51 protein-coding genes (1 of these 51 running past the window's edge) are annotated in these 56,981 nt (G+C 63.2%); 21 read left to right on the top strand and 30 right to left on the bottom strand.

Going from position 1 to position 56,981, the window contains the following annotated elements:
• Positions 1–967, bottom strand: the 5' portion of a protein-coding gene (locus ACLCGK_RS19685) for an aspartate kinase (protein WP_013973645.1). The gene continues 269 nt to the left of window position 1, outside the view; 967 of the gene's 1,236 nt are visible here — the first part of the coding sequence; the start codon lies at positions 965–967; its stop codon lies off the left edge, out of view.
• An 84-nt stretch (positions 968–1,051) separates the two neighbouring features.
• On the bottom strand, positions 1,052–3,676 hold the full coding sequence (gene alaS / locus ACLCGK_RS19680) for an alanine--tRNA ligase (protein ID WP_410952723.1): 2,625 nt from the start codon (positions 3,674–3,676) through the stop codon (positions 1,052–1,054).
• A gap of 265 nt (positions 3,677–3,941) precedes the next feature.
• On the opposite strand from alaS, the gene ACLCGK_RS19675 reads away from it, so the two are divergent.
• Positions 3,942–5,222 (top strand): M91 family zinc metallopeptidase, encoded by a 1,281-nt coding sequence (locus tag ACLCGK_RS19675; RefSeq protein WP_410952722.1) that lies wholly within the window; start codon positions 3,942–3,944, stop codon positions 5,220–5,222.
• 21 nt (positions 5,223–5,243) lie between these two features.
• Here ACLCGK_RS19675 and astE read toward each other — a convergent pair whose 3' ends face one another.
• The 13 genes from astE to acs all read right to left on the bottom strand — a co-directional run bounded on the left by astE (position 5,244) and on the right by acs (position 19,851).
• Positions 5,244–6,251 (bottom strand): succinylglutamate desuccinylase, encoded by a 1,008-nt coding sequence (gene astE, locus ACLCGK_RS19670; RefSeq protein ID WP_410952721.1) that lies wholly within the window; start codon positions 6,249–6,251, stop codon positions 5,244–5,246.
• A gap of 10 nt (positions 6,252–6,261) precedes the next feature.
• Positions 6,262–6,552 (bottom strand): topoisomerase II, encoded by a 291-nt coding sequence (locus ACLCGK_RS19665; RefSeq protein WP_003256592.1) that lies wholly within the window; start codon positions 6,550–6,552, stop codon positions 6,262–6,264.
• A 14-nt stretch (positions 6,553–6,566) separates the two neighbouring features.
• The gene (astB, locus tag ACLCGK_RS19660) at positions 6,567–7,916 is read right to left on the bottom strand and encodes an N-succinylarginine dihydrolase (RefSeq protein ID WP_410952720.1); all 1,350 of its coding nucleotides are present in this window, start codon (positions 7,914–7,916) and stop codon (positions 6,567–6,569) included.
• A 23-nt stretch (positions 7,917–7,939) separates the two neighbouring features.
• The gene (gene astD, locus ACLCGK_RS19655) at positions 7,940–9,403 is read right to left on the bottom strand and encodes a succinylglutamate-semialdehyde dehydrogenase (RefSeq protein WP_410952719.1); all 1,464 of its coding nucleotides are present in this window, start codon (positions 9,401–9,403) and stop codon (positions 7,940–7,942) included.
• Positions 9,404–10,432 (bottom strand): arginine N-succinyltransferase, encoded by a 1,029-nt coding sequence (gene astA / locus ACLCGK_RS19650; RefSeq protein ID WP_013973651.1) that lies wholly within the window; start codon positions 10,430–10,432, stop codon positions 9,404–9,406. It lies immediately after the preceding gene.
• 78 nt (positions 10,433–10,510) lie between these two features.
• Positions 10,511–11,530 (bottom strand): arginine/ornithine succinyltransferase subunit alpha, encoded by a 1,020-nt coding sequence (aruF, locus tag ACLCGK_RS19645; RefSeq protein ID WP_013973652.1) that lies wholly within the window; start codon positions 11,528–11,530, stop codon positions 10,511–10,513.
• A 146-nt stretch (positions 11,531–11,676) separates the two neighbouring features.
• Positions 11,677–12,897, bottom strand: coding sequence for an aspartate aminotransferase family protein (locus tag ACLCGK_RS19640; protein WP_253138549.1), 1,221 nt, complete (start codon positions 12,895–12,897; stop codon positions 11,677–11,679).
• 341 nt (positions 12,898–13,238) lie between these two features.
• Positions 13,239–14,219 (bottom strand): transcriptional regulator ArgR, encoded by a 981-nt coding sequence (gene argR / locus ACLCGK_RS19635; protein ID WP_238066723.1) that lies wholly within the window; start codon positions 14,217–14,219, stop codon positions 13,239–13,241.
• 98 nt (positions 14,220–14,317) lie between these two features.
• The gene (locus ACLCGK_RS19630) at positions 14,318–15,082 is read right to left on the bottom strand and encodes an ABC transporter ATP-binding protein (RefSeq protein WP_013973655.1); all 765 of its coding nucleotides are present in this window, start codon (positions 15,080–15,082) and stop codon (positions 14,318–14,320) included.
• Positions 15,083–15,104: 22 nt separating this feature from the next.
• Positions 15,105–15,803 carry an ABC transporter permease gene (locus ACLCGK_RS19625; protein ID WP_003260115.1) on the bottom strand — a complete coding sequence of 233 codons (699 nt, stop codon included), beginning with the start codon at positions 15,801–15,803 and terminating at the stop codon, positions 15,105–15,107.
• Positions 15,800–16,489 (bottom strand): ABC transporter permease, encoded by a 690-nt coding sequence (locus ACLCGK_RS19620; RefSeq protein WP_003260113.1) that lies wholly within the window; start codon positions 16,487–16,489, stop codon positions 15,800–15,802. The genes ACLCGK_RS19625 and ACLCGK_RS19620 overlap by 4 nt, the downstream gene beginning before the upstream one ends.
• Before the next feature lie 88 nt (positions 16,490–16,577).
• The gene (locus tag ACLCGK_RS19615) at positions 16,578–17,363 is read right to left on the bottom strand and encodes an ABC transporter substrate-binding protein (RefSeq protein WP_054903345.1); all 786 of its coding nucleotides are present in this window, start codon (positions 17,361–17,363) and stop codon (positions 16,578–16,580) included.
• A gap of 526 nt (positions 17,364–17,889) precedes the next feature.
• On the bottom strand, positions 17,890–19,851 hold the full coding sequence (acs, locus tag ACLCGK_RS19610; protein ID WP_015271271.1) for an acetate--CoA ligase: 1,962 nt from the start codon (positions 19,849–19,851) through the stop codon (positions 17,890–17,892).
• 398 nt (positions 19,852–20,249) lie between these two features.
• On the opposite strand from acs, the gene ACLCGK_RS19605 reads away from it, so the two are divergent.
• A complete protein-coding gene (locus ACLCGK_RS19605; protein WP_003260110.1) occupies positions 20,250–20,504 on the top strand; it encodes a DUF2790 domain-containing protein in 255 nt (84 codons plus the stop codon).
• A 155-nt stretch (positions 20,505–20,659) separates the two neighbouring features.
• Here the strand turns inward: ACLCGK_RS19605 and ACLCGK_RS19600 are convergent, their stop codons facing one another.
• Positions 20,660–22,219 (bottom strand): sigma-54-dependent phenylalanine hydroxylase transcriptional regulator PhhR, encoded by a 1,560-nt coding sequence (locus ACLCGK_RS19600; RefSeq protein WP_024087504.1) that lies wholly within the window; start codon positions 22,217–22,219, stop codon positions 20,660–20,662.
• Between the two features lie 255 nt (positions 22,220–22,474).
• Between ACLCGK_RS19600 and phhA the strand changes: the two genes are divergently transcribed.
• The 4 genes from phhA to ACLCGK_RS19580 all read left to right on the top strand — a co-directional run bounded on the left by phhA (position 22,475) and on the right by ACLCGK_RS19580 (position 25,272).
• Positions 22,475–23,263, top strand: a complete 789-nt coding sequence (phhA, locus tag ACLCGK_RS19595) for a phenylalanine 4-monooxygenase (RefSeq protein ID WP_003260109.1) — start codon at positions 22,475–22,477, stop codon at positions 23,261–23,263.
• Positions 23,264–23,302: 39 nt separating this feature from the next.
• Entirely contained in the window at positions 23,303–23,659 is a 357-nt protein-coding gene (locus tag ACLCGK_RS19590) for a 4a-hydroxytetrahydrobiopterin dehydratase (RefSeq protein WP_003254532.1), read from the top strand.
• A 194-nt stretch (positions 23,660–23,853) separates the two neighbouring features.
• Positions 23,854–23,982, top strand: coding sequence for a hypothetical protein (locus ACLCGK_RS19585; protein ID WP_015271274.1), 129 nt, complete (start codon positions 23,854–23,856; stop codon positions 23,980–23,982).
• A 90-nt stretch (positions 23,983–24,072) separates the two neighbouring features.
• Entirely contained in the window at positions 24,073–25,272 is a 1,200-nt protein-coding gene (locus ACLCGK_RS19580; RefSeq protein WP_410952718.1) for an MFS transporter, read from the top strand.
• Positions 25,273–25,408: 136 nt separating this feature from the next.
• Here ACLCGK_RS19580 and ACLCGK_RS19575 read toward each other — a convergent pair whose 3' ends face one another.
• Positions 25,409–28,429: an FAD-binding and (Fe-S)-binding domain-containing protein gene (locus tag ACLCGK_RS19575; RefSeq protein ID WP_367245696.1), complete on the bottom strand. Its 3,021-nt coding sequence runs from the start codon at positions 28,427–28,429 to the stop codon at positions 25,409–25,411.
• A gap of 152 nt (positions 28,430–28,581) precedes the next feature.
• Between ACLCGK_RS19575 and ACLCGK_RS19570 the strand changes: the two genes are divergently transcribed.
• Positions 28,582–29,466: a LysR substrate-binding domain-containing protein gene (locus ACLCGK_RS19570; RefSeq protein WP_013973663.1), complete on the top strand. Its 885-nt coding sequence runs from the start codon at positions 28,582–28,584 to the stop codon at positions 29,464–29,466.
• Positions 29,467–29,644: 178 nt separating this feature from the next.
• On the opposite strand, the gene ACLCGK_RS19565 is transcribed toward ACLCGK_RS19570, so the two are convergent.
• The 6 genes from ACLCGK_RS19565 to ACLCGK_RS19540 form a co-directional block, all read right to left on the bottom strand.
• Positions 29,645–31,063, bottom strand: a complete 1,419-nt coding sequence (locus ACLCGK_RS19565; RefSeq protein ID WP_161551429.1) for an amino acid permease — start codon at positions 31,061–31,063, stop codon at positions 29,645–29,647.
• Between the two features lie 744 nt (positions 31,064–31,807).
• Positions 31,808–32,875, bottom strand: coding sequence for a 23S rRNA pseudouridine(2605) synthase RluB (gene rluB, locus ACLCGK_RS19560; protein ID WP_013973666.1), 1,068 nt, complete (start codon positions 32,873–32,875; stop codon positions 31,808–31,810).
• A gap of 274 nt (positions 32,876–33,149) precedes the next feature.
• Positions 33,150–33,920, bottom strand: a complete 771-nt coding sequence (gene scpB, locus ACLCGK_RS19555) for an SMC-Scp complex subunit ScpB (RefSeq protein ID WP_410952717.1) — start codon at positions 33,918–33,920, stop codon at positions 33,150–33,152.
• Positions 33,907–34,632, bottom strand: a complete 726-nt coding sequence (locus tag ACLCGK_RS19550) for a segregation and condensation protein A (RefSeq protein WP_162097115.1) — start codon at positions 34,630–34,632, stop codon at positions 33,907–33,909. The genes scpB and ACLCGK_RS19550 overlap by 14 nt, the downstream gene beginning before the upstream one ends.
• A 125-nt stretch (positions 34,633–34,757) precedes the next feature.
• Positions 34,758–35,387, bottom strand: a complete 630-nt coding sequence (locus tag ACLCGK_RS19545; protein ID WP_038408376.1) for an L-threonylcarbamoyladenylate synthase — start codon at positions 35,385–35,387, stop codon at positions 34,758–34,760.
• 13 nt (positions 35,388–35,400) lie between these two features.
• Positions 35,401–36,261: a PHP domain-containing protein gene (locus ACLCGK_RS19540; RefSeq protein WP_023661025.1), complete on the bottom strand. Its 861-nt coding sequence runs from the start codon at positions 36,259–36,261 to the stop codon at positions 35,401–35,403.
• 67 nt (positions 36,262–36,328) lie between these two features.
• Between ACLCGK_RS19540 and ACLCGK_RS19535 the strand changes: the two genes are divergently transcribed.
• The 5 genes from ACLCGK_RS19535 (at position 36,329) to ACLCGK_RS19515 (ending at position 40,024) form a co-directional block, all read left to right on the top strand.
• Positions 36,329–36,922 carry a septation protein A gene (locus tag ACLCGK_RS19535; RefSeq protein ID WP_003259096.1) on the top strand — a complete coding sequence of 198 codons (594 nt, stop codon included), beginning with the start codon at positions 36,329–36,331 and terminating at the stop codon, positions 36,920–36,922.
• 1 nt (position 36,923) lies between these two features.
• Positions 36,924–37,223, top strand: coding sequence for a YciI family protein (locus tag ACLCGK_RS19530; protein WP_015271283.1), 300 nt, complete (start codon positions 36,924–36,926; stop codon positions 37,221–37,223).
• 204 nt (positions 37,224–37,427) lie between these two features.
• Complete coding sequence (locus tag ACLCGK_RS19525) at positions 37,428–38,105, top strand: response regulator transcription factor (RefSeq protein WP_013973673.1); 678 nt, start codon at positions 37,428–37,430, stop codon at positions 38,103–38,105.
• 101 nt (positions 38,106–38,206) lie between these two features.
• The gene (locus ACLCGK_RS19520) at positions 38,207–38,623 is read left to right on the top strand and encodes a Spy/CpxP family protein refolding chaperone (protein ID WP_410952716.1); all 417 of its coding nucleotides are present in this window, start codon (positions 38,207–38,209) and stop codon (positions 38,621–38,623) included.
• A 60-nt stretch (positions 38,624–38,683) separates the two neighbouring features.
• The gene (locus ACLCGK_RS19515; RefSeq protein ID WP_410952715.1) at positions 38,684–40,024 is read left to right on the top strand and encodes a sensor histidine kinase; all 1,341 of its coding nucleotides are present in this window, start codon (positions 38,684–38,686) and stop codon (positions 40,022–40,024) included.
• Positions 40,025–40,170: 146 nt separating this feature from the next.
• Here the strand turns inward: ACLCGK_RS19515 and ACLCGK_RS19510 are convergent, their stop codons facing one another.
• Positions 40,171–40,728, bottom strand: a complete 558-nt coding sequence (locus ACLCGK_RS19510; RefSeq protein WP_013973676.1) for a nitroreductase family protein — start codon at positions 40,726–40,728, stop codon at positions 40,171–40,173.
• A gap of 102 nt (positions 40,729–40,830) precedes the next feature.
• Here ACLCGK_RS19510 and ACLCGK_RS19505 point away from each other — a divergent pair, with 102 nt between their 5' ends.
• Positions 40,831–42,285: a TrkH family potassium uptake protein gene (locus ACLCGK_RS19505; protein WP_410952714.1), complete on the top strand. Its 1,455-nt coding sequence runs from the start codon at positions 40,831–40,833 to the stop codon at positions 42,283–42,285.
• Here ACLCGK_RS19505 and ACLCGK_RS19500 read toward each other — a convergent pair.
• Complete coding sequence (locus tag ACLCGK_RS19500) at positions 42,242–43,303, bottom strand: AraC family transcriptional regulator (RefSeq protein ID WP_410952713.1); 1,062 nt, start codon at positions 43,301–43,303, stop codon at positions 42,242–42,244. The two genes, ACLCGK_RS19505 and ACLCGK_RS19500, sit on opposite strands and share 44 nt — an antisense overlap.
• Positions 43,304–43,456: 153 nt before the next feature.
• On the opposite strand from ACLCGK_RS19500, the gene ACLCGK_RS19495 reads away from it, so the two are divergent.
• Positions 43,457–43,768: a DUF962 domain-containing protein gene (locus ACLCGK_RS19495; protein WP_015271286.1), complete on the top strand. Its 312-nt coding sequence runs from the start codon at positions 43,457–43,459 to the stop codon at positions 43,766–43,768.
• 32 nt (positions 43,769–43,800) lie between these two features.
• Here the strand turns inward: ACLCGK_RS19495 and ACLCGK_RS19490 are convergent, their stop codons facing one another.
• On the bottom strand, positions 43,801–44,613 hold the full coding sequence (locus ACLCGK_RS19490) for a UDP-2,3-diacylglucosamine diphosphatase (RefSeq protein WP_410952712.1): 813 nt from the start codon (positions 44,611–44,613) through the stop codon (positions 43,801–43,803).
• A gap of 131 nt (positions 44,614–44,744) precedes the next feature.
• Here ACLCGK_RS19490 and ACLCGK_RS19485 point away from each other — a divergent pair, with 131 nt between their 5' ends.
• Positions 44,745–45,512, top strand: a complete 768-nt coding sequence (locus ACLCGK_RS19485; RefSeq protein WP_410952711.1) for an AraC family transcriptional regulator — start codon at positions 44,745–44,747, stop codon at positions 45,510–45,512.
• A gap of 166 nt (positions 45,513–45,678) precedes the next feature.
• Positions 45,679–46,569, top strand: a complete 891-nt coding sequence (locus ACLCGK_RS19480) for a DMT family transporter (RefSeq protein ID WP_410952710.1) — start codon at positions 45,679–45,681, stop codon at positions 46,567–46,569.
• A gap of 1 nt (position 46,570) precedes the next feature.
• On the opposite strand, the gene ACLCGK_RS19475 is transcribed toward ACLCGK_RS19480, so the two are convergent.
• Positions 46,571–46,852: a SelT/SelW/SelH family protein gene (locus ACLCGK_RS19475; protein WP_003259082.1), complete on the bottom strand. Its 282-nt coding sequence runs from the start codon at positions 46,850–46,852 to the stop codon at positions 46,571–46,573.
• Positions 46,853–46,919: 67 nt separating this feature from the next.
• Between ACLCGK_RS19475 and ACLCGK_RS19470 the strand changes: the two genes are divergently transcribed.
• Positions 46,920–49,106 carry a patatin-like phospholipase family protein gene (locus ACLCGK_RS19470; protein WP_013973684.1) on the top strand — a complete coding sequence of 729 codons (2,187 nt, stop codon included), beginning with the start codon at positions 46,920–46,922 and terminating at the stop codon, positions 49,104–49,106.
• 123 nt (positions 49,107–49,229) lie between these two features.
• Here the strand turns inward: ACLCGK_RS19470 and ACLCGK_RS19465 are convergent, their stop codons facing one another.
• Positions 49,230–49,667: a MarR family transcriptional regulator gene (locus ACLCGK_RS19465; RefSeq protein ID WP_013973685.1), complete on the bottom strand. Its 438-nt coding sequence runs from the start codon at positions 49,665–49,667 to the stop codon at positions 49,230–49,232.
• 150 nt (positions 49,668–49,817) lie between these two features.
• Positions 49,818–51,965, bottom strand: coding sequence for a DNA helicase RecQ (recQ, locus tag ACLCGK_RS19460; protein WP_410952709.1), 2,148 nt, complete (start codon positions 51,963–51,965; stop codon positions 49,818–49,820).
• 246 nt (positions 51,966–52,211) lie between these two features.
• Here recQ and ACLCGK_RS19455 point away from each other — a divergent pair, with 246 nt between their 5' ends.
• The 3 genes from ACLCGK_RS19455 (at position 52,212) to ACLCGK_RS19445 (ending at position 54,842) form a co-directional block, all read left to right on the top strand.
• On the top strand, positions 52,212–52,799 hold the full coding sequence (locus ACLCGK_RS19455; protein WP_013973687.1) for a YecA family protein: 588 nt from the start codon (positions 52,212–52,214) through the stop codon (positions 52,797–52,799).
• Positions 52,800–52,806: 7 nt separating this feature from the next.
• Complete coding sequence (locus ACLCGK_RS19450; protein WP_003259078.1) at positions 52,807–53,172, top strand: YbaN family protein; 366 nt, start codon at positions 52,807–52,809, stop codon at positions 53,170–53,172.
• 311 nt (positions 53,173–53,483) lie between these two features.
• Positions 53,484–54,842 carry a TolC family outer membrane protein gene (locus tag ACLCGK_RS19445; RefSeq protein WP_397461313.1) on the top strand — a complete coding sequence of 453 codons (1,359 nt, stop codon included), beginning with the start codon at positions 53,484–53,486 and terminating at the stop codon, positions 54,840–54,842.
• A 177-nt stretch (positions 54,843–55,019) separates the two neighbouring features.
• On the opposite strand, the gene ACLCGK_RS19440 is transcribed toward ACLCGK_RS19445, so the two are convergent.
• Entirely contained in the window at positions 55,020–55,619 is a 600-nt protein-coding gene (locus ACLCGK_RS19440) for a tRNA-uridine aminocarboxypropyltransferase (RefSeq protein WP_410952708.1), read from the bottom strand.
• 287 nt (positions 55,620–55,906) lie between these two features.
• On the opposite strand from ACLCGK_RS19440, the gene ACLCGK_RS19435 reads away from it, so the two are divergent.
• Positions 55,907–56,857 (top strand): IS110 family transposase, encoded by a 951-nt coding sequence (locus ACLCGK_RS19435; protein WP_410951390.1) that lies wholly within the window; start codon positions 55,907–55,909, stop codon positions 56,855–56,857.
• The last annotated feature ends 124 nt before the right edge of the window (positions 56,858–56,981 follow it).

Genomic DNA, 56,981 nt, shown 5'->3' with positions numbered 1-56,981 from the left:
CCAGCACGCTCTGCGCCTTCTCGTACTCGTTGCGGTGCACGGTGAAGGTGAAGTCGGTGGTGTTATCGTGGGCAACGTTCTGCACGATCATGTCGACCTCGATGTTCGAGGCACTGATCGGGCCGAGGATCTTGAAGGCCACGCCCGGGGTGTCCGGCACGCCGCGAATGGTCAGCTTGGCTTCATCACGGTTGAAGGCGATACCGGAAATGATCGGCTGTTCCATGGATTCCTCTTCATCAATGGTAATGAGGGTACCCGGACCCTCCTTGAAGCTGTGCAGCACGCGCAGCGGAACGTTGTACTTGCCGGCGAATTCCACCGAACGGATCTGCAGCACCTTGGAACCGAGGCTGGCCATTTCCAGCATCTCTTCGAAGGTGATCTTCTCCAGGCGCTGGGCCTGCGGCACAACACGCGGGTCGGTGGTGTAGACGCCATCGACGTCGGTGTAGATCTGGCACTCGTCAGCCTTCAGCGCAGCCGCCAGGGCCACACCCGTGGTGTCGGAGCCGCCACGGCCAAGCGTGGTGATGCTGCCATGCTCGTCGACGCCCTGGAAGCCTGCTACCACGACCACGCGGCCTTCCTTGAGGTCGGCACGAATCTTCTGGTCGTCGATCTGCAGGATGCGCGCCTTGTTGTGTGCGCTGTCGGTGAGAATGCGCACCTGGTTGCCGGTGTAGGACACCGCTGGCACGCCGCGCTTGATCAAGGCCATGGTCAGCAAGGCAATGGTGACCTGCTCACCGGTCGACACGATCACGTCCAGCTCACGCGGAACCGGCTGATCGGTGATCTGCTTGGCCAGGTCGATCAGGCGATTGGTTTCACCGCTCATTGCCGACAGCACAACCACCAGGTCGTCGCCCGCTTCACGGTGTTTCTTGACCTTATCGGCTACCTGCTCGATCCGCTCGATGGAACCGACAGAGGTGCCGCCAAATTTCTGTACGATCAACGCCATTTCAATGGTGCCTCAGCCCATACAGGGCCCCAAAAAACAATCCAACATGAAGAGGCCGGCGACTAGACCGCCGGCCCCCTCATCTCAAAGTCCCTGCTCTGCGAATGGCACGGCCAGCGCCAGAGCCTGGTCCAGTGCGGCGACGTCGACGCCGCCACCCTGAGCCATGTCCGGACGACCACCGCCCTTGCCACCCACCGCCGCAGCGGCTTGTTTCATCAGATCGCCAGCCTTGAGTTGGCTGGAGAGGTCCTTGGTCACGCCGGCCACCAGCACAACCTTGCCCTCATGCTCGCTGCCCAGCAGGATCACTGCGTGGCCGAGCTTGTTCTTCAGCTGATCGACCAGCGCCAGCAGTGCCTTGCCATCCTGTCCATCCAGGCGGGCGGCGAGCACCTTGGCGCCCTTGACCTCAACGGCCGCGTTGGAGAGATCATCCCCGGCGGCGCTGGCGGCCTTGGCCTGCAGCTGTTCCAGCTGCTTCTCCAGCTGGCGGTTGCGCTCGAGCACAGCCGACAGCTTGTCGATCAGGTTGTCGCGGTTACCCTTCACCAGCTGCGCGGCTTCCTTGACCTGCTCTTCGGCAGCGTTCAGGTAGGCCAGCGCAGCAGCGCCGGTGACCGCTTCGATACGGCGCACGCCAGAGGCCACGCCGCCTTCGCTGATGATCTTGAACAGGCTGATGTCACCGGTGCGCTTGGCGTGGATACCGCCGCACAGCTCCACCGAGAAATCGCCGCCCATGCTCAGCACACGCACGGTGTCGCCGTACTTCTCGCCGAACAGCGCCATGGCACCCTTGGCCTTGGCGGTTTCGATGTCGGTCAGTTCGGTTTCCACCGCAGTGTTCTTGCGCACTTCACGGTTGACGATGTCTTCCAGGGCCTTGATCTGCTCCGGTTTCACCGCCTCGAAGTGGCTGAAGTCGAAACGCAGGCGCTGGCTGTCGACCAGCGAGCCTTTCTGCTGTACGTGTTCGCCCAGTACCTGGCGCAGCGCTTCGTGCAGCAGGTGGGTGGCGGAATGGTTCAGCGAGGTGGCGTGCTGCACGTCGGCATCGACCTTGGCCTCGACCGGGGAGCCGATCACCAGCGCACCGCTGGCAACCACGCCGTGGTGCAGGAAGGCACCACCGGTCTTGGTGGTGTCGCGCACGTCGAAGCGCGCAGCGCCAGCCTGCAGGTAACCGGTGTCACCCACCTGGCCACCGGATTCGGCGTAGAACGGCGTGCGGTCGAGCACGACCACGCCCTGCTCGCCTTCACCCAGCTGGTCGACGGCCTGGCCGTCCTTGTACAGGGCGATGATCTTGCCCTGGCCTTCGGTGGCCTCGTAGCCGAGGAACTCGGTGGCGCTGTCGACCTTGACCAGGCTGTTGTAGTCCATGCCGAAGGCGCTGGCGGAACGGGCACGTTCACGCTGGGCGTCCATCTCGCGCTCGAAACCGGCTTCGTCGATGGTCAGCTCGCGCTCACGGGCGATGTCGGCGGTCAGGTCCATCGGGAAGCCGTAGGTGTCGTACAGTTTGAACACCACGTCGCCCGGCACCACATCACCCTCGAGCTGGGCCAGGTCCTGCTCGAGGATGCGCAGACCCTGCTCAAGGGTCTTGGCGAACTGTTCTTCTTCAGCCTTGAGCACACGCTCGATGTGCGCCTGCTGGCTGTTCAGTTCCGGGAAGGCCTCGCCCATTTCAGCGACCAGCGCGGCAACGATCTGGTAGAAGAAGCTGCCTTTGGCGCCCAGCTTGTTACCGTGGCGGCAGGCGCGGCGAATGATGCGGCGCAGCACGTAGCCACGGCCTTCGTTGGACGGCAGCACGCCGTCGGCGATCAGGAAGCCGCACGAACGGATGTGGTCGGCGACCACTTTCAGCGAGGCCTGGCCCTCATTGCTGCAACCGATGGCCTTGGCCGCGGCCGACAGCAGGTTCTGGAACAGGTCGATCTCGTAGTTCGAGTGCACGTGCTGCAGCACGGCGCTGACGCGCTCCAGGCCCATGCCGGTGTCCACAGACGGCGCTGGCAGCGGGTGCAGCACGCCGTCGGCGGTGCGGTTGAACTGCATGAAGACGTTGTTCCAGATCTCGATGTAGCGATCGCCGTCTTCTTCCGGCGAGCCGGGCGGGCCGCCCCAGATGTCCGGGCCGTGGTCGTAGAAGATCTCGGTGCACGGGCCGCATGGGCCGGTGTCGCCCATGGTCCAGAAGTTGTCGGAAGCGTACGGGGCGCCCTTGTTGTCGCCGATGCGCACCATGCGCTCGGCCGGCACGCCGACTTCCTTGGTCCAGATATCGTAGGCTTCGTCGTCAGTGGCGTAGACGGTGACCCAGAGCTTTTCCTTGGGCAGGTTCAGCCATCTTTCCGAAGTCAGGAAGGTCCAGGCGAAAGTGATCGCGTCGCGCTTGAAGTAGTCACCGAAGCTGAAGTTGCCCAGCATTTCGAAGAAGGTGTGGTGACGCGCGGTGTAACCGACGTTTTCCAGGTCGTTGTGCTTGCCGCCTGCGCGCACGCACTTCTGGCTGCTGACGGCACGCGTGTAGGCACGCTTCTCCGCACCGAGGAAGCAGTCCTTGAACTGGTTCATGCCGGCATTGGTGAACAGCAGGGTCGGGTCGTTGTTCGGGATCAGCGAACTGGAGGCGACTCGGGTATGTCCCTGCTCTTCGAAGAAGCGAAGGAAGGCTTCACGGATTTCTGCGCTTTTCATAGGTTCTTCCACGGAAACGGCGGCCGTTTGGGCTAATACGTCGAATCGACGAAACGACGGCAAAGGGCGCCATTATATCCAGCCTGAACGGGAGATACAGTGTGTTTGTACACCAGAACAGCAATCGGCGGATGAAAAGCCGTTCATTAGCACGGCCAGGGCGGAAAAGCAGACCTGCGGGCCCACCCATGCGGTACATAAGCAACACCTGACCCGGGCAGTGGAACGGGATCCTGCCGGCCCACCCTCGCTGCCGGAGCACTCCATGCCTGAGCTGAACATATCCAAACTCCACTCGGACCCGCATCCGCTACCCCACGGCATCATGCAGGCCAACCCGAGACCGATCTACTACATCGACGCCCGGGAATCCGGCCACTCGCAAACCGCCTTCGACAATAACGAAGACAACCCTCGGCAGCAGACCGAGGTCAAGTACATCCAGGCCGACGAAAATGTGCGAATCACCCTCGAACGCGCCTATCCATTGGGCCGGCGCTATCGCCGCAGCACCCCGAACAGCGAGTTGCTGGTCTTCAACGTGGCCCCGCGTGCGCTGCGCGCGAATGAACAGCAAAAGCGCGTACGTATCGCCCCGCGCGAATGCCTGCTGGAAGTTACCATCAACGATGCGGTATTCATGGTCCCCGCGCATACCGCCCAAGCCATTGCCATTCGCCTCACCGATGGCAATCACCACGTGGTCATAGCCCCGGAGGTGAAGAAGACGGTGCTGATCGACATGATAGGGACCGGCAACAGGATCGAGACCGGCGCAGGTATCGTCCACATCGACGCCCATACCGGCACGCACCAGATTGTGGTCGGTAGCGGCCCGGTACTCATCGACAAGGGCGACGCGGTTGTCAACGTCACGGGGCACCGCCTGCTTGGCCGCGAGTCATCCAGGGTCGAGCTCTACCGCAATGCCGAAAACGATGCACGACTGGCCCGACCCGTGATGGCCGAACATCAGGCTCTGGGCAATATCGGCGTGCAAGTGACGGGTAGCGACCAATTCAGGCAAGCGGCAGAGGATGCGCTGGAACTGCTGCGCAAACTACCCTGCGGCCAGGCGCTACTGGCGGCCCTGGATAAAAAGGCCGGGCAGTCCGGAGCCCCGATCAGCGTGATCGAAGCAGCCAGACACCAATTCACGACCTATACACCCAGCGACCACGAAGAAGATGAAGACGAAGGTCACTTCATCATCGACGAAAACCAGAGTAGCTGGGGCTACAGCGGCGGCACACTGGCATACAACCCAGGCTGGTCGACCGCTGCGCAACTGCCACTACTCGACCTGTACCGCTGCCTGTGCCAAGGTTGGAACTCGATGTCAGGCACCGTGTTTCCGGGCCAGACCGAGGTTCAAGGCAAAAACGGCGCCCATCCGGTGGACAACCTGCTGCTACAGAGCATCGGCTTGCCCACCGATTGCAGGTTCACATTCGGCGGCAGCACCGCCCTGAACACCAACCCACCCGCCTTCACTGAAAACGGGCTGCGTCAGGCGTTGCAACTGGAGCTGCGCACACAGCCGTGAACCCAGGCTATCGGGGCCAGCTCAGCCTAATCGCTGGCCGGAGTCGGGAACGATCAGAATCCCCGCCCTGAGGCCATTCTTGACCTTGGGGTTGGGGAAGATGATGCGCGCGCCCTCCTCCTCGACCACCCAACGCGTCTCGGCCAGGTCCTCGGCCAGCAAGTAGCCCTTGCTCAGCTCGGAGAAATTCTCGATGTCCGCCGGCAAGTGCAGGTGGAAGCTGTCGCTGTGCTTGATGATCTCGCGGGAAACGCTGAACAGCTGCAGGCCATCCAGCGAGCCTTCGTCTTCGGGCTCGGTGTTTTCGATGATGCTGATCAGCCGCTCCTCCAGCTTGTCGAGGTTGACCTCCTCGTTCTGGCCGAACGGGCGGGCCTTGCCCAACTCCAGGGTGAAGGCTTCGGCCTCCAACTGCTCGTAGGTGAAGGCGCTGAAAGTGATGGAAGACTTGCTCTGCAACAACACCGCCTCCATGCCCGCCGCCGCCAGGCGTGCCAGCTCGCGACGGGAATGCTTGCGCCCCTCTTTATAAGGGTACAAGGCGAACTGCTCGATCTTCGAGCCGCGGATGGCGGTATGCAAGTCGTAGTGCAGGCGGCTACGCCCCGCCTTGCTGAAGAACACCCGGGCGAACTGTTCCAGCTCGGCGGCACGCAATGCCTCGAAGCCACTGGACAGCTCGTGGCGGCCGTTGAACAGGCGGTTGATGTCCTGCTCGATGAAGCGCTCGCCCTTGCGGATCGCTGCGGGGTTGCCAAACAGGAAAAGCACCCGGGCCTTGGGTTTGATCTTGCCGTTGGCCACGCCATGCAGCAGCCGCTCGAGCAACTCGATCGGCGCCGTTTCGTTGCCGTGGATGCCGGCGGACAGCAGCAGGTCCAGCCCGCAATCCTCGTTTTCGGCCGGGCGCACTTCGAGCGCGCCCTCCCCCAGCCAGCGCAAACGCGCGCCCTTGGGTGTCACTTGGGTCTTCTCGGCCGGTTCGTGATCGGTGAGGGTCAGCTCAAGCAATTTGCCAAGGGCGAGCATAGGTACTTCCTTAGTGGTGGTGGCCGCAATCGGGGCCATGGACGTGATCGTCGTCTTCGCCGACCTCCGCCGGTTCCATTTCCAGCTGCAGGCTGACCAGGTTGGTGGCCATCGGGCGCAGCAGCAGGTTGGCGTACTCGGTGTCGTCTTCCTCGACATCCACGCCGATCAGCAGCTGGCCACGACCATCCTGCTGAATCCACACTTCCTTGCCTTGCCAGACAACGGCAAAGCGGGTGCAGGAAGTTTCCAGCTGGGTGCCGTCTTCATCTTCCAGAATAAGGCGCAGGGCGTCGGTCATTGCAAAGTCTCTCTTCAAGGTTGGCGTTGGAACGGATACACCGAGCCCAACTTCAGGATCTGGGTCAATTCGTCCAGTGCCGTACGGCATTCCACCAGCAATTGCGGGTCGGCCAGGTCTGCCTCGCCAAGGCGATCGCGGTAATGCTTGTCGACCCACTGCAACAGGGTGTCGTACAGCGAGGCGGTCATGATAACGCCTTGGTTGACCGCTGCCAGTTCCGTTTCCTTCAACGCCACGCGCAAACGCAGGCAAGCCGGCCCACCGCCGTTCTGCATGCTCTGCTTGAGGTCGAACACTTTCACCTCCCGCACCGGGCCGCCCTGGCTGGTCAACTGGCCCAGATAGGCCCAGACCCGCTCGTTGTTGCGGCACTCTTCCGGCACCACCAGCAGCATGGAGCCGTCGTCGCGGCTGAGCAACTGGCTGTTGAACAGGTATGAACGCACCGCGTCCTCTACCGTCACCGCCGCCCGCGGCACGCAGATGGCCTGGAAGTTGCCACCCTTGCTGGCCAGTTTAGCTCGCAGCTGGCCAAGTACCGCGTCCGTCTCGAGGAAAGCGTCCTCGTGGTAGAACAGCACCTCGCCGTTGCCCACCGCAATCACATCGTTGTGGAACACGCCCTGGTCGATTACCGCCGGGTTCTGTTGAGCGTAGACCACGCCGTCATCGCTCAGGCCATGCAGCCGGGCCACGGCCTGGGAGGCTTCCAGGGTCTGCCGGGCCGGGTACTTCTGCGGCGCCGGGTAGCGGCTGTCGAAGGCGCTGCGGCCGTAGACGAAGAACTCCACGCCGGCCTCGCCATAGGTACGGCAGAAGCGCGTGTGGTTGGCCGCCCCCTCGTCACCGAACTGTGCCACGGCAGGCAGTGCCGCGTGGTGGGCAAAGTGCTTGTCGTTGCTGAACATGGCCCCCAGCACGCGGCTGGTGGTCGGGTGCTCGATGCTGCGGTGGTACTTGCAGTTGAGGTTGGCAGCAGTGAAATGCACGCGGCCATCGGCAGTGTCGGCACTGGGGCTGACCGTGGCGGCGTTGGCCACCCACATGCTCGAAGCCGAGCAACTGGCCACCAGCAATGGCATGGCCTCCTTGGCGGCACGCTGGATCACTTCGGCATCGCTGCCGCTGAAGCCCAGGCGGCGCAGTGCAGCCACGTCCGGGCGCTCCTGCGGTGCCAGCACGCCCTGCTTGAAGCCCATGTCGGCCAGCGCTTTCATCTTCGCCAGGCCCTGGCGCGCGGCTTCGCGCGGGTTGGAACCCTGCTGGCTGTTGCTCTGCGAAGCCACGTTGCCGTAGGACAGGCCGCCATAGTTGTGGGTAGGCCCCACCAGGCCATCAAAATTCACTTCGTAGGATTTCATCGGCTAGGCTCCGTGACCTGTTGTTATAGGGTGACGCCCGGCGTCAAGGTTGCCGGCAAGGCAAGGCTGGCGGTCTCCAGCGAAGCAACGGGGTAAGCGCAGTAATCCGCTGCGTAATAGGCGCTGGCGCGGTGGTTGCCACTGGCGCCCACGCCGCCGAACGGCGCACTGCTGGCGGCACCGGTCAGTTGCTTGTTCCAGTTGACGATGCCGGCGCGGCTGCGCAGCCAGAAGTACTGGTAACGGGCGTGGGAGTCGGACAGCAAGCCGGCGGCCAGGCCGTACTGGGTGTTGTTGGCCTCATCGATGGCGGCATCGAAGTCGGCATAGCGGATCACCTGCAGCAGCGGGCCGAAGAACTCTTCGTCCGGGCGCTCGGCCACAGCGGTGACATCGACAATGCCTGGGGTCAGCAGTGCGGCGTCGGCCTGCGGCTGGGTCATTTCCAGCAGCTTCACAGCACCCTTGGCGACCAGTTCGGCCTGGGCCGCAATCAGCGCCCGCGCCGCCTGCAGCGAGATCACCGAACCCATGAACGGCGCCGGCTGCTGGTCGAACGCCCCGACCGTGATGGATCTGCTCACCTCGACCAGGCGCGCGATCAGCGCATCACCCCAAGCGCCTTGCGGCACCAGCAGACGACGGGCGCAGGTGCAGCGCTGGCCGGCGGAAATGAACGCCGACTGGACAATGGTGTACACCGCCGCATCGAGGTCCTTGACCTCGTCCACCACCAGCGGGTTGTTACCGCCCATTTCCAGGGCCAGGATCTTGTCCGGGCGGCCGGCGAACTGCTGGTGCAGCAGGTTGCCGGTGCGGCTGGAGCCGGTGAAGAACAAGCCATCGATACCTGGGTTGGCGGCCAGCGCCACACCCGTTTCGCGCGCACCCTGCACCAGGTTGAGCACACCCGCCGGCAGCCCGGCGGCAATCCAGCAATTGACGGTCAGTTCGGCCACCTTGGGCGTCAGCTCACTGGGCTTGAACACCACGCAGTTGCCAGCCAGCAGCGCTGGCACGATATGGCCGTTGGGCAGGTGACCAGGGAAGTTGTACGGGCCGAACACCGCCACCACGCCATGGGGCTTGTGCCGCAGCACGGCCGTGGCATCGGCCAGCGGGCCGCTCTTTTCGCCGGTGCGCTCGCGGTAGCTCTGCACCGAGATCGCGACCTTGTTGATCATGCTGGTGACTTCGGTCGCCGACTCCCACAGGGGCTTGCCGGTTTCCTCGCCGATGCACTGGGCCATGGCTTCGGCATGCGCTTTCAGTTGCGCGGCGAACTTCTCCAGCACATCGATACGCGCCTCCAGGCTCAATTGCGCCCAGGCCGGGAAGGCCTGACGCGCAGCCTGCACGGCGGCATCCACCTGGCTGGCGTCAGCACCCTGCCCCTGCCAGACGACGGCTTGCGTCACCGGGTTGAGCGACTGCAGGGTTTCGCCCTTGCCAACCTGCCAATTGCCTGCGATGTAATGCGTGGTCATTTACTGGGCCTCCCGGCTTGCCGACAGCGGCACGGCGCGCACGTTGTCGCCGGCGCCCATGCGCAGGCGTTTGGCGGTCAAGGGGTCGACCACCAGGGTACCGGCAGCCAGCCGCGCAGGTGCGGCCGTGATGCGGCAGTCGTCGCGCTTGCGGTTGTGGATGATGTAAGGCGTCGCGTCATCGCCCGGCGTGCCCACCGCCAGCACCAGGGTCTGGCTCTCGCGCACGGCGCGGATCCTGGAGGTGTCGCACTCGATGGCGGGGCCGGCGTCGAAGATGTCGACGTAGCCCTGGTAGTTGAAGCCTTCCTGCTTGAGCATGGCCAGCGCCGGCTCGGTGTCCTTGTGCACGCGGCCGATCACGTTGCGCGCCGCCTCGGACAGGAAGCAGGTGTACAGCGGGAACTTCGGCATGAGTTCGGCAATGAACGACTTGTTGCCCACGCCGGTGAGGTAGTCGGCCTGGCTGAACTCCATCTTGAAGAAGTGCCGGCCCAGGCTTTCCCAGAACGGCGAGCGGCCCTGCTCGTCGGACATGCCGCGCATTTCGGCGATGATCTTCTTGCCGAACAGCTCGGGGAACTCGGCGATGAACAGCATGCGCGCCCGCGACAGCAGGCGGCCGTTGAGGCCGGAGCGGTAGTCGCTGCGCAGGAACAGCGAGCACAGCTCGGAGTTGCCGGTCAGGTCGTTGGCCAGGAACAGGGTGGGGATTTCGCGGTAGATCTTCAGCTCCTGCGAGGCGCTGACGGTCAGCCCGACCCGATAGTTGTACCAGGGCTCGCGCAGGCCGACGGCACCGGCGATGGCACTGATGCCCACCACCATGCCTTCGTCGTTTTCCAGCACGAACAGGTAGTCGGTGTCGCCACGCTCGGCTTCGCCGCGGAAGCTCTTCTCCGCCCAGCCAACGCGATGCCCCAGGCGCTCTTCGTTGGCCGGCAGCGTGGTCAGCCCGGTGGTACCGGTGCTGCGTGCCAATTCGATCAACGCAGGCAAATCGCTGCTGCGTACAGGACGAACGATCATGCTATCTCCTTTTGCGGCGGCGGCGGCCGGCGCGAAACTCTTCTAACGCATCAATCCCGAAACGTCTGTTGCCAGACCTCAGACCGCAACCAGGCGCACGCTGGCACCCTCGCCCACCCCCAGCGCCTCGGCGGCTGCCGGGCTCAGGCTGACCGGCTTGCCGGGCACCCAGTCCAGGTCCAGCAGCACCGCGCGGTAGTCCTGCAACTGGCCGTTGCACACCAGGTACGGGCGCCCGCCCTTGACCGGGGCTTCCTCGAGCCTCACCGGCACAACCCGGCTCTGGGCGATCGAGCGGATACCCGAGGTACGCGCATGCAGGGTCGGGCCACCGTCGAAGATGTCGATGTAGTGCTCGGTCTCGAAGCCTTCGCGCATGAGGATGTCGAAGGTAATCTGCGCCCGCGGGTGCACCTGGCCCATGGCTTCCTGAGCCAGGTCAGGCAGCAGCGGCACGTAGATCGGGTAGTGCGGCATCAGTTCGGCGAGGAAGGTGCGGCTCTTCAGGCCGCACAGGCGCTCGGCGTCGGCGTAGTTGAGGTCGAAGAAGTTGCGGCCGATGGCGTCCCAGAACGGCGATTCGCCCTGCTCGTCGCTGTAGCCGACGATCTCGGTCACCACCGAGTCGGCGAAACGCTCCGGGTGAGCGGCCATGAACAGCAGGCGGCCACGCGAATTGAGCTCGGCCCAGCCACTGTTCACCAGTTCCGGCAGCACATAGAAACTGGTCAGCAAGCTGTTGCCGGTCAGGTCATGGCACAGCGACAGCACATGGATCTTGTTGTGGATCTTCAGCTCGCGCGAGGCGTGCACGAAGGTCTCGTTACGAAAGCTGTAGAACGGCTCGGAGTAGCCCGCTGAAGCGACGATGGCCGAGCAACCGGCCAGCTTGCCGGTTTCACTGTCCTCGAGTACGAAGAAGTAGCTTTCTTCACCGTTGAAGCTGACCTCGGCGGCGAAGGAAGTCTCGGATGCGGCGATCTTGTCGCCCAGGCGAGCGGTGTCGTCCGGCAGCGAGGTGACACCAATGGGGCTGTCTGCAGCCATGCGCTGCACTTCGTTCAGATCAGCCATTTGCGCGGGGCGCATCACCAGCATGGTGTCACTCCTTTGGAATCGGGCCGCTCACGGCGGCACGGAAAAACGGCAGATGCACTGGCACCTGCACTGGAATCGGGTATCACCGGCCCGGTACAGACTCGGGCTGAGCCTGCACCGTGGCCGGCAAAGGGACCGCGGGCGGATCAGCCCTTGGTCAGGGTGGCCACGGCGCGCTCGAAGCGGTCCAGGCCTTCGTCGATGTCGGCGTCTTCAACTACCAGGCTTGGCGCGAAGCGGACCACATCCGGGCCGGCCTGCAGCACCATCACGCCTTCTTTCTCGGCGGCGTTGAGCACATCCTTGGCCTTGCCTTTCCAGGCCTCGGTCAGCACGCAGCCCAGCAGCAGGCCAACGCCACGCACCTGGCTGAACAGGTTGTACTTCTGGCCGATCTGCTCCAGGCGGACCTTGAAGCGCTCATGCTTGGCCTTGATACCGGCCAGGGTTTCCGGGGTGTTGACCACGTCCAGCACCGCGCAGGCGACGGCGCAGCCCAGCGGGTTGCCGCCGTAGGTGGTGCCGTGGGTGCCGACGGCCAAGTGCTTGGCCAGTTCGGTGGTGGTCAGCATGGCACCGATCGGGAAACCACCGCCCAGGCTCTTGGCGCTGGTCAGGATGTCCGGGGTAACACCGTAGTGCTGGTAGGCATACAGCGAACCGGTACGGCCAACGCCGGTCTGCACTTCGTCGAAGATCAGCAGGGCGTTGTGCTCGTCACACAGTTTGCGCGCGCCTTCCAGGTAGGCCTTGTCGGCCGGCACCACGCCGCTCTCGCCCTGGATCGGCTCGATCACCACGGCGCAGGTCTTGTCGGAAATCTGTGCCTTCAGCGCTTCCAGGTCGTTGTACGGCACATGGCTGATGCCGGTGATCTTCGGGCCGAAACCATCGGAGTATTTCGGCTGGCCACCGACGCTTACGGTGAACAGGGTACGGCCGTGGAAGCTGTTCACGGTGGCGATGATTTCGTGCTTTTCCGGGCCGAAGCGGTCGTGGGCAACACGACGGGCCAGCTTGAAGGCGGCCTCGTTGGACTCAGCGCCGGAGTTGCAGAAGAACGCACGGTCGGCAAAGGTGGCGTCCACCAGCTTGCGGGCCAGGCGCAGGGCCGGCTCGTTGGTGAACACGTTGGATACGTGCCAGAGGGTATTGGCCTGCTCGGTCAGGGCCTTGACCAGTGCCGGGTGGCAGTGGCCCAGGGCGTTGACCGCGATGCCACCGGCAAAATCGATCAATTCGCGACCCGACTGGTCCCAGACACGGGAGCCCTCGCCTCGCACAGGAATGAAGGCCGCCGGAGAATAGTTGGGGACCATGACCTGGTCGAAATCGGCACGTTGCACCGGGGCTTGCTCAACGGACATCTGAGTCTCCTGAAGAGGAACGCTGGCCTGGAAGTGGCGAGCGATGGGGGGATTGTAAGGACTGATCCGCGCCTGTCCTTGCGGCCAAGCGACAACTTGTTACAGCGCAAAACCCAGTTTTGACAAGGCTTTCGGCAATGCGACAAACACTGTCGCAATCGCGCAGTGTACGGGAGAGAGGGGGCTGGGTGAACGGGTGTTCACATATAGAAGTAGGTGGCCTGCACCGGCCCTATCGCCGGCAAGCCAGCTCCCACAAGTACCCCGTAACCATCAAGGCCTGTGGTGATCCTGTGGGAGCTGGCTTGCCGGCGATAGGGCCAGTACAGACTACAGGGCAATCAGCCTTTTTCGGCAGGCGCCGAGCTCAGTTCGAACGGGCTGCTGCTACGCCTCTGATTGCGGTCTTCCCGCGGCGTTGCGCCAAAGAAGTTGCGGTAGGCACTGGAAAAATGCGGCCCCGAGGAGAAGCCGCAGGACAGCCCGATCTGGATGATCGACTTGCTGGTCTGCATCAGCATCTGCCGCGCCTTGTTCAGCCGCAGCTCCAGGTAATACTGGCTCGGCACGCGGTTCAGGTACTGCTTGAAGATGCGCTCCAGCTGCCGGCGCGACACGCACACGTGCTGGGCAATTTCGTCGGTGGTCAGCGGCTCTTCGATGTTGGCTTCCATCAGCAGCACCGCCTGGGTCAGCTTGGGGTGGCTGGAGCCCAGGCGGTTCTGCAGCGGAATACGCTGGCGCTCGCCACCCTCGCGAATGCGCTCGACCACCAGTTCCTCCGACACCGCCCCGGCCAGCTCCGCCCCGTGATCACGGGCCAACACTGCCAGCAGCAGGTCGGTCACGGCCATGCCGCCACAAGCGGTCAGGCGATCGCGGTCCCAGTCGAACAGGTGACTGGTGGCGATAACCTTGGGGAAGCGCTCGGCAAAATCATCCTGCCAGCGCCAGTGCACCGCAGCCCGGTAACCGTCGAGCAGGCCCAGCATCGCCAGAGGGTAGACCCCGGCCGACAGGCCGCCAATCATGCAGCCACTGCGCGCCAACTGCTTGAGCGCCGCCGACAACGCAGCCCCCACCGCCGGCGGCTGCTCGTCAGCCAACAGGAACAGCTTGTGACACCCCTCCAGGCGACCGTTCCACGGCTCGCCCGGCAAGCGCCAGCTACCCTCTTGCGCCGGCTCCGCCTGCAGAAAGACCAGATCGTAGACCACCTCCGGGTGCACCCGCTGCGCCACCTGCAACACTTCCTCGGCCAGCGCCAGGGTCAAGGGCCGGGTGCTGGGCCAAATGAGAAAACCGATTCGCTGGGTGGTCATAGGGTGCGGTCCGAAACCTGAGGTCGTTCGAGTCTGTGCGCCGGGTCAGGCTGCGCTCGCCGCGCAGCATGCCCTATTCTGGTGCAAAAATGCAGCTTTTACTTCAGGCTGCCGGAGAGGAACTGCTTCAGGCGCTCCGACTGCGGGTTGGCCAGCACTTCGCGCGGGCAGCCGGTTTCTTCCACCAGGCCCTTGTGCAGGAACACCAGCTGGTTGGAAACCTCACGGGCAAAGCCCATTTCGTGGGTCACCACCACCATGGTGCGGCCTTCCTGGGCCAGCGACTGCATCACCTTGAGCACATCGCCCACCAGTTCCGGGTCCAGCGCCGAGGTCGGCTCGTCGAACAGCATGACCTCCGGTTCCATGGCCAGCGCCCGGGCAATTGCCACGCGTTGCTGCTCGCCACCGGACATGTGCCCCGGGAAGGCATCCTTGCGGTGGGCGACTCCGACCTTGGCCAGGTAATGCTCGGCCTTTTCCAGGGCCTCCTTGCGATTCACACCCAGCACATGCACCGGCGCTTCGATGATGTTTTCCAGCGCGGTCATGTGCGACCACAGGTTGAAGTGCTGGAAAACCATCGACAGGCGCGAGCGCATGCGCTGCAGCTGACGCGGGTCGGCTGCCTTGAGCGCGCCGTCCTTGCCCGGTACCAGCTTCAACTCTTCGTTGTTGAGCAGGATCTTGCCAGCGTGCGGCTGCTCCAGCAGGTTGATGCAGCGCAGGAAGGTCGACTTGCCCGAACCGCTGGAGCCGATGATGCTGATGACATCGCCTGCCTTGGCCGACAGGGACACGCCCTTGAGCACTTCATGGCTACCGTAGCGCTTGTGCAGGTCTTGGACTTCGAGTTTGTACATGCTGTCGATTCTCACAAAGCGGTCAGTGCTTGCGCGGCGCCAGGTAGCCGAGCCAGCGGCGTTCGGCCATCTTGAACAGGCGCACCAGGATGAAGGTCAGGCACAGGTAGAACACGCCCGCCGTGATATAGGCCTCGAAAGGCAGGTAGTACTGGGCATTGACCGTGCGCGCAGCGCCAGTGATGTCGATCAGGGTAACGATCGACGCCAGGCTGGTGGTCTGCAGCATCATGATCACTTCGTTGCTGTACTGCGGCAGCGCCCGGCGCAGGGCCGACGGCAGCAGGATGCGTCGGTACATCTTCATGCGCGACATGCCCATGGCCTTGGCCGCCTCGATTTCGCCATGCGGCGTGGCCTTGAGGCTGCCGGCGATGATTTCGGCGGTGTAGGCACTGGTGTTGATGCCGAACGCCAGGCAGGCGCAGAAGGTAGCGCTGGACAGCAGCGGCCACAGGAAGCTTTCGCGCACCGCCTCGAACTGCGCCAGGCCGTAATAGATCAGGAACAGCTGCACCAGCATCGGCGTGCCGCGGATCACGTAGGTGTAAAGCCACGCCACGAGATTGACCGCTGGCTGCTTGGACACCCGCATCAGGCCCAGCGGAATGGCCGCCAGCAGCCCGAAGAACAGCGAAATCGCCAGCAGCTTGAGGGTGGTCAGCAGGCCGCCGAAATACATCGGCAGTGCCTCCCAGACGACGTTGTAGTCGAAGATCATAGTTCAGCCACCTTGACGCCAACCGAGTAGCGGCGCTCGAGATACTTCAGGGCCAGCAGCGAGATGCTGGTCAGCACCAGGTACAGGGCCGCCACCGCCAGGAAGAAGGTGAAAGGCTCGCGGGTGGCATCGGCCGCCTGCTTGGCCTTGAACATCATGTCCTGCAGGCCCACTACCGAAATCAGCGCGGTGGCCTTGGTCAGCACCAGCCAGTTGTTGGTGAAGCCCGGGATCGCCAGGCGAATCATTTGCGGCACCTGGATGCGGAAGAACACCTGGCGGTTGCTCATGCCATACGCCACGCCGGCTTCGGCCTGGCCTTTCGGAATACCAAGGAACGCACCGCGGAAGGTTTCCGACAGGTAGGCACCAAAGATGAAGCCCAGGGTACCGATACCCGCGATCAGCGGATTCAGGTCGATGTAGTCTTCATAACCGAGCAGCGGCGCAACCCGGTTGATGATGTCCTGCCCGCCGTAGAAGATCAGCAGGATCAGGACCAGGTCCGGAATACCACGAATCACCGTGGAATACAGATCGCCCAGCCAGGCCAGCCAGCGCACCGGCGACAAGCGCAGTGCCACACCGATCAGGCCGAGCACGATGGCCAGGGCCATCGACGACAGGGCGAGCTGAAGCGTCAGCCACGCCCCGTCGAGGATGACTGCCCCGTAGCCTTTCAACATGATGAGGTCCTCGACCTAGAGAATGAAAAATGGTGCAAACCTCAGAGCCTCTGCTGTTTGCACCATTGCACAGGTGAAACCCGACGTCTTAGTTCGAGTCTGGACCGTAGATGTCGAAGTTGAAGTACTTCTTCTCGATTTCTTTGTACTTGCCGTTGGCACGGATGGCGTCGATGGCAGCGTTGATGCGGTCGACGTTGGCCTTGTCACCCTTGCGCACGGCAATACCGATGCCGTCGCCGAAGTACTTGGCGTCGGTGAAGGCCGGGCCTACGAAGGCGAAGCCCTTGCCGGCGTCGGTCTTGAGGAAGCCGTCTTCCAGCAGGGTGGCGTCAGCCACGGTGCCATCGAGGCGGCCAGCTGCCACGTCCAGGTAGATTTCGTTCTGGGTGCCGTAAGGAACCACGGTGGCACCTTTGGCGCCCAGTACTTCCTTGGCGAAGCGGTCGTGGATCGAACCGCGCTGCACACCAATCTTCTTGCCCTTGAGCTCATCCAGGCTGTCGCTGACGGCGGTACCTTCCTTCATCACCAGGCGCGCCGGGGTCAGGTAGTAGCGCTTGGTGAAGTCGACCGATTTCTTGCGGTCTTCGGTGATCGACATGGACGACAGGATGGCGTCGATCTTGCGCACTTTCAGCGCCGGGATCAGGCCGTCGAACTCCTGCTCGACCCAGGTGCACTTGGCTTTCATCTCTTCGCACAGGGCGTTGCCGATGTCGTAGTCAAAACCGGCAATGCTGCCGTCTGGCTGCTTGAAGGCGAAGGGTGGGTAGGCGGCTTCGATGCCGATTTTCAGCGGTTTTTCATCGGCCTGCGACACCAGGGAAAACACGGACAGCGCCAAGGCGCCAAGCAGTGCGAGCTTCTTCATCAGGTAACTCCATCGGTACGGAGCAATACAAGGCAGGTAACGGCTGCCCGATATGCGAATGGGTACAACGCGAGCCGCGCAGGGTTCGACCAAGGTCGCAGACCACGAGCGAGTGATTGGCATTTTAACGACAGCCCGGTAGTCGATATTTCTTCAAAGCGACAACTACTTACAGAAGCGCTTGAAACGGCAGCGGGCGATGTTGACAGCCATTGCAAAATATGCAAGAGCGCAAGAAATAGAACCTATAGTACTAGCAATTCCTGGGCCTATTATTGGCAAAGCCTTGTATTACGGCAAGTGCAGCGTGCCGTGTCGCAAAAAAGGCTGCGAAAACGCACCGAAACAGGCCGGATTTGTTTCCTGGCGCCCCGATATTGTGCGACGCCGGTGACAGAACAGTTACCGATGAATGTCGGGTAACAGTAAAGCAAAAACCCCGCCGGTTGCCCGGGCGGGGTTCTTGTTGGCGGCACAGCTCCTGTAGGAGCTCCCAGAGCCCCCTACAAAATGTGCGACGCGGCTATCAGGCCGAAGCCAGGCTCATGGCCTTGTGGGTATCGATCAGGTGTTGCACCACACCCGGGTCGGCCAGGGTCGAGATATCGCCCAGGGCATCGTACTCACCCGTGGCAATCTTGCGCAGGATGCGGCGCATGATCTTGCCCGACCGGGTCTTCGGCAGCCCCGGCGCCCACTGGATCACATCCGGCGAGGCGATCGGGCCGATTTCCTTGCGCACCCAGTTCTTCAGCTCCAGGCGCAGCTGCTCGCTGGCCTCGATACCGGCATTGAGGGTGACATACACATAGATGCCCTGCCCCTTGATGTCGTGCGGCACACCTACCACCGCGGCCTCGGCCACTTTCGCATGCGCCACCATGGCACTTTCGATCTCGGCAGTACCCATGCGGTGACCGGACACGTTCAGCACGTCATCCACGCGACCGGTGATCCAGTAGTAGCCATCCTCGTCGCGGCGCGCACCGTCGCCGGTGAAGTACATGCCACGGAAGGTCTTGAAGTAGGTATCGACGAAACGGTCGTGGTCGCCGTACAGCGAACGCGACTGGCCCGGCCAGGAATCGAGGATCACCAGGTTGCCTTCGGCAGCGCCCTCGATCAGGTTGCCCAGGTTATCCACCAGCGCCGGCACAACGCCGAAGAATGGGCGGGTTGCCGAGCCCGGCTTGAGGCCGGTGGCGCCCGGCAGCGGGCTGATCAGGATGCCGCCGGTCTCGGTCTGCCACCAGGTGTCGACGATCGGGCAACGCTCCTTGCCCACGGTCTTGTAGTACCAGTTCCAGGCTTCGGGGTTGATCGGCTCACCCACCGAGCCCAGCAGGCGCAGGCTGGAGCCATCGGCACCTTCGACTGCAGCCTGCCCTTCGGCCATCATCGCGCGGATGGCGGTTGGCGCGGTGTACAGGATGTTGACCTTGTGCTTGTCGACGATCTTCGACACGCGCGTGATGTCGGGGTAGTTCGGCACGCCTTCGAACAGCAAGGTAGTAGCGCCGTTGGCCAGCGGGCCGTAGACGATGTAGCTGTGGCCGGTGACCCAACCCACGTCAGCGGTACACCAGTACACCTCGCCCGGGCGATAGTCGAACACGCGCTCATGGGTCAGCGCGGCGTATACCAGGTAGCCGCCGGTGGTGTGCAGCACGCCCTTCGGCTTGCCGGTGGAGCCGGAGGTATAAAGGATGAACAGCGCTTCCTCGGCACCCATCTCTTTCGGCGCGCAATGGCTGGAGGCGACTTTCATCAGGTCTTCGTACCAGATGTCGCGGTGCTGGTGCCAGGCAATGTCGCCACCGGTGCGCTTGCACACGATGATCTTCTGCACGCTGTTGGTTTCAGGGTTGGTCAGCGCCAGGTCGACGTTGGCCTTGAGCGGGGTACGGCGGCCACCGCGCACGCCTTCGTCTGCGGTGATCACGACCTTGGACTTGCAGTCGATGATACGGCCAGCCAGCGCTTCGGGCGAGAAGCCGCCGAACACCACCGAGTGAATCGCACCGATACGGGCACAGGCCAGCATGGCGACCACGGCTTCGGGGATCATCGGCATGTAGATGGTGACCACGTCACCCCGGTGCACATCCTGGCCACGCAGGGCGTTGGCGAACTTGCAGACCTGCTCGTGCAGTTCGCGGTAGGTGATGTTGCGGTGTTCGGAAGGGTCGTCGCCTTCCCAGATGATGGCCAACTGGTCACCGCGCTCTTCGAGATGGCGGTCCAGGCAGTTGGAGGAAACGTTCAGAGTGCCGTCGGCGAACCATTTGATATCGACGTGATGGTCGTCGAAGGAGGTCTGCTTGACCTTGGTGAACGGCTTGATCCAGTCGATGCGCTGGGCCTGCTCGCGCCAGAAGCCGTCCGGGTTGATCACCGATTGCTGGTACATGGCCTTGTAGGTGGCCTCGTCGGTCAGGGTGGTGGCCGCAACCTCGGGACGAACGGGATACAGTGGAGCCGCACTCATCTGTGTTACCTCGGTGTAATAGTTGTTTTTGTATGGAACCGTTTGTAACTGTACCAGAGCGACAAAAGCCATTCGACGTTGGTAGTAATTTGGTACGCCCGTTCAGACAAAGCGCTCTGGCACGCACCTTACAGCCCAGGCGAGAAATTACGGGCGCGGTTTACCAGAGGATTGTTACAGATTCTGTCAAAACACTTTATCAAAAGACCCACTGTTTCGGCCTTGGCCCCAGCCATAAAATTCACCTCGCCAGCAACGGCAAGGCGATTAACAACTGGTAACAGCCCCCACGAAGGCAAGCGTTAATCCCCCTCCAAACCTGATAGTTAAAACTAGCAATACTCGCGGCGCCATAAGCGCCGCGTGCCCCCTCACGACCTTAGACAGGTAAATTGAAAATGAAAGCTTTACTGGTATTGGTACTTGGCAGTCTTTGCGGCGCGGCGATGGCCGGCGAAGCCAAAGATGCCGAGCAGATTCCGGTTGAACAGTACAGTTACTCGCAGCACCTGGACATTGCCCGCGTCATTTCCATGAGCGAAGTGCCCAATGTGTGCGAAGTCGTGCCAGCCCGCATGACCTACGAGGACTCCAAGGGCCAGAAGCACATTCTCGAATACCGCGTGATGGGGAACGGCTGCTCGAACGGCTGATACCTTGTGAATTGGGGGCCCTGCGGGCCCCTTTCGCGGGCTTGCCCGCTCCCACAGGTACAGCGCCTGCCCTGAATTTGGCGCGGTACCTGTGGGAGCGGGCAAGCCCGCGAAGAATATTGCACCTGATTAACAGGTTATTGACCAACCGCTTATTAATCTACCGACTTGCCCAACGAATAATCCCTCAACTTGTTGGCAATAGTCGTATGCGAAACACCCAGTCTTTTACCTAAAGCCCGACTACTCGGGAATTCCCCCATCAAACTTTCCAGTACCGCTTTTTCAAAACGTCCGACAATCTGCGAAAGATCCCCATCCAGCGAAAATTCACCCAGCGGTTGGCGCACGCCGTAATCCGGTAAACGTATATGTTCACTTTTAACCACGCCGCCTTCGCATAACGAAACCGCCTGGAACAACACGTTTTCCAACTGCCTTACATTACCCGGCCAATGGTACTGGCCGAGTTTGTCCATCGCCGCTGGCGCCAGGCGCGGCATGGCGCAGCCGATCTGCCGGCTGGCCTGGTCGAGAAAGTGCTGCACCAGCCCTTCCAGGCCATCCATGCATTCGCGCAATGGCGGAATGTGCAGCGACAACACATTGAGCCGGTGATACAGGTCCTGGCGAAACTCGCCACGGGCACACAATTCGGACAAATCCACCTGGGTCGCGCAGATCACTCGCACATCCAGGTACACCTCTTCATCGCTGCCTACGCGGCGGAAGCAGCCATCTTGCAGAAAACGCAGCAGCTTCACCTGCAAGCGTGGGCTCATCTCCCCTACCCCGTCGAGGAACAGCGTGCCACCGGCGGTCAGCTCCAGCAGCCCCAGCTTGCCCTCGGCCCGCGCCCCTTCGAATGCCCCGGGGCCGTAGCCGAACAGCTCGGTCTCGGCCATCGACTCGGGCAACCCGGCGCAGTTGAGCGCCATCAACGGCGACTGGCCGCGCGGGCTTGCCAGGTGGCAGGCACGCGCCAGCAATTCCTTGCCGGTGCCGGTCTCGCCCTCGATCAGCAAAGGCGCGTCCAGCGGCGCCATGCGCCGCGCCTCGCGCACCACCGCAGCCATCACCCGCGAGCTCTGGAAGATACTGTCGAAACCGCGCAGCTCCTGCTTGCGCACGTTATAGATGCGCTCACCGATTCGGTCGGCGCGGTGCAGGGTCAGCACCGCGCCGGCCAGCGCCTCGCTGTCGTCGTGCTCGGACTGCAGCGGCGCGATATCGGCCAGGAACACATCGCCCTTGACCTTGATGCGCAGGCCGTTGATGCGCGACTTGTTGGCGCGCACCAGCTCTGGCAGGTCGAAGTCCTCCACATAGCGCGCCAGCGGCATGCCCGGCACTTCGTCCACCCGCACCCCCAGCAGCTGCGCAGCGGCACGGTTGGCGGCGACGATGCTGCCGCCCATGTCGATCGACAGTACCGGAAAGTCCAGCGCACCCAGCAACGCATTCAGCTCCATGTGTCGGCGCTCGCTGGGCATCAGCCCCACGCGCTTGACACCGAATACCCCGGCAATCGCCTCGAACTTCGGCCGCAGCGCCTGGAACTGCAGATTGATCAGGTTCGGGCAATGCAGGTAGATGGCGTTGCCATGGTCACCGCCCACCTCGCCGCGCAGCACGTTGATGCCGTACTCCACCAGCAGGTTGAGGATGTCGCGCAGGATGCCAATACGGTTCTGGCAATGCACTTTGATACGCATGAGGGCTCTCGAAGCGCCAATGTTTTTCAACACCGCGCGGAAAGTCGTAAAGATAAGCTGACAAAAACAGCCGAAGCTTCAGCCAGATGCCTCGGATTTTCCGACACCTACGCCTTTTTGTAAAATTATCGTTACGAAAACATCGCCGAATGCCGGTCCCGCCCAATGGCCCACCCCGTGCAAAGTGGCCAGCGAAGGGATATTCCTTAGGCATGTCCTGCACATAACAAGAAAAGCCCTCACCAGGAGAGCCACATGAAACAGACGCAATACGTGGCACGCGAGCCCGATGCGCATGGTTTTATCGATTACCCGCAGCAAGAGCATGCGGTATGGAACACCCTGATCACCCGTCAGCTGAAAGTGATCGAAGGCCGCGCGTGCCAGGAATACCTGGACGGCATCGACCAGCTCAAGCTGCCCCATGACCGTATTCCGCAACTGGGCGAGATCAACAAGGTGCTGGGCGCCACCACCGGTTGGCAGGTTGCTCGGGTCCCGGCGCTGATCCCCTTCCAGACCTTCTTCGAACTGCTGGCCAGCAAGCGCTTCCCGGTGGCCACTTTCATCCGCACCCCGGAAGAGCTGGACTACCTGCAAGAGCCCGATATCTTCCACGAGATCTTCGGCCACTGCCCGCTGCTGACCAACCCCTGGTTCGCCGAATTCACCCATACCTACGGCAAGCTCGGCCTGGCCGCGACCAAGGAACAACGCGTTTACCTGGCGCGCCTGTACTGGATGACCATCGAGTTCGGCCTGATGGAAACCGCGCAGGGCCGCAAGATCTATGGCGGCGGCATCCTCTCGTCGCCAAAGGAGACCGTCTACAGTCTGTCTGGCGAGCCCGAGCACCAGGCCTTCGACCCGATCGAGGCCATGCGCACACCGTACCGCATCGACATCCTGCAGCCGTTGTATTTCGTGCTACCGAACATGAAGCGTCTGTTCGACCTGGCCCACGAAGACATCATGGGCATGGTTCACAAAGCCATGCAGCTGGGCCTGCACGCACCGAAGTTTCCACCCAAGGTCGCTGCCTGAGCGACCTTGCCGATAACAACTCGAACCGGAAAACACCACATGAATGCCTTGAACCAAGCCCATTGCGAAGCCTGCCGCGCCGACGCACCAAAGGTCACCGACGAAGAGCTGGCCGAGCTGATTCGCGAAATCCCGGACTGGAACATCGAAGTACGTGACGGCCACATGGAGCTGGAACGCGTGTTCCTGTTCAAGAACTTCAAGCACGCCCTGGCGTTCACCAATGCCGTGGGCGAGATCGCCGAGGCCGAAGGCCACCACCCGGGCCTGCTGACCGAGTGGGGCAAGGTCACCGTGACCTGGTGGAGCCACTCGATCAAAGGCCTGCACCGCAATGACTTCATCATGTGCGCACGCACCGACAAGGTGGCGGAGACGGCTGAAGGCCGCAAGTAACTGCTTGGAAATTGGGGCCGCTTCGCGCCCCAGTTTTTTGCAGGAAAAATGTCCGCTGTTCGCCCGCAAAACCGACAAGCGACCGCCAAAAAAACCCAAACTGTCATCCAGACTTGTGTATCCTGCCCCAGCTTTGCAAAGCTTCAAACGCGCCTGGCGCAGACTTTTCACTCACACTTGCGAGGAACGACGAGATGCATGAAATCCCGAATCTTCCCTTCCCAAGCCTGAACCCAGAAGAGCCAACCGTTACCGTTCACGCCGAACCGGCAGCTGCCGTCGAGCAGGATGGTGACGATCAATCCAGCGCTGACCAGGAATAACCGCGCATCCCCGACTGTGTGAAAACGGCTGACCTGCGGGCTACCCCCGTCATCACGTTTTCACACCGTCCAGAACCCACGTAGGCCCTCATGCCCCACTCACCGCGCCCCCTTGCGGTCACCCTGCAAGTCGTCTCCATCGTCCTCTTCACCTTCATCGGCTACCTGAACATCGGCATCCCGCTGGCCGTATTGCCCGGCTATGTGCACAACGACCTGGGCTTCAGTGCCGTGGTCGCGGGCCTGGTGATCAGCGTGCAGTACCTGGCCACCCTGCTCAGCCGGCCCACCGCCAGCCGCATCATCGACAACCACGGCAGCAAGAAGGCAGTCATGTATGGCCTGGTCGGCTGCGGGCTCAGCGGGGTGTTCATGCTGGCCTGCGCCTTCCTCACCCACCTGCCCTGGCTAAGCCTGGCCTGCCTGCTGGTCGGCCGCCTGGTACTCGGCAGTGCGGAAAGCCTGGTGGGCTCCGGTTCCATTGGCTGGGGCATTGGCCGCGTAGGTGCTGAAAACACGGCCAAGGTCATTTCCTGGAACGGCATCGCCAGCTATGGCGCGCTGGCCATCGGCGCTCCGCTGGGCGTGCTGATGGTCAAGAGCCTGGGCCTGTGGAGCATGGGCGTGAGCATCATCCTGCTGTGTGCGCTCGGGTTGCTACTGGCCTGGCCCAAACAGGCCGCACCGATCGTCAGTGGCGTGCGCCTGCCGTTCCTGCGGGTGCTGGGCAAGGTGTTCCCGCACGGCTCGGGGCTTGCCCTGGGCTCGATCGGCTTTGGCACCATCGCCACCTTCATCACCTTGTATTACGCCAGCCGTGGCTGGGCCAATGCGGCACTGACCCTGAGCCTGTTCGGCGCCAGCTTCATCAGTGCGCGACTACTGTTCGGCAACCTGATCAACCGGCTTGGCGGGTTCCGGGTGGCGATCGCCTGCCTGTCGGTGGAAACGCTCGGGCTGCTGATGCTGTGGCTGGCGCCCAGCGCCGAACTGGCGTTGGCGGGGGCCGCACTGAGCGGGTTCGGCTTCTCGCTGGTGTTCCCGGCACTGGGCGTGGAGGCGGTGAACCAGGTGTCGGCGGCCAACCGCGGGGCGGCGGTGGGGGCTTATTCGCTGTTCATCGATTTGTCGCTGGGGGTGACCGGGCCACTGGTGGGCGCGGTGGCGGCGGGGTTCGGGTTTGCTTCGATGTTTCTGTTTGCGGCAGCGGCGGCGGCTTGCGGGCTGGTGTTGAGTTTGTATCTGTATCGGCAGGCGCAGCGAAGGCGGGATCGCGCACAGCAAACCTGATTTATGTACTGCCTGCACTGGCCCATCGCCGGCAAGCCAGCTCCCACAGGGTCCGCATGAACCAAGGCTGACGCTACACCTGTGGGAGCTGGCTTGCCGGCGATGGGCTGCAAGGCAGCCCCCGGGGCCCTGAAGGTCAGCGCTGAGCGTACTGCAGCACCACTTCCAGCGGGTGGCGCATCTGCCGCTCGGTCATGCGCTTGACCTGGCTGCGGCACGAGTAGCCTGTCGCCAGCGGCTCGCCTTCCTTGTCCAGCTTGGTCGCCCACGACTGCTCGAAGATGGTCCGCGAGGTATCCTGATTGCGCGCCTCGTGCCCATAGGTACCAGACATACCGCAGCAACCAGTCGCCTCGGTCACCAGCTTCAGGCCCAGACGGGCGAACACCTGCTCCCACTGCTTGGTGCTGGCCGGCACGTTGGTCTTCTCGGTGCAGTGCGCCATCAGGCGGAAATTGCCCGGCGCAGTCGGTGCCTGCTCCGGCAGCACGTCCATCAACCACTCCTGCGGCAACAGCACCTGCGGGCAGCCATCCAGGCCCGGCACTTTCTGGTACTCCTGGCGATACACCAGGGTCATCGCCGGGTCCAGGCCCACCAGCGGCACGCCGCAGTCAGCCAGGGCCTTGAGCTGGGTCGCATTACGGACAGCCGCCTTGGCAAACGCACCGAGGAAGCCCTGAACGTGCAGTGGCTTGCCGTTTGCACTGTACGGCGCCAGGAACACCCGGTGGCCCAGGCGGTGCGCCAGGTCGATGAAGGCCGACAGCAGCGGTGTCTCGAAGTAACGGGTAAATGCATCCTGCACCAGCACGATGCTGCGCTCGCGCTGGGCCGGGGTCAGCTCACGCAGTGCCGGCACGCTGGCCACGCCGACGCGGCAGCGGGTCAGGGTGGCCTGGAAGTTGAAGCGACTGATCAGCGGGCTGTCGACCATGCCGACCTTGTCGGCCAGCAGCTTGCTCACCCACTTCGAGCCCATCACCGCGTTGTACAGCCCGGGCGCGTGGGCCAGGTACGGGATGGTGAACTCCAGCGAACCGATCAGGTAGTCACGCAGCGGGCGCTGGTAGCGGCCGTGGTACAGCTCGAGGAAGCGCGAGCGGAAGTCCGGCACGTTGACCTTGATCGGGCACTGCCCGGCGCACGACTTGCACGCCAGGCAGCCGGCCATGGCGTCGTACACCTCATGAGAGAAGTCTTCCTGGCCCTGGCTGCGCGCACGGTTGTTGCGCAGGCGTGCCGGCAGGCCCTTGAGCCAAGACACCTTGTTGCGTGCCGCCGCCAGCACGTCGATATCGGCTTCGCCCTGCAGGCGCAGCCATTCGCGCATCAGCGAGGCACGGCCCTTGGGTGAGTGCTGGCGCTCGCGGGTGGCCTTCCACGACGGGCACATGGCGTCGTTGGGGTCGTAGTTGTAGCAGGCGCCGTTGCCGTTGCAGTGCACGGCGCTGGGGAAGTCCTGCCACACGCGCTCGTCGATGGTGCGGTCGAGATCGCCGCGCAGGGTCACGCCATCGACCGGGGTCAGGCCTTCGGCACTGCCCAACGGGGTGCAGATCTTGCCCGGGTTGAGCTGGTTGTGTGGGTCGAAGGCGCCTTTAAGGCGCTGCAGCGCCGGGTACAGCTCGCCGAAGTACTCCGGCACGTATTCAGAACGCAGGCCCTTGCCGTGCTCGCCCCACAGCAAGCCGCCATAGCTTTTGGTCAGCGCCGCCACGGCGTCGGAAATCGGCTTGACCAGTGCGGCCTGGGCCGGGTCCTTCATGTCCAGCGCCGGGCGCACGTGCAGCACGCCGGCATCGACGTGGCCGAACATGCCATAGGCCAGGCCGTAGCCATCGAGCAGTGCACGGAAGTCGGCGATGTAGTCGGCCAGTTGCTCCGGCGGTACCGCGGTGTCTTCCACGAACGGTTGCGGGCGTACTTCGCCCTCGACGTTGCCCAGCAGGCCCACCGAACGTTTACGCATGGTGTAGACGCGGGTCACCGCCTCGGCACCCTCGGCCAGGGTATGGCCCAGGCGCTCGACGCTGGTGTCGCTCTGCAGGTGCTGGATGAACGCTTGCACCTTGGCATTGACCTCGGCCGGCTCGTCGCCGCAGAACTCCACCAAGTTGATGCCCAAGGTCGGGCGCTCGGGGTCGGCCGGGAAGTATTCGGCGACGCTGTGCCAGACGATATCCTTCATCGCCAGCATCAGCACCTTGGAGTCGACGGTCTCGATCGACAGCGGCTTGTGCGCCATCAGCGCGTTGGCATCACGCAGTGCATCCATGAAGCTGGTGTAGCGCACGTTGACCAGCACGGCGTACTTGGGGATCGGCAGCACATTGAGCTTGGCTTCGACCACATAGCCCAGCGAGCCCTCGGCACCGCACAGCACGCTGTTGAGGTTGAAGCGGCCCTGCTCGTCGCGCAGGTGGGCCAGGTCATAGCCGGTCAGGCAACGATTGAGCTTGGGGAAAGTGGCTTCGATGAGATCGGCCTGGGTTTCCTGGATCTCCCGCGCCATGCGGTACACCTCGCCGACCCGCCCAGGCGCAGCACAGGCCTGTTCCAGCGCGGCATCGTCGATCGGCAGGCTGTGCAGGCGCTCGCCACCGAGCAGCACGCTGTGCAGCTCCAGTACGTGGTCGCGGGTCTTGCCATAGGTGCAGCTGCCCTGGCCGCTGGCGTCGGTGTTGATCATGCCGCCGACAGTGGCACGGTTGGAGGTGGACAGCTCGGGGGCGAAGAACAGCCCGTGCGGCTTGAGCGCAGCGTTGAGCTGGTCCTTGACAGTACCGGCCTGCACCCGCACCCAGCGTTCCTCGACGTTGATTTCGAGGATCTTGTTCATGTGCCGCGACAGGTCGACGACGATACCGTCGGTCAGCGACTGCCCGTTGGTGCCGGTACCACCACCGCGCGGGGTCAGCTTGACCTGCTGGAAGCGCTCCTCGGCCATCAGCGTGGCGACCCGCGCCACATCGTCGGCGTCCAGCGGGAACACCGCCGCCTGTGGCAAGCGCTGGTAGATCGAGTTGTCGGTGGCCAGCACCGTGCGGGTGCCGTAGTCGGCACTGATCTGGCCACGGAAGCCGCTGTTGCGCAGGGCTTCGAGGAATTCGGGGTAGTTGGCGCTCGGGGCAACGGTCGGCAGCTGGGCGATCATCGAAGGATGGCCTCTTGATATTGGCTAATTCACGGGATTCCTGTCGTTCCGGCATGGGTGATGACATGCGGAGGTGACGTGCAGGCCAATGTTCCTGTAGTTTCGCTTCAGGGGCAAACGGATAATCCTGCCGCTATTAATGACTTTCATGAATGAATTACCGCCATCTCACCCCGTCCATGTCGCTGCTACTCGCTTTCGAGGCTGCCGCCCGGCATGAAAGCTACACCCGAGCCGCCGCCGAGCTGTCGCTCACCCAGAGCGCGGTCAGCCGCCAGGTGCAGGCGCTGGAGCAGCAACTGGGCCTGACCCTGTTCCGCCGCGAGGGGCGCCAGGTGCAGCTGACCGATGTCGGCCGCCTGTACCAGCGCGAGCTCAGCGAGGCACTGGGGCGCATCCGCAGCGCCACCTTGCAGGCGTTGGCCTACCAGTCGGGGGTAGGCACCTTGCGCCTGGCCACCCTGCCCACCTTCGGTTCGAAATGGCTGCTGCCGCGGTTGCATGCCTTCTACAGCGCACACCCGGGCATGTTGGTGCACATACATTCACGCATCGAAGCCATCAACTTCGACACCAGCGAGATCGATGCCGCCATCGGCGTGGCCAGCCACGACCTGCCGGGGTTGATCTGCCATCGCCTGCATGCCGAGGAACTGGTGGTGATATTGCCGCCTGAGGCTGGTGCGGACAGCCAGGGCTGGAGCCCAGCACGCATCAGTGAAGAGGTGCTGCTGAATGTGGCCAACAACCCGCATGCCTGGGGCGAGTGGTTCTCGCACCATGGCCTGGCGCACCGGGCGATGCGCCTGGGGCCGAGCTTCGAGCTGACCTCGCACCTGATCCAGGCGGTACGGGCCGGGATCGGCATCGGCCTGGTGCCGCGCATACTGGTGGAGGAAGAACTGGCCAAGGGTGAGCTCTACAGCCCAGGGGTGGCATTTGCCAGCCAGCGCAGTTATTACCTGATCTACCCCCCGCGCAATGAGGCATTGCCGTCGCTGCGGGCGTTTCGCAGTTGGTTGCTGGAGCAGATCTGAATGTCTGGGCTGCCTGTACCGGCCCTTTCGCGGGCACGCCCGCCCCCACAGGGACCGCGCTGAACTGGAACCTGTGGTGATCCTGTGGGAGCGGGCGCGCCCGCGAAAGGGGCGGCACAGGCAACAAAAAACCCGAAGCCAGTCACCCGGCTTCGGGTTTTTCTATCGCCGCAGCGCCTTACTTGGCCACGCTACCAGCAGCCCCAAGGGCCTGCGCCTTGCGACGCGGCTTGACCATGTAGACCACGAACATGGCAAACAGCCACACCGGGATCGCATACACGGAAACCTGGATACCCGGGATCATCGCCATGATGCCCAGGATCAGCACCACGAACGCCAGGCAGATGTAGTTGCCATAGGGGTACCACAGCGCCTTGAACAGCGGCTTCTGGCCAGTGCGGTCCAGGTGCTGGCGGAACTTCAGGTGCGAGTAACTGATCATCGCCCAGTTGATCACCAGGGTAGCCACCACCAGCGACATCAGCAGTTCCAGGGCGTTTTGCGGCATCAGGTAGTTGAGCAGCACCGCGATCAGCGTCACGCCTGCCGACGCCAGGATCGAGCGCACCGGCACACCGCGGCTGTCGACCTTGGCCAGCGACGCCGGAGCGTCACCTTGTTCGGCCATGCCCAGCAGCATGCGGGCGTTGCAGTAGGTGCCGCTGTTGTACACCGACAGCGCTGCAGTCAGGACCACGAAGTTCAGCAGGTGCGCGGCCACGTCACTGCCCAGCAGCGAGAACACCTGCACGAACGGGCTGCTGCCATAGCTGCCACCGGACGCATCGATGCTGGCGACCAGGTTGTCCCATGGGGTCAGCGACAGCAGCACCACCAGGGCACCGACATAGAAGATCAGGATACGGTAGATGACCTGGTTGATTGCCTTGGGGATCACGGTCTTCGGCTTGTCGGCCTCGGCAGCGGTGAAGCCGAGCATTTCCAGGCCACCGAAGGAGAACATGATGAAGGCCAGGGCCATCACCAGCCCGCTGACACCGTTCGGGAAGAAGCCGCCGTGCGACCACAGGTTGGCCACGGTGGCTTCCGGGCCGCCGCTGCCGCTGGTCAGCAGGTAGGCACCCAGGCCGATCATGCTGACGATGGCCACCACCTTGATGATGGCAAACCAGAACTCGGCCTCACCGAAGAACTTCACGTTCATCAGGTTGATGGCGTTGATCAGCACGAAGAACGCTGCCGCTGTGACCCAGGTGGGGATCTCCGGCCACCAGTAGTGGACATACTTGCCGACCGCCGAAAGCTCCGACATGCCCACCAGGATGTACAGCACCCAGCAGTTCCAGCCCGACAGGAAGCCGGCGAAACCACCCCAGTAGGTGTGGGCGAAATGGCTGAACGAGCCGGCCACCGGCTCTTCGACGATCATTTCGCCGAGCTGGCGCATGATCATGAAGGCGATGAAGCCGCAGATGGCGTAGCCAAGGATCATCGACGGGCCAGCGGATTTCATCACGCCTGCCGAGCCGAGGAACAGGCCGGTACCAATCGCACCACCGAGGGCGATCAACTGGATATGGCGGTTCTTCAGGCCCCGCTTGAGCTCGCCTGAATGCATGTTTTGTCCACTCATGAACGAAGTCACCTGCATTGTTTTTATCTGTGACGGAATCGGACCCACCGCGCTCGTGGCGCAGCGGAATGGGCAAGGTGGTTACCTTGGGTTTCCTGACCTCAGGTGCCGCCGGAGCGGGTCAACCAGGCGTGATCAAGAGTGCGCGGTACGCAAAGGAGTCACAGGTAAAACGCGGCGCACTGTATACCCCTGCAAACGCGCAGGCGTCAACGCGTTGCATCCTTTCCTCGGGAAAAAACGCAGCGATCCTGTGGTGTGGGCCTTGAAAGGCGAAGTGATCGGCGTACATGGCGCCTCCATTTGTTGTTTTGTCAGCCTGGCTCTGTGGACAGGCTTTTGCACACGGCAATGGCGGCTATAACACCGTGGGGCGGGGCTTTGGGCAAGGGTGGGCGGGGCTTGGCTGGCTGTTTTGATGGGGAGCCGGCGGCAAGGTTTGTTTACACGATTCGACCTAATCTGAAATCCGGGCTGAAACCGACCACATACGTACAGTTTTCTTTACAAGGTGGTTCGAGAACTTGCCAGTCGTCCGAAAATTCTTTTTGTTCAATATCTTGGGGCCGCTTTGCGGCCCATCGCGACACAAGGCCGCTCCTACATGGACCGCGTCAATTTCAAATATTGCGCGGGCCCTGTAGGAGCGGCCTTGTGTCGCGATGGGCTGCGCAGCAGCCGCAAATTCTCACAGCCATAAAAAAACCAGCCCGAAGGCTGGTTCTATTTCAACGCAAAGGCCAATCAGCCACGCGGTTTGCCGCGGCCACGGCCTGCCGGCTTGTCACCTTCAGGCTTGGCCGGACGCTTGCGCATCTCGCTCGGGCGTTCGGCCACGGTGCTGCCACGGCCGGTCTTGCGCGGGGCCTCTTCACGCGCCTGGCGCGCCGGGCGTTCGCCGGCAGCAGCACCTTCGTGGGCCGGGCGCAGGCTGCGCACGCGCTCGCCACGGCCCAGCGGGCGGGTCGATTTGCGCTGCAGGCGCTCCATCTTGTCCTTGGCCTTGAGCTTCATGGCTGGCAGCGCCACCGGCTGCAGGCCCACTTCAGCAGCGAGGATGTCGATTTCGCCCTGGGTCATTTCACGCCAGCGGCCCATCGGCAGGTCGGAGTTGAGGAACACCGGGCCGAAACGCACGCGCTTCAGGCGGCTGACCACCATGCCCTGGGACTCCCACAGGCGACGCACTTCACGGTTACGGCCTTCCATCACCACGCAGTGGTACCAGTGGTTGAAGCCTTCGCCACCGGGTGCCTTCTGGATGTCGGTGAACTTGGCCGGGCCATCTTCCAGCATCACGCCGGCCTTCAGGCGCTCGATCATCTCGTCGTCGACCTCACCACGCACACGTACCGCGTACTCACGGTCCATCTCGTAGGACGGGTGCATCAGGCGGTTGGCCAGTTCACCGTCGGTGGTGAACAGCAGCAGGCCGGTGGTGTTGATATCGAGGCGGCCGATGTTGATCCAGCGGCCTTCTTTCGGACGTGGCAGGCGGTCGAACACGGTCGGGCGGCCTTCCGGGTCGTCACGGGTGCAGATTTCGCCATCGGGCTTGTTGTACATGATCACCCGGCGGGTGGCCTCGGCGGCCTCTTCGCGCTTGATCAGCTTGCCATCCACGGCAATGGCGTCGTGCAGGTCGACGCGCTGGCCGAGGGTGGCCTCGACGCCGTTGACCTTGATGCGGCCCTGGCTGATCCAGGCCTCGACGTCACGGCGCGAGCCAACGCCAATGCGCGCCAGCACTTTCTGCAGCTTTTCGCCGGATGGAGGGGTGATCTCGGTATCTTGCAGGTCTTGCTCACTCATCTGGGCACCTCCCGGTGTAGGAATGAAATAAGGGTTCTGGCGACGAACGCGCCAAAAGGCCGCGCATCATACGCGGTTCGGCGGGGGAACGCACTGGAGGGTAGAGGGTTTTGTGGGCTTTGCGAGGGGTTTCTGCCTAATGGTTATGTATTGGCATGGCCGGCCCTTTCGCGGGCACGCCCGCTCCCACAGGGATATCACAGGTCCTGAGGGCTGCGCAGTACCTGTGGGAGCGGGCAAGCCCGCGAAAGGGCCGGTACAGGCAACAAAGGAATCAGGGCAGTGACTTGCCCTCTTCTTCCACCGAGGCCTCAGGCTCTTCCTCGCGCAAATCATCGAAATCGGTCTTCAGCCCCTCTTCCATCGCATCCAGCTCCACCAGCAGGCTACGGAAGCTGGTCTCCTCCTTCGGCTCGGCAACCTCTTGCTCTTCCCCAAGGCTGGCATCCGCCAATGCCTGCAGGTGCGCCGGCACTGGTGCATCATCCGGGTCGAGCAGCGGCTCCGGCTCCATCTCCCGCAGCTCGGCCAGGGCCGGCAGCTCGTCCAGGCTCTTGAGGTTGAAATGGTCGAGAAACCCCTTGGTAGTGGCGAACATCGCCGGCCGCCCGGGCACTTCGCGGTAGCCGACCACGCGGATCCACTCGCGCTCCATCAGGGTCTTGATGATGTTGCTGTTCACCGCCACGCCGCGCACATCTTCGATTTCGCCACGGGTGATGGGCTGGCGGTAGGCGATCAAGGCCAGGGTTTCCAGCAGCGCGCGCGAGTAGCGCTGCGGGCGCTCTTCCCACAGGCGCCCGACCCACGGCGCAAAGTCCTCGCGAATCTGCAGGCGGTAACCGCTGGCCACCTCCTTGAGCTCGAAGGCGCGGCCGTTGCACGACTTGCCCAGCAGCTCCAGCGCCTGCCTGAAGACCTTGGGCTCCGGTCGCTCGGCTTCCTCGAACAGTTCGTACAGGCGCTCCAGGGATTGCGGCTTGCCCGAAGCCAGCAGGAAGGCTTCGATCAGCGACGCCAGGTCGCGGGGTTCATTCAGGTTCATCAGGGTCTTCAACAAGCGCCGGGCGAAGCCGCACGTGGATGGCGGCGAAGGGTTCATTCTGCACCAGTTCGATCAGCGATTCCTTCACCAGCTCGAGAATCGCCATGAACGTCACCACCACGCCCAGCTTGCCCTCCTCGGCGGCGAACAGCTCGACGAACGGCACGAAACCGCCGCCCTTCAGGCGTTCCAGCACCTGGCTCATGCGCTCGCGGGTGGACAAGGTCTCGCGGGTGATCTGATGGCTTTCGAACAGGTCGTTGCGGCGCATCACCTCGGCCATCGACACCAGCAGCTCTTCCAGGCTGACCTGGGGCAACAGCTTGCGCACCTTGGCCTGTGGCGCCTCCAGGCGCGGCACCACCACCTCGCGGCCGACCCGTGGCAATTCATCGATACCTTCGGCGGCAGCCTTGAAGCGCTCGTACTCCTGCAGCCGGCGAATCAGTTCGGCGCGCGGGTCACCCTCCTCCTCCTCGACCTCGGCCGAGCGCGGCAGCAACATGCGCGACTTGATCTCGGCGAGCATGGCAGCCATCACCAGGTATTCGGCGGCCAGTTCCAGGCGCACGCTCTTCATCAGCTCCACGTAGCCCATGTACTGGCGGGTGATTTCCGCCACCGGGATGTCGAGGATGTCGATGTTCTGCTTGCGGATCAGGTACAGCAACAGGTCCAGCGGGCCTTCGAAGGCTTCGAGGATGATTTCCAGGGCGTCCGGCGGGATATACAGGTCCAGTGGCAGCTCGGTCAGTGCTTCCCCATAGACCAGGGCCAGCTGCAGCTGCCGAGGCGTTTCGGCCTGTTCGGCCGGTGCCTCGGGCGTTTCCACCTGGCTCACGCGTTGACCAGGAACGGCGTGGGGTCGCCGCAGCCTTCACGGACCAGTTCCGGTTCATCGCCGGACAGGTCGATGATGGTCGATGCCTTGAGGTCACCGAAACCGCCGTCGATCACAAGGTCGACATGGTGCTCCAGGCGCTCGCGGATCTCGTAAGGGTCGGTCATCGGCTCGGTGTCGCCTGGCAGGATCAGGCTCACACTCATCAACGGCTCGCCCAGTTCGGCCAGCAGGGCCAGGGTAATGGCATGGGCCGGCACCCGTAGCCCGATGGTGCGCCGCTTATCGTGCAACAGCAGGCGCGGCACTTCGCGCGTGCCGTTGAGGATGAACGTGTAAGGCCCCGGCACATGTGCCTTGAGCAGCCGGAAGGTGCCGGTATCGACCTTGGCGTACAACCCCAGCTGCGACATGTCGCAGCACATCAGGGTGAAGTTGTGCGTCTTGTCCAGCCCGCGCAGGCGCCGCACCCGTTCGATGGCCGCCTTGTCACCCATCTGGCAACCCAGTGCATAAGCCGAATCCGTCGGGTACACCACCACACCGCCCTTGCGGATAATCTCGACGGCCTGCTTGATCAGGCGCTGCTGCGGGTTCTCCGGATGAATCTGGAAAAATTGGCTCACGTAGTCGTCCTGTTCATACCGCCAAAGGCTGTTCATGGCTGAATCGGCGCCACAGAGGTGGCAGGTCCTCGGGCAAAGGCCGGTAGGCACCAATCTCGCCCCAGGTGCCGGGGCCGTGGAAGTCACTGCCAGCGCTTGCCAGCAGGCCGAACTCACGGGTGAGGATGGACATGGTGCCCACCTGCTCGGCAGGCATCATCCCGTTGACCACTTCAAGCGCCTGCCCGCCTGCCTGAATATAGTCGGCAATCAGCCTTCTGCGCTTGCTGCGGGTCAGATCGTAGTGCATGGGATGCGCCAGGCTCACCCAAGCGTTGGACTGGCGCAGGGTCGCGACGGTTTCATCAAGGGTCGGCCAGTGCTGCTTGACGTCCCCCAGCTTGCCGGCGCCCAGCCATTTGCGAAACGCCTCGCCGCGATCCTTGACGTGCCCGGCACGCACCAGGTACTCGGCAAAATGCGGGCGCGCCGGGGCGTTGCCGCTATCGCCCAGTTCGTGCTGCACGGCGCGAGCGCCGTCGAGGGTACCGGGCATGCCCTTGGCCGCCAGCCGTTTGTCGATTTCTTCGGCGCGCAGCCAGCGGCCACGGTGCAGCGCTTCGATCGCCGCCAGCAGGGGCGGTGCGTCGAGCGGGAAGTCATAGCCCAGCACATGGATGGTCGCGCCACCCCAGGTGCACGACAGCTCCACCCCGCTGACCCAGTGCATGCCCTTGTCGCGGCACGCCTGGCGCGCCTCGGGCAGGCCTTCGATGGTGTCATGGTCGGTCAGTGCCAGCGTTTGCACCCCATGCTCATGGGCCCGGGCGACCAGTATCGAGGGCGACAGGGCGCCGTCGGAGGCCGTGCTGTGACAGTGCAGATCAACATTCATGGAGGAGCGCTTTCGCTGGAATCGATGTTTGTTATTATGCCGTCACATCCCGATTCTGGCTGCCATTGTGAAACAATTCATCGATTTCATCCCGCTGCTGCTGTTCTTCATCGTCTACAAGCTCGACCCGCGCCCCATGGAAGTCGCCGGCCACAGCTTCGAATTCGGCGGCATCTACAGCGCCACGGCCATGCTGATCATCAGCTCGCTGGTGGTCTACGGCGCGCTGTTCCTGCGCCAGCGCAAGCTGGAAAAGGGCCAGTGGCTCACCCTGGTGGCCTGCCTGGTGTTCGGCGGCCTGACCCTGACCTTCCACAGCGAAACCTTCCTCAAGTGGAAGGCACCGGTGGTGAACTGGCTGTTCGCCCTGGGCTTCGCCGGCAGCCACTTCATCGGCGACCGGGTGCTGATCAAGCGCATCATGGGCCACGCCCTGAGCCTGCCCGATGCCATCTGGACCCGCCTGAACCTGGCCTGGATCGGCTTCTTCCTGTTCTGTGGCGCGGCCAACCTGTTCGTCGCCTTCACCTTCCAGGACTTCTGGGTCGACTTCAAGGTGTTCGGCAGCCTGGGCATGACCGTGATGTTCCTGGTAGCGCAGGGCGTGTACCTGTCGCGCCACCTGCACGACGACCCTTCTACCTCCAAACCCAAGGATTGACATGCTCTACGCCATCATCGCCAGCGACGTCGCAAACTCCCTGGAAAAGCGCCTGGCTGCCCGCCCGGCGCACATCGAACGCCTGCAGCAGCTGAAGGCCGAGGGCCGCGTGGTACTGGCCGGCCCGCACCCGGCCATCGACAGCAACGACCCGGGCGAAGCGGGTTTCAGCGGTAGCCTGATCGTTGCCGAGTTCGACTCCCTCGCCGCGGCGCAAGCCTGGGCCGATGCCGACCCTTACATTGCCGCGGGCGTGTACGACAAGGTGGTGGTCAAGCCGTTCAAGCAAGTGCTGCCTTGATCTGAGACCGCGTGGGCTTCTTCGCGGGTAAACCCGCTCCTACAGGCGCAGTGCAAGCTTGAAGCCTGCGCCGTCCCTGTGGGAGCGGGTTTACCCGCGAAGAAGGCCACGCGGTACCGGCAGTTATACTGTTGCCATCAGTCTGCGGTATCTTTGCCACTGGCGGGCCGAATAGTCGCCGTCAATGGTTGAATTGAGTGAGTCATGAGCGAGCTGTTACTGATAGATGATGACCAGGAGCTGTGCGAGCTGCTCGGCAGCTGGCTGACCCAGGAAGGGTTTACCGTGCGCGCCTGCCACGATGGCCAGAGCGCACGCCAGGCCTTGGCCACACATGCCCCGGCGGCCGTGGTGCTGGACGTGATGCTGCCCGACGGCAGTGGCCTGGAACTGCTCAAGCAGTTACGCAGCGAGCATGCCGAACTTCCGGTACTGATGCTCTCGGCCCGCGGCGAGCCGCTGGACCGTATCCTTGGCCTGGAACTGGGCGCCGACGACTACCTGGCCAAACCTTGCGACCCGCGTGAACTCACCGCTCGCCTGCGTGCCGTGCTGCGCCGCAGCCACCCCACCGCCACCACCAGCCAGGTGGAGCTGGGCGACCTGGTCTATAGCCCTGCCCGTGGCGTGGCCAGCATCGATGGCCGTGAAATGACCCTGACCCTGTCCGAAAGCCGCATTCTCGAAGCGCTGCTGCGCCAACCCGGCGAGCCGCTGGACAAGCAGGAACTGGCGCAGATCAGCCTGGGCCGCAAGCTGACCCTGTACGACCGCAGCCTGGACATGCACGTCAGCAACCTGCGCAAGAAGATCGGCCCCCACGCCGATGGCCGGCCACGCATCGTCGCCCTGCGCAGCCGTGGCTATTACTACTGCCTCTGAACATCTTTACCGAGCCTTTACCATCCGCTGACCGCGCTTGACGGTGATCTCCCTAGACTGTGCTCATCCGGTAACCACCGGCCCATGAAAGGAGAGACACCATGCGCAAGACCCTTATCGCCCTGATGTTCGCCGCCGCCCTGCCGACCGTTGCCATGGCCATGCCTGAAGGCGGCCCGCACCACGACGGCCCACATCATCGCGGTGATGCGCCTTTCCACCAGCTGGACCTGAGCCGTGACCAGCGCCAGCAGATCGGCAAGCTGATGGGCGAGCAGATGAAACAGCGCCGCGACATTACCGAGCGCTACCTGTCCAAACTGCCGGCCGCCGACCAGAAGGCGATGAAGGACGAACTGCAGGCCAACCGCGACAAGACCGACAGCGCGGTCCGCGCCCTGCTCAAGCCTGAGCAGCAGAAGAAGTTCGACGAACTGCAGAAGGAACGCGCCGCACAGAAAGCCGAGTGGCAGGAGTTCCAGGCCTGGAAAGCTGAAAAAGGCAACAAGGCCCAGTAAGCTGTCCGCCCGATGCCCGGCCCGCCTCAGTGCGAGCCGGGCTTTTCTTGTTTGCAGGAGGTGCACTTGCGTTCACTGTTCTGGCGCATCCTGGCCAGTTTCTGGCTGGCCATCACCCTGGTTGCGGGCCTGTCGATCCTGCTGGGCCACATGCTCAACCAGGACGCCTGGATCCTCAGCCGCCACCCGGGCCTGAATACCCTGGCCAGCAAGTGGGCCAAGCATTACGAACAGGAAGGCCTGGCTTCGGCACAGCATTTCCTGGAACGGCGCAAGGACCGCTACAAGATCGACGTGCAGGTGCTCGACGACAGTGGCGAAGCCGTGGTGCCCGGCACCTTCCCGCGCCGTGCGGCGGCCTTCGAGGCACGCCAGCACAATGACCAGCGGCGCCTGCCGTGGCGCCGGTTGACCGAGGAATACACCAGCCCCGACACCGGCCAGACGTACCTGCTGATCTACCGCATCCCCCACCCGGCGCTGGATGCCTGGCACCGCGAAAGCCTGCTGTGGCCGCTCAGTGCGCTGGGCATTGCCCTGGTGGTGCTGACCCTGTTCAGCCTGCTGGTGACCCTGTCCATCACCCGCCCGCTCAGCCGCCTGCGCAGCGCCGTGCACGACCTGGGCCAGACCACTTACCAGCAGAACAGCCTGGCACAGCTGGCGGCGCGGCGTGACGAATTCGGCGTGCTGGCCAAGGACTTCAACAAGATGGGCGCGCGCCTGCAAAGCACCATCGGCAGCCAGCGCCAGTTGCTGCGCGATGTGTCCCATGAATTGCGCTCACCGCTGGCCAGGCTGCGTATTGCCCTGGCCTTGGCCGAGCGCGCCGAGCCTGAGCAACGTGAAGCGCTGTGGCCACGCCTAACCCGCGAATGCGACCGCCTGGAAGACCTGATCAGCGAAATTCTCGCCCTGGCACGGGTCGATGCCGAACAGGCCCATGCCGAGCCGGTGGACCTCAACGCCCTGCTCGGTAGCGTGCGCAAGGACGCCCAGCTCAGCGCACCGGAGCAGGATGTGCGCCTGGAGGCTCAGCCTGGGTTGACCTTGCAAGGTTGGCCAACGCTGATCGAGCGTGCCGTGGACAACCTGCTGCGCAATGCCCTGCGCTTCAACCCGCAGGGCCAGCCGATCGAAGTCAGCGCCATGCGCGAGCAGGACCGTATCGTGATCAGCGTGCGTGACCATGGGCCGGGAGCGGCGGCGGAACACCTGGCGCAGCTGGGAGAACCGTTCTTCCGTGCGCCGGGGCAGGATGCGCCGGGGCATGGGCTGGGACTGGCGATTGCACGCAAGGCGGCGGAGCGGCATGGTGGTAGTCTGATTTTGGACAATCACCCACAGGGTGGATTTGTAGCTCGGCTGGAGCTGCCTGAGACTGAGGCAACCGGCAGTTGATTGATGTAAATGCTCCTGGCCTCTTCGCGGGCTTGCCCGCTCCCACAGGTACAGCACTGCCTTCAAGGCCTGTGTAGTACCTGTGGGAGCGGGCAGGCCCGCGAAGAGGCCGGCTGCCTTGAGACTGCAATCAGCCCAAGGCTGCGTTACTCGCCCCAGGCACTGACGAAATCAGCAGTTTCCAGAATCGGCGCGGTGCGCGGCTCGGTCAGCGGCGTACCCACATACAGGTAACCGATCAGCTCCTCGTTCGCGGCCAGCCCCAGGCCCTTGTGCACATGGGCATCGAAAGCCATGTCCCCGGTGCGCCATACCGCACCGATACCTTGCGCATGCGCCGCAATCAGGATGCCGTGCGCGGCACAGCCCGCCGCCAGCCGCTGCTCGGACTTGGGCACCTTGAAGTGGTCCTGCAGCTTGGCAATCACCACGATCAGCAACGGCGCCCGCAGGGGCATGGCGCGGGCCTTGTCCAGGGCTGCCTGGGTGGCATCCCCCTTGTGCTGCAGCGCTTCGGCGAACAGCTCACCCAGCTTCTCGCGGCCCTGGCCTTCGATGGTGAGAAAGCGCCACGGCCGCAGCTGGCCGTGGTCCGGGGCGCGCAGGGCGGCCTGGAACAGCGCCTCGCGCTGGGCGGCATTGGGCGCCGGGTCGGTCAGGCGTGGCACGGAAACACGGTTGAGCAATGCGTCGAGAGCCTCCATCGGCTACCCTCCTGGCAGGTAAATGTGCGGCCATTCTAGCGTTTACATCACCAGACCCATAGGTAGAATGGCGCCCTTCCGTTTCGAGTCAGAGCAGATCACATGGCGTTGCCGACCTTAAGGATCATTGGTTTCATCATCGGCATCTTCCTGATTACCCTCGCCGTCAGCATGGCCGTGCCCATGGCGACCCTGGTGATCTTCGAACGCACCCGTGACATGCCGTCGTTCCTCTGGTCGAGCCTGATCACCTTCATCGCCGGCCTGGCCCTGGTGCTTCAGGGTCGCCCCGAGCATGTGCACCTGCGCCCGCGCGACATGTACCTGCTGACCGTCAGCAGCTGGCTGGTGGTGTGCGTGTTCGCCGCCCTGCCTTTCCTGTTGACCCAGCACATCAGCTACACCGACGCTTTCTTCGAGAGCATGTCGGGCATCACCGCCACCGGCGCCACCGTACTCAGCGGGCTGGACAACATGTCACCGGGCATCCTGATGTGGCGGTCGATGCTGCACTGGCTCGGCGGCATCGGCTTCATCGGCATGGCGGTAGCGATCCTGCCGCTGCTGCGCATCGGTGGCATGCGCCTGTTCCAGACCGAATCATCCGACCGTTCGGAGAAGGTAATGCCGCGCTCGCACATGGTCGCCAAGTCGATCGTGGGGGTATACGTCGGCTTCTCGATCGTGGGCGCGCTGGGCTTCTGGTGGGCCGGCATGAGCCCGTTCGATGCGATCAACCACGCCATGTCGGCGATTTCCACTGGCGGGTTTTCCACCTCCGACCAGTCGCTGGCCAAGTGGGATATCCCGGCCGTGCACTGGGTCGCGGTGGTGGTGATGATCCTCGGCAGCCTGCCCTTCACCCTTCACGTGGCGACCCTGCGCGGCAACCGCAAGGCACTGATCCGCGACCAGCAGGTGCAGGGTTTGCTGGGCATGCTGGTGGTTACCTGGCTGGTGCTCGGCACCTGGTACTGGGCCACCACCAACCTGCACTGGCTCGACGCCCTGCGCCACGTGGCGCTGAACGTGACCTCGGTGGTCACCACCACCGGCTTCGCCCTGGGTGACTACAGCCTGTGGGGCAACTTCTCGCTGATGCTGTTCTTCTACCTGGGCTTCGTCGGTGGCTGCTCCGGCTCGACGGCTGGTGGTATCAAGATCTTCCGCTTCCAGGTCGCCTACATCCTGCTCAAGGCCAGCCTCAATCAGCTGATCCACCCACGTGCGGTGATCAAGCAGAAGTACAACGGCCACCGCCTCGACGAAGAAATCGTGCGCTCGATCCTGACCTTCTCGTTCTTCTTCGCCATCACCATCTGCGTCATGGCGCTGCTGCTGTCTTTGCTTGGCGTGGACTGGATGACCGCCCTGACCGGCGCTGCGGGTACGGTTTCGGGTGTGGGGCCGGGCCTGGGTGAAGTGATCGGCCCATCGGGCAACTACGCCACGCTGCCGGATGCTGCCAAGTGGATTCTCGCCAGCGGCATGTTGCTCGGCCGATTGGAAATCATCACCGTGCTAGTGTTGTGCATGCCGGCGTTCTGGCGCCACTGACCACCTCGGGCTCGGCGCCCAGGCGGGCGCGGTACTCACTGGGCGTGACATGGAACCAGCGGCGAAACGCACGGTAGAAATTGCTGGGGTCGGCAAAACCCAGCAGGTAGGCGGTTTCCAGCAGGGTCATGCCCGGCTGCGCCAGGTACTGTTCGGCCAGTTCGCGGCGGGTGTCGTCAAGCAGGGTCTGGAAGCTGGTGCCCTCCTCATGCAGCCGCCGCTGCAAGGTGCGCTGCGACAGGTGCAGGGCCTGGGCCAGGGTTTCGCGCTTGGGCTCGCCCTGCGGCAGGATGCGGCACAATACCTGGCGCACCCGGTGGGTGACCCGGCTTTCCGAGAAACGCGCCAGGTATTCGCCGGCAAAACGGTCATGCAGTATCGCCATGGCTTCATTGGCGGTGGGCAGCGGTGCCTCCATGTCGGCGCGCTCGAACACCAACGCATCGTGCGGCGCACCGAACACCAGCGGCGAATGGAACGCCACCTTGTAGGGTTCGATATTCTTTGGCTGCGGCCCTTGCACCAGCACCCGGCGCGGTTGCACCGGCCGACCGCTGAGCCAGCTGCACAGCGCTAGCGCACAGGCCAGCGATGCTTCGGCGCTGTGCCGGGTCGGTGGCAAGTGGTCGCCGTGTACGGTCAGAATCAGCGAATAGCCCTCGGGGCCGAGGACGAAGCTGAGGTCGGAGCTTTCGGCAATGATGCGCTGGTAACGCACCAGGCGCTCGAAGCCTTCGGCCAGGGTGCGGCTGGACATCAACGCATAACCCACCACATGGAACGATGCCGGGCGCACCACCCGCGCCATGTTCAGGCCTATGGCCTCGTTGCCCGACAGCTCTACCGCCAGTTGCCACAGCCGGGTCATGGAGTCCTGGGGGAAGCGCGCGTCGGGGTCGTCGAGGGCAGCGAAATCCAGCCCCAGCTGCTTGAACATGGCCCGGCAGTCCAGCCCTTCCAGTTCGAGTGCCTTCACGATCCCTGATGCCCAGCTGGCTGACGTGGTTCTTTCGCTCATGACAGGCTTCTTATGCTGACCGCTCCTGCGGTGAACCCCAAGGATATTCAATTGGCGCCTATTGTCACTGATAGGCTTCGCCAGTCACTCTAGACTCGAATCAGGCTCCACGCCGTGCATCTTGTCCAGAAGTGTTAATCCCGGAGCACTGTCATGAACCGCACAGCGCAGTTTCGCAGTTTTGCCGAGTTCTACCCTTACTACCTGGGGGAGCACAGCAACCCCACCTGCCGCCGCCTGCACTTCGTCGGCACCAGCCTGGTGATAGCCCTGCTGGCCTACACCATCGGCAGTGGCAAATGGTTGTTGCTGCTGGCCTTGCCCGTGTTCGGCTACGGCTTTGCCTGGGTCGGGCATTTCTTTTTCGAAAAGAACCGGCCTGCAACCTTTACCCATCCGCTGTATAGCCTGATCGGGGATTTCGTGATGTTCAGGGATATCCTGCTGGGCAAGATCAGCCTGTAGATTTTTTGGGGCCGCTTTGCGGCCCTCAAGCCCTACGCCGGTTCGCGCACCGCCGCCGCTGCCTGCGCTTCCCGCGCCTGTGCCTCGGCCAACCGATACAACTCGATCGTGCCATCCCAATGCTCGATCAGCGCCGTGCACGACTCCACCCAATCCCCGCAATTGAGGTACTCCACCTCCCCCACCTGGCGAATCTCGGCATGGTGGATATGCCCACACACCACCCCATGAAAACCGCGACGGGTGCACTCGTGGGCAATGGCATCCTCGAAGTCGCTGATGAAGTTCACCGCGCCTTTGACCTTGTGCTTCAGGTACGCCGACAGCGACCAATAGCCGTATCCATAGCGGGCACGCCAGTGGTTGAGCCAGCGGTTGAGCACCAGGGTGAATTCGTAGGCACGGTCACCGAGGAACGCCAGCCAGCGGTGGTAACGGGTAATCACGTCGAACTGGTCGCCATGGATCACCAGCAGGCGGCGGCCATCGGCGGTCAGGTGCTCGGCCTCGTCCACCAGCTGGATGTTGCCGAGGATCAGCCTGGAGTAACGGCGCAGGAATTCGTCATGGTTGCCGGTGACGTAGATCACCTCGGTGCCCCGCTTGCTCATGGTCAACAGGCGGCGAATCACGTTGGTGTGGGCTTGAGGCCAGTAGATACCACCGCGCAGCTTCCAGCCATCGATGATATCGCCCACCAGGTAGATACGGTCGGCCTGGTAGCCCTTGAGGAACTGCGACAGGTGTTCGGCCTGGCAGTCGCGGGTGCCCAGGTGCACATCGGAAATCCACAGGGTACGCACGCGTTGCTTGCGCGAGGGACGTGACAGTTCGGCATGGGTCATGGGCAGGCTCCGACGCAGTTTGCTGGAGACTGGCAGGCGCGGATGACAGATCGGTGGCAAAACCGTTACGAGTGATGGACCGCGAGGAATGAGGCACAATGCGCCTCTGCCCTGCGAGGACGCCTCTCCCCATGACCGCCGGCCCGATCCTCTCGCTGCGCCATTACCGCGACAGCCTGATCGCCCACAGCCACGAACACCCGCAACTGGTGTTCGGCCTGCGCGGTCGCCTGGACTTCGAGGTGCAGGGGCATGGCGCAGGGATCGATCGACAGGGGTTGATCGTGGTACCGGCGGGCGCCCATCACACCTGCGCCAGCGATGGCGGCAGCGATTGCCTGGTGCTGGATGTACCAGGGGACCATTGGTTGCGCGAGCAACTGGGCGAACATGCAGATGCCAGCCGCCGCCTGCTCGACCGCCCCGCCGCCCTGGGCCTGGATGAGCGCCAGCAACAGTTGGTGGACTGGCTGGCGACCAGCCCCATGCACGACCCGCTGATTGCCCGACAAGGGGCAGCGCTGCTGCTGGCCAGCCTCAACCCCACGGCGGCCGCCAGCGTCACAGCCAGCCAGCGTCTGCCCTATGCCGCCTTCGATGCACATATCGAGCGGCATGCCGCCTACCCGCTGCAAGTGGCTGACCTGGCGCGCATCGCCGGGTTGTCCAGCGCCCGCCTGCATGCGCGCTTTACTGCGGAATGCGGGATGACGCCGATGGACTACATTCGCCAGCGGCGCTTGCTCAAAGCGCGACGGCTGGTGATGCAGACCTTGCTACCGATGGGGGAGATTGCGGCGCAGGTGGGGTACAGCTCGCAAAGTGCGTTTTCGGCGGCGATGTTGCGGGCGTTCGGGTGTACGCCGTTGGCTTTGCGGCGAGAGTCTGGCGACAATTGACGCCAGTCTTGCGACAGACCGCCTTTGCCTGTGCCTATACACTTTGCCTGTGCCGGCGCTTTCGCGGGTGCTGCACAGGCTTCAAAAGCGGTGCAGTACCCGTGGGAGCGGGCATGCCCGCGAAGAGGCCGGCACAGCCAGTAGAGATCTTGAGCAAGGACCACCCATGAACCACCGCACCGCCCTCGGCGCCCTGCACATCGGCGCGCTGTTCTTCGGCCTCACCGGCGTCTTCGGCAAACTGGCCGCCAGCGCCAGCCCGGCGATCATCGTCTTCGGCCGCGCCGCCTTCGCCGTGCTCGCCCTGGCCCTGTTCGCCAGCCTGGCCGGCCCGGGCTGGCAACGCCTGAGCGGCCAGGACGCCCGCCGCCTGCTGCTCGGTGGCGTGCTGCTGGCCGGCCACTGGGTCAGCTTCTTCATCGCGGTAAAGGTTGCCGGTGTGGCCATCGCCACCCTCGGCTTCGCCAGCTTCCCGGCCTTTACCGTGATCCTCGAGGGCCTGCTGTTCCGCGAACGCATCCGCCGCAATGAGGCTTTGCTGGTACTGCTGGTCAGCATCGGCCTGGTACTGGTCACGCCGGCATTCGACCTGGCGAGTGAAGCCACCGGTGGCCTGCTCTGGTCATTGCTGTCGGGGCTGCTGTTCTCCCTGCTGTCACTCACCAACCGCGCCGGCTCCGGCCGCCTGCCTGCAGTGCAGGCGGCGCTGTGGCAGAACCTGGTGGTGGGCCTGTGCCTGCTGCCGTTCGCGGCGCCGGACCTGGCCGGCGTAGCCACCATGGACTGGCTGTGGATCGCCCTGCTCGGCATCTTCTGCACCGGCGTGGCGCACAGCCTGTTCGTCGCCAGCCTGTCGGTGATCAAGGCGCGCACCGCCGCCGTGGTGTTCGGCATGGAACCGGTCTACGGCATCGCCGTGGCCTGGGTGGTGTTCGCCGAAACCCCCACCCTGCGCATGCTGCTGGGCGGTGCACTGATCATCTTCGCCATCGTGCTTTCCAGCCGCCTGGCCGCCGAACAACCGCCCAGGCAGCGGCCACTGGCCGAAAGCGCCTGATTCAGCGGTCGTTGTGACCCAGGTCACGCTGCGGGTCGATCTGGTCGCGCACCCGCTGCTTCAGCACCTTGGCTTCGGGGAAGCCACCGTCGGCTTTGCGCTCCCAGATCTGCACGCCATTGCAGGTAATGCGGAAGATACCGCCGGTGCCAGGCTCCAGGGCCACTCGACCGAGGTCGTCGGCAAAGGTGCTGAGCAGTTCCTGGGCCAGCCAGGCGGCCCTCAGCAGCCATTGGCACTGGGTGCAATACGTGATGACAATTTCCGGTTTGCTGTCAGCCATGGTGAGGCATCTCCAGATGAGGGGCCGCTTATACTAGCGGTCTTTAGCCCACGGTTTGAGACTCACGATGCGCCGTTTGCTGTTCTGTTTCCTGCTCACCCTCTCCTCCTTCACAGCATTCGCCGCCGAACCGGCCAGGCCCAAGGTTGGCCTGGTGCTGTCAGGGGGCGCGGCCCGCGGCCTGGCCCATATCGGTGTGCTCAAGGCCCTGGAGGAACAGGGGGTACGCATCGACGCTATCGCAGGCACCAGCATGGGGGCGGTGATAGGCGGCCTGTATGCCTCTGGCTACAGCGTCGAAGAGCTGGAAAAGCTTGCCACCACCCTCGACTGGCAACAGGCGCTGTCCGATGCCCCGCCGCGCAAGGACGTACCGTTCCGGCGCAAGCAGGATGACCGCGACTTTCTGGTCAAACAGAAGCTTAGCTTTCGCGACGACGGCAGCCTGGGCCTGCCGCTGGGGGTGATCCAGGGCCAGAACCTGGCGCTGCTGTTGGAAAGCAAGCTGGCGCACACCGCCGACACCCGTGACTTCGACAAGCTGCCAATCCCCTTCCGCGCCGTGGCCACCGACATTGCCAGTGGCGAAAAGGTGGTGTTCCGCCGTGGCCACCTGCCCCAGGTGATCCGCGCCAGCATGTCGATCCCGGCGGTGTTCGCCCCGGTCGAGCTGGACGGCCGGCTGCTGGTGGACGGCGGCATGGTCGACAACATCCCGGTGGACGTCGCCCGCGAAATGGGTGTGGACCTGGCCATCGTGGTCGACATCGGCACGCCGCTGCGTGACCGCAAGCAGCTGGCCACGGTGGTCGACGTGCTCAACCAGTCGATCACCCTGATGACCCGGCGCAACTCGGAAGAACAACTGGCCAGCCTGCACCGTGACGACATTCTCATCCAGCCACCGCTGACCGCCTTTGGCGTCACCGACTTTGGCCGCGCCAGGGAAATGATCGAGGCCGGCTACCGCGCCACCCGCCTGCTCGACCCGCGCCTTGTCGCCCTGCGCCAGCCCGAAGGTGACAGCAGCCTGGCCGTGGCCCGCTCGCCACGCCAGCGCACGCCAACGATAACCGCGATCAGGATCGAGAACGACTCCAAGGTCAGCGACGAGGTCATCCGCTCGTACATCCGCCAGCCGATCGGTGCGCCGCTGGAGCTAGGCCGCCTGCAGACCGACATGGGCACGCTGTACGGCCTGGACTACTTCGACCGGGTGCAGTACCGCGTGGTGCACAAGGGCGACGACAACACCTTGGTGATCAACGCCCGGGGCCGACGCGGTGGCACCGACTACCTGCGCCTGGGCCTGAACCTGTCGGACGACCTGCGCGGCGACAGCGCCTTCAATCTGGGCGCCAGCTACCGGGTAAACGGCATCAACAGCCTCGGCGCCGAATGGCTGACCCGTGGCCAGATCGGCGACCAGCAGGAGTTGTACAGCGAGTTCTACCAGCCGCTGGACGTGGGCTCGCGCTACTTCATCGCACCGTACCTGGACTTCAGCTCGCAGAACATCGAAGCCACCCTGGACAACGACCCGGTGGCCGAGTACCGCCTGGAGCGTTACGGTTTTGGCCTTAACGTGGGGCGGCAGATCGGTACCAACGGTGAAGTGCGCCTGGGCGTGGGCAAGGCCTGGGGAGAGGCCGAGGTGCGCATCGGCGACCAGGACCTGCCCAAGGTCAGTTTCAACGAAGGTTTCTACGAGCTGAAGTACTCGTTCGACACCCTGGACAACGTGTACTTCCCGCACAGCGGCGAGGACATCGGCCTGACCTTGCGCAAGTACGACCAGTCTCTGGATTCCGACCAGGATTACCGTCAGTGGATGTTCAACCTGGACAAGGCCATCAGCAGCGGGCCGAACACCTTCGTGCTGGGCGGGCGCTACGGGCGCACGCTGGATGATACCGAGGTGGTGACGTCGAGCTTCGTGCTGGGTGGCGCGCGGGAGCTGTCAGGCTTCCGCCAGGACTCGGTGTCGGGGCAGAACGTGAGCCTGATGCGCATGGTCTACTACCGCCGCCTGACACCACGGGCCTACGTACCGCTGGACTTCCCGCTGTACATCGGCGGGTCGCTGGAGCGAGGGCGGGCGTGGAACAACGACAACGAGTTCGACAGTGGGTACATCAATGCGGCGAGCATCTTCCTGGGGCTGGAGACGCCGCTGGGGCCCTTGAACTTCACTTATGGTGCCAACAGTGCGCATGAGCAGGCGGTGTACCTGAACCTTGGGCATACCTTCTAGGTGCCGGACACATTGTGGGAGCGGCTTTAGCCGCGAACACCGGCGAAGCCGGTGCCATACACCGCGTTGCATTCTTCGCGGGTAAACCCGCTCCCACAGGCCGCAAAGCGGCCCCAACCCCCCTCAGGATTTCTCCAGGTTGGCCAGGATCTTGGCATGCACCCGCATGCACACCTGCAGCTCCGCCTCATCCACCCCGGTGAACAGCTCTACCCGCAGTTGATTGGCAATGGTCTCGATCTGGTCGATCAGCGGCTTGGCCGGCGGGCACAGCACAATTTTCTTCGCCCGTCGGTCCTCCAGCACCGCCTGCCGGCGTACCAGCCCCTGCGCTTCCAGGCTATCGAGCAGGCGTGCCAGGGTCGGGCCTTCGACGCCCACGCTCTGGGCCAGCTCACGCTGGGTCGGGGCCTCTTCGAAACGGGCCAGGTGCAGCAACACCAGCCAGCGCGCCTGTGAAAGGTTGAGCCCGGCCAGGCGGCGGTCCAGCTCGGCACGCCAACCCCGGGACATCTGGGCCAGCTGCATGCCGAAGCGGTGTTGGTTGTCGGTCAGGGGCATAAGCAACTCATTGAATAGATCTAATTATTAGGCAGCTAACCATGGCCCGCCCCACGAGGCAAGGCTCGGGCACCCTGGAATGTTCGATAATCGTCAAAAAACATGACAAAGGTCAGCAGACGGCAGTTCTGCCTTCGATCCTGTCACCACTTACAACTCGAACTCGGCCGCCAGCGCAGCCCGCACGCAGTACAGCACGCCCTCCGGCACCCGTCCCCCGAACAGCGGCGCAATCGCAGACACCGGTGGCAGCTCGCCCTCGCCATCGAGGAAGGCATCCTGCACTTCCATCAACAGGTCTTCCGGCAGGTCCAGGGCCTGTTCCAGGCTCAGTTCCTGGCGGCCCAGCGCCTCGGCCAGCAGGCTGTAGACGTTCTTCTCGCTGCAGTTGAGCTGGCCGGCGATCTGCGCCGGGGTCATGCCGGCGCGTGCCAGGCTGACCAGTTCGTGGCGCAGGTCGAGCACTACTTTCGGTGCTTCGTCAGTGCCACCGCTATTGTTCAGCACCTCGAGGAAGGCCTGGCCATAACGCTCCAGCTTGCGCGCGCCCACGCCGCTGACCTGGGCCATGTCGCTGAGGCTGACCGGCTGGCTACGCAGCATCTCCAGCAGCGTCGAGTCGGGGAAGATGACATAGGGCGGCACGCTGTGCTCCTCGGCCAGCTTGCGCCGCAGGGTACGCAGTGCTTCCCACAGGTCGCGCTCTTCGGCACGCACCAGCTGGCTGGCCGGGCTGCCGCCACTGGACGACGACGTCCTGGCGGTGGTCTGCGGCTTGAGGTCACGGCGCAGCTGCAAGGTCACCTCGCCCCGCAGCAGCGGCCGGCAGCTGTCGGACAGGCGCAGGCCACCGTAGCCTTCCAGGTCGATGTCGACCAGGCCGCGCGCCACCAGCTGACGGAACAGCGAACGCCACTCGACCTCGGCCAGCCCCTTGCCGACGCCAAAAACCGAGAGTTTTTCGTGGCCGAAATTGCGCACCTTTTCGGTGTCCTTGCCCAGCAGCACGTCGACCAGGTGCCCGACGCCGTAGCGCTGGCCGGTGCGGAACACCGCCGACAGCGCTTGGCGGGCAGGCTCGGTGGCATCCCAGGTCTGCACCTGGTCGACACAGTTGTCACAGTGCCCGCACGGTTGCTCGAGGGTTTCGTCGAAATAGGCCAGCAGTGACTGGCGGCGGCAGCGGGTTTCTTCGCACAGGGCCAGCATGGCATCGAGCTTGTGCTGCTCGATGCGCTTGTGGCGCTCGTCCCCTTCGGAGTTCTGCAGCATCTGCTTGAGCATGACCATGTCCTGCAGCCCGTAGGCCATCCAGGCATCGGACGGCAGCCCGTCACGGCCGGCACGGCCGGTCTCCTGGTAGTACGCCTCGAGCGACTTGGGCAGGTCAAGGTGGGCAACAAAACGCACGTTCGGCTTGTCGATGCCCATGCCGAAGGCAATGGTGGCGACCATGATCAGCCCTTCCTCGTTGAGGAAACGGTGCTGGTTGGCCGCGCGCGTCTCGGCTGCCAGGCCGGCATGATACGGCAGCGCCGGGAAGCCCTGGTCACAGAGGAAGGCAGCGGTTTCGTCGACCTTCTTGCGTGACAGGCAATAAACGATACCGGCGTTGCCGCGGCGCTCGCCGAGGAAGGCCATCAGCTGCTTGCGCGGCGCCTCCTTGGGCACGATGCGGTAGAAGATGTTGGGCCGGTCGAAACTGGACAGGAAGCGTTCGGCGCCTTGCAGGTGCAGGCGCTGGACGATCTCTTCACGGGTGCGCATGTCGGCGGTGGCGGTCAGCGCGATGCGCGGCACATGCGGGAACAGCTCGGCCAACTGGCCCAGTTGCAGGTATTCGGGGCGGAAATCGTGGCCCCATTGCGACACGCAGTGGGCCTCGTCGATGGCGAACAGCGAGATATCCAGATCACGCAGGAAGTCGAGCATGCGCGGCTGCACCAGGCGTTCCGGCGCCAGGTACAGCATCTTCACTTCGCCACGGCGCAGGCGCCCGGCCAGGTCACGCTGCTGCTCCGGGGTCAGCGTGGAGTTCAGCGCGGCGGCCGGCACACCCAGTTCGTCGAGCGTGGCGACCTGGTCGTCCATCAGCGCGATCAGTGGCGAGACCACCACCGTCAGGCCCGGGCGCAGCAGCCCCGGCACCTGGAAACACAACGACTTGCCGCCGCCGGTGGGCATCAGCACCAGGGCATCGCCGCCATTGGCCACGCAGTCGATGATCGCTGCCTGGCGCCCGCGGAAACTGTCGTAGCCAAAGATGTCCTTGAGAACGCGCTGAGCCTGTTCGAGCATGTGCAACTCCACAAATCGCCGTACCATCCCGGATACAGGCTGGACGAAAAACCCGCCCCGCACACGCCAAATGCGTAAGCGGTTTTTGCCAGGCGGCCGGCAAACCCTGCCCCTGGATGAAAAATCGCGGAGTATACCGCAGCACCGCCCCGCGCAGGGCACCACGGCGATAGACGTTCCCTTTACCCCGCTGCCGTCGCAAGGTGCTAGAATTCGTTATCGTTTATTCCCCAAGGTAGCCCTGTAATGTCCTTCGCCGAGCAACTGACCCGCCTGCAAGCCTTCCTCGACGCCGACGAGCTGCACGAAGAAGCGCTGGACTATGTCGCCGCCCACGGCTACCTCACCGCCCTGTCGATCAATGCCGAGGAAGTGCCCGAGCGCGAATGGATCGACGCCCTGTTCGCCGAAGAGCCGCACTACGCCAGCGACGCTCAACGCACCGAGATCGAGGCCACCCTGGTGGCGCTGAAAGCGCACATCGCCCGCCAGCTGGCCAGCGACGACGAATTCGAGCTGCCGTGCGACCTCGACCTGACCGAAGAGCCAGACGATTCCGACCTGCGCGGCTGGTGCATCGGCTTCATGGAAGGCGTATTCCTGCGTGAAGAGGCCTGGTTCGAGAACGCCGAGGAAGAAGTCAGCGAGATGCTGCTGCCAATCATGGTCGGCTCGGGCCTGTTCGACGAGCAGCCGGAGTTCGCCGACATCGCCAGCAACGCCAACCTGCAGGACGACATGATCGTACAGATCCCCGAAGCACTGACGGCGCTGTTCCTGCTGCTGCATGCCCCTGACGAAAAGCCGGCACTGCTCAAGCCACGTCACCACTAAGTCGCCTGTGCGCTACCTGCTGCTGGCCACCGGCTGGCTCAGCGTCGCGTTGGGGGTGTTGGGGATATTCCTGCCGGTATTGCCCACCACCCCGTTCCTGCTATTGGCGGCCGCCTGCTTTGCCCGCAGCTCGCCGCGCTTTCACCACTGGCTGGTCCATCACCCCAAGCTCGGGCCATGGATCCGTGACTACCTCAGTGGTGAAGGCATCCCCCTCAAGGGCAAGGTCTACGCCATCGGCCTGATGTGGGCCAGCATCGGTCTGTCGTGCTATCTGGTCCCCCTGTTCTGGGCACGTATCTTCATGTTGTCCAGTGCCGTCCTGGTAAGCCTGTATATCCTCAGCCAGAAAACCCTGCACAAGCCAAAGTGACAATATTTTGTCGCCAAATATCACTTTCGCCTAATTCGTGCTTCCCTTAGCCGAAATGATTCTGGAACTCGGTTAAAGCCCTGTATTCATTGGCCTTAATGGAGTTTCTCGCCGCCATTTCCAGTGTTCATCTGCGAGCCTGTTAGATAATTTATTTAGGTTATGGCAATTTTTTATGAATAAATCTTCTTGTCTATCGCGTTGAATGTACTTAGCTGTGTTATTAAAAACCTGCAACACTATATGAAATAACTTTATCGTCATTTTTTTGGCGATTAGCAGGATCAATTCCAAGATCAGGGAGATGTACCATGCGCGTTTTGAACCCCATCACCAGTGCATTATTGTTGGCCCTGGCGAGTGCCAACGTACAGGCGATGTCGATCACAGAGGCTGTCCAGAGCGCCGTGGACTACCACCCGCAGGTCAGCTCCAACCGCAACAGCAAGCTGTCTGCCGATGAAGATGTGAAGTTTGCGCGTGGTGGGTACTACCCTTCCGTGGATCTGGTTGCCGGCTATGGCCGCCAGCGATCTGACAACACCACGACTCGTGCCGAGGGCAACCACAACAAGGAAACCCTCAACTACACCCAGTCCGAGCTGCGCCTGCGGCAGATGATTTTCGACGGCTTCAACACCTCGAATGAAGTGGGCCGCACCGAAGCGGTCTCCACCTCCCGCGCCTACTACACCCAGGCCGTTGCCCAGGATGTCGCCCTGCGTGCAGTCGAGGTGTACCTGGAAGTGCTCAAGCGCCGTGAACTGGTGACTCTGGCCAAGAACAACCTGCAAGCCCACCTGCGCGTCAACGACCAGATCGGCCTGCGCAACGAGCGCGGCGTCGGCAGCACCGCCGACCTTGACCAGTCCCGCGCACGTCGCGCCCTGGCGGAAAACAATCTGGACACCGCCGAAGTCGACCTGGCCGATGCCGAGGCCAACTTCTTCAGCGTCGTCGGCCGCATGCCGGACGAGCTGGAAAGCCCGCAGTCCATCAAGGGCGAGGTGCCTGGCACCCTCGATGAAGCCCGCGACGGCATGCGTCAGAACAACCCGTACATCAAGTCTGCGCAGGCTGACGTCAATGCTGCCGAGCAGCAATACGAAGTGGCCAAGTCGACCTTCTACCCACGCTTCGACGCCATTCTGGCTACCGGTGCCAACAACAACACCGGTGGCGAGAAAGGCCACAACAACAACGACTGGCAAGCCGGCGTGGAGATGAACTACAACCTGTTCCGCGGCGGCAGCGACAAGGCTCGCCTGCAGTCCGACGCGCACAAGATCAACCAGGCCCTGGACATCCGCAACAACGCCCTGCGTGAGCTGACCGAAAACCTGAGCCTGGCGTGGAACGCCATGAACAACGCCAGCAAGCAGCTGCCGACTGCGCGTGAATACGCCGAGACCACCAAGCGCGTGCGTGCCGCCTACCAGGACCAGTTCGGCCTGGGCCAACGTACCCTGCTCGACGTGCTCGACAGTGAAAACGAGCTGTACAACGCCGACCGCCGCTACACCGAGGTGCGTTATACCGAGGAGTTCTCGCGCTACCGCGTGCTGGCGACCATGGGCGAGCTGTTGACCAAGCAACGTATTTCGCTGCCACCGGAAGCGCTGGCTACCACCGAAGTACGCACCGAGGCACGTTTGCCTGATATGCGTTGATCGGGTTCGAGATAGCCGGGGCCGCTTTGCGGCCCATCGCCGGCAAGCCAGCTCCCACAGGTACAACACAAGCTTCACCCTTTGTGTTCCAGCTGTAGAAACACAAACTTCAGCCCTGCCGCTGCACCTGTGGGAACTGGCTTGCCGGCGATAGGGCCTTCACTGCCACCTCACTCCTCACCCCTCACCATGGTTACGCTGGAACGTCTCCAAACCCATGGCCCTGATCTGCCCCTCGATCAACGCCTCGAACGGTGCCAGCAGCGCATCGAAACAGGCAGGCTGCTCCAACGCGTTCAGCGCTCCCACCACCGCCTCGATAGTCGATAACGCCCCCGCCTCCGGCGCCTTGCGCAAGCGGTAGCGTGAAGGCGCGACAGCCCCCAGGGTGACTCGCGGCAACGCCTCCAGCAATGGGTTCAGGTACAGCAGCTTGCGTGCCTTGCGCCAGGTGCCGTCGGGCACGATCAACAACAAGGGTTGGTCGTCCGTCTCGCCATAGGCCACCAACTCCTGGGCGTCGTCGCCCGGGAACAGCAGGGCCGGCCGGTAACCGGGAGTCGCCAGCAATTCGTTCAAGTCCTCGAACACCTCGCCTACCCGCAACTCGGCGTTGTTCAGGCCAAGAGCGGCCAGGCGGGCGGTATTCAGGGCATGGGCGGTTTCACTGGGGTGCTGCAGCAGGATGACGCGGGTACGGCTGTCGAGCGCGGGGATCAATGAGCAGAGGCAATGGTCGAGCGGGCGCTGGCAGCGCTCGCAGCGGGGTCTGGGCATGGGGTTCTCCTTGGCGGGAACAGTTTGCCACAGAACCGGGGCCCGCTTTGCGGGCCTTTCGCCGGCAAGCCAGCTTGTGTCTTCAAGGTCTCTTAAACTCGAAAGGGTGAGAGCAGTGGATGGCAGACTGAAAGCCAGATGTGCTCTAAAGCACGAGTGGGAGCCTAGTCGCCATCCACCTCTCACTCTGACCTAAGCCCGAACAGTTGAATGAGTGGCGAACTCGTAGTCACAAGCTAGGGCTAAGTCAGAGTGCTCTCACTTCTTGAGTGTAAGAGGGCTTGGCGATGATTTCCTACTTCGTTGGTCTCGACGTTTCGAAAGCGACTCTGGATGTGGGCTTTCTTCCTGAAAGTATTCCCCAGTTCCAGGTCAGGAATGACCCAGAGGGCTTTGCGCAACTGATCGCATGCCTGAACGAGCTTGAGGTCGAACGGGTCTTGCTGGAAGCCACTGGTGGCTATGAACGAGCCGTATTCAAAGCCTTGCGACTGGAGGGTTTGAACGTCATCAGGGTCAACCCCAAGCGCTGTCGGGACTATGCGAGTGCCATGGGCAAAATTGCCAAGACTGACAAGATCGACGCCCAGATGCTGGCGCGGTTTGCCAGGGATTTCGAGGACTTGCCGCAGATAGAGCCTAATCAAGATCGGGATGAACTGGGAGAGCTCATCAAACTCCGTGGCAATCTTGTCCAGCATCGGGATGATGACAAGCGTCGGATGAAACAAACCACTTCAGTTACGGCCATTACCGTTTATACCGAGCATGTCGCTTACCTGAATGATCAGATTAAGGCTTTGGACAAGGCGATTGAGCGCGCCTCGAACGTGCTGGATCGCACGACAGCCATGCGGCTAAGGTCTGTGAAAGGGATTGGCGTCATCAGTTGTGGCACCTTCATGGCCTACCTACCTGAGCTGGGACGCGTGACGGGGCGCGAAATTGCAGCCTTGGCTGGGTTAGCGCCGTACAACAAAGACAGCGGCAAGAAGAGTGGCCCGAGGAAGATCGAAGGCGGGCGTTACAGAGTCCGCAAGGCGGCCTACATGTCGATCTGGTCAATGATCCAGCATGTCCCAGAAGTTAGAACCCGCTATGAAGACCTGATAGCCCGAGGCAAGTGCGCAAAAGTTGCCGCAGTGGCGTGCATGCGCGTGTTGCTGGTGCGCCTGAACGCAATGCTGCGTGACGGAACGGAGTGGAAAGAGCTCAAGCCTCAGGTACCCGCAACCTGATCACGAACGAGGATCGATTTTCTACAAATGCGGGCTTCGCCAACGACACCGCTACGCGGTATCGAGCGAAGCCCTGCCCGAATGGCACGCTTGAAAATAAATTTCTAAAGACAGTTGCTCCCAC

It is taken from the genome of Pseudomonas sp. S1(2024), from assembly GCF_046557535.1.
Note: the sequence above shows the minus strand (reverse complement) of the source record. Positions and strands in the feature narration are given on the sequence as shown.

Coding starts and splice junctions, on each gene's coding strand:
- alaS (WP_410952723.1), bottom strand. CDS start 3,676: ATGAAAAGCGCAGAAATCCGTGAAGCCTTCCTTCGCTTCTTCGAAGAG.
- ACLCGK_RS19675 (WP_410952722.1), top strand. CDS start 3,942: ATGCCTGAGCTGAACATATCCAAACTCCACTCGGACCCGCATCCGCTA.
- astE (WP_410952721.1), bottom strand. CDS start 6,251: ATGCTCGCCCTTGGCAAATTGCTTGAGCTGACCCTCACCGATCACGAA.
- ACLCGK_RS19665 (WP_003256592.1), bottom strand. CDS start 6,552: ATGACCGACGCCCTGCGCCTTATTCTGGAAGATGAAGACGGCACCCAG.
- astB (WP_410952720.1), bottom strand. CDS start 7,916: ATGAAATCCTACGAAGTGAATTTTGATGGCCTGGTGGGGCCTACCCAC.
- astD (WP_410952719.1), bottom strand. CDS start 9,403: ATGACCACGCATTACATCGCAGGCAATTGGCAGGTTGGCAAGGGCGAA.
- astA (WP_013973651.1), bottom strand. CDS start 10,432: ATGATCGTTCGTCCTGTACGCAGCAGCGATTTGCCTGCGTTGATCGAA.
- aruF (WP_013973652.1), bottom strand. CDS start 11,530: ATGCTGGTGATGCGCCCCGCGCAAATGGCTGATCTGAACGAAGTGCAG.
- ACLCGK_RS19640 (WP_253138549.1), bottom strand. CDS start 12,897: ATGTCCGTTGAGCAAGCCCCGGTGCAACGTGCCGATTTCGACCAGGTC.
- argR (WP_238066723.1), bottom strand. CDS start 14,219: ATGACCACCCAGCGAATCGGTTTTCTCATTTGGCCCAGCACCCGGCCC.
- ACLCGK_RS19630 (WP_013973655.1), bottom strand. CDS start 15,082: ATGTACAAACTCGAAGTCCAAGACCTGCACAAGCGCTACGGTAGCCAT.
- ACLCGK_RS19625 (WP_003260115.1), bottom strand. CDS start 15,803: ATGATCTTCGACTACAACGTCGTCTGGGAGGCACTGCCGATGTATTTC.
- ACLCGK_RS19620 (WP_003260113.1), bottom strand. CDS start 16,489: ATGTTGAAAGGCTACGGGGCAGTCATCCTCGACGGGGCGTGGCTGACG.
- ACLCGK_RS19615 (WP_054903345.1), bottom strand. CDS start 17,363: ATGAAGAAGCTCGCACTGCTTGGCGCCTTGGCGCTGTCCGTGTTTTCC.
- acs (WP_015271271.1), bottom strand. CDS start 19,851: ATGAGTGCGGCTCCACTGTATCCCGTTCGTCCCGAGGTTGCGGCCACC.
- ACLCGK_RS19605 (WP_003260110.1), top strand. CDS start 20,250: ATGAAAGCTTTACTGGTATTGGTACTTGGCAGTCTTTGCGGCGCGGCG.
- ACLCGK_RS19600 (WP_024087504.1), bottom strand. CDS start 22,219: ATGCGTATCAAAGTGCATTGCCAGAACCGTATTGGCATCCTGCGCGAC.
- phhA (WP_003260109.1), top strand. CDS start 22,475: ATGAAACAGACGCAATACGTGGCACGCGAGCCCGATGCGCATGGTTTT.
- ACLCGK_RS19590 (WP_003254532.1), top strand. CDS start 23,303: ATGAATGCCTTGAACCAAGCCCATTGCGAAGCCTGCCGCGCCGACGCA.
- ACLCGK_RS19585 (WP_015271274.1), top strand. CDS start 23,854: ATGCATGAAATCCCGAATCTTCCCTTCCCAAGCCTGAACCCAGAAGAG.
- ACLCGK_RS19580 (WP_410952718.1), top strand. CDS start 24,073: ATGCCCCACTCACCGCGCCCCCTTGCGGTCACCCTGCAAGTCGTCTCC.
- ACLCGK_RS19575 (WP_367245696.1), bottom strand. CDS start 28,429: ATGATCGCCCAGCTGCCGACCGTTGCCCCGAGCGCCAACTACCCCGAA.
- ACLCGK_RS19570 (WP_013973663.1), top strand. CDS start 28,582: ATGAATTACCGCCATCTCACCCCGTCCATGTCGCTGCTACTCGCTTTC.
- ACLCGK_RS19565 (WP_161551429.1), bottom strand. CDS start 31,063: ATGAGTGGACAAAACATGCATTCAGGCGAGCTCAAGCGGGGCCTGAAG.
- rluB (WP_013973666.1), bottom strand. CDS start 32,875: ATGAGTGAGCAAGACCTGCAAGATACCGAGATCACCCCTCCATCCGGC.
- scpB (WP_410952717.1), bottom strand. CDS start 33,920: ATGAACCTGAATGAACCCCGCGACCTGGCGTCGCTGATCGAAGCCTTC.
- ACLCGK_RS19540 (WP_023661025.1), bottom strand. CDS start 36,261: ATGAATGTTGATCTGCACTGTCACAGCACGGCCTCCGACGGCGCCCTG.
- ACLCGK_RS19530 (WP_015271283.1), top strand. CDS start 36,924: ATGCTCTACGCCATCATCGCCAGCGACGTCGCAAACTCCCTGGAAAAG.
- ACLCGK_RS19525 (WP_013973673.1), top strand. CDS start 37,428: ATGAGCGAGCTGTTACTGATAGATGATGACCAGGAGCTGTGCGAGCTG.
- ACLCGK_RS19520 (WP_410952716.1), top strand. CDS start 38,207: ATGCGCAAGACCCTTATCGCCCTGATGTTCGCCGCCGCCCTGCCGACC.
- ACLCGK_RS19510 (WP_013973676.1), bottom strand. CDS start 40,728: ATGGAGGCTCTCGACGCATTGCTCAACCGTGTTTCCGTGCCACGCCTG.
- ACLCGK_RS19505 (WP_410952714.1), top strand. CDS start 40,831: ATGGCGTTGCCGACCTTAAGGATCATTGGTTTCATCATCGGCATCTTC.
- ACLCGK_RS19500 (WP_410952713.1), bottom strand. CDS start 43,303: ATGAGCGAAAGAACCACGTCAGCCAGCTGGGCATCAGGGATCGTGAAG.
- ACLCGK_RS19495 (WP_015271286.1), top strand. CDS start 43,457: ATGAACCGCACAGCGCAGTTTCGCAGTTTTGCCGAGTTCTACCCTTAC.
- ACLCGK_RS19490 (WP_410952712.1), bottom strand. CDS start 44,613: ATGACCCATGCCGAACTGTCACGTCCCTCGCGCAAGCAACGCGTGCGT.
- ACLCGK_RS19485 (WP_410952711.1), top strand. CDS start 44,745: ATGACCGCCGGCCCGATCCTCTCGCTGCGCCATTACCGCGACAGCCTG.
- ACLCGK_RS19480 (WP_410952710.1), top strand. CDS start 45,679: ATGAACCACCGCACCGCCCTCGGCGCCCTGCACATCGGCGCGCTGTTC.
- ACLCGK_RS19475 (WP_003259082.1), bottom strand. CDS start 46,852: ATGGCTGACAGCAAACCGGAAATTGTCATCACGTATTGCACCCAGTGC.
- ACLCGK_RS19470 (WP_013973684.1), top strand. CDS start 46,920: ATGCGCCGTTTGCTGTTCTGTTTCCTGCTCACCCTCTCCTCCTTCACA.
- ACLCGK_RS19465 (WP_013973685.1), bottom strand. CDS start 49,667: ATGCCCCTGACCGACAACCAACACCGCTTCGGCATGCAGCTGGCCCAG.
- recQ (WP_410952709.1), bottom strand. CDS start 51,965: ATGCTCGAACAGGCTCAGCGCGTTCTCAAGGACATCTTTGGCTACGAC.
- ACLCGK_RS19455 (WP_013973687.1), top strand. CDS start 52,212: ATGTCCTTCGCCGAGCAACTGACCCGCCTGCAAGCCTTCCTCGACGCC.
- ACLCGK_RS19445 (WP_397461313.1), top strand. CDS start 53,484: ATGCGCGTTTTGAACCCCATCACCAGTGCATTATTGTTGGCCCTGGCG.
- ACLCGK_RS19440 (WP_410952708.1), bottom strand. CDS start 55,619: ATGCCCAGACCCCGCTGCGAGCGCTGCCAGCGCCCGCTCGACCATTGC.
- ACLCGK_RS19435 (WP_410951390.1), top strand. CDS start 55,907: ATGATTTCCTACTTCGTTGGTCTCGACGTTTCGAAAGCGACTCTGGAT.